Here is a 54,892-nt window from a genome sequence, read left to right on the forward strand (position 1 = left end):
CTGGCGTACGGTAGCCGTCGCGCATCATGCTCTCCACGGCCTCCTTGATGGATGCGTAACACCCGTGCCCAACGAAGCCACCTTCGTCGAAGTATTGGACCCGCCACTTTTCAGCGCTGGACATTTCGCTAACAACGAACGCCCACGACGCGCGGCTTCCCATGCGACATTCGATGCCGACTGGCAACCCATTATGCGCTGACATCAGCCGCTGGTAGGCGATCTGCATCGGCGCCGCAATCCGACGAAGATGCGCAGCAAAATCCGCCTTGCAACGACGATGTGCGGTACGTGCACGTTCCCAGCTCGAAGTGCGATAACGCTGTGCGTTCTGATTCATGAGTCTCTCCTTTTTGCCCGATCGGGGCGATGAAAAGGAGATGAGCGACAGGGCCGCTCTGGTGAGACGTAATCTCAGCAGAAAGGCTGATCGGGAAGACTTGAACCGCCTCGGCCTGGCTGGCTTCGCGGCTATTGAAGGGTGATGCCGTTCGAACGGCTGGTGCAGATTTTAATCCGCGGCCCCACTGATAGGCAAGGCCGGGCAAGCTGACCTGCCTGCGTTAAGTCGCAGCTCCGTCACGTCCCCGGAATGTTGAACCATCAGCCATAGCTTTCCAAGGTTGATTTGTCGCACACACGAGTACTCTCACATCGTGACCTGCAGAGCGCCATAGGTCACCGCCCCTCTAGCCAGTACTTCCGGGGGATCGCGACGCAGGGCGTGCGACGCCCTGGCTGTCGCCACCATGGCGCCCGACCTTCGGGAAGCATGCTGTGAACAACGCATTCATTACAGGCCCCGCCGCAAGCGGAAAGAGCGAACTGGCACGAACCTTCGCCAGCGAACGGCCCACTATCCTGACCTTCGATCACACGGCTGTTGAGATATCGATAGACGACGTCACCCGGTCGAACCCCGAGGCGCTTGTGATCATTCTTGACGAGTGCTCGCCCTGCGTGCTGCAGGACAGTCTGCCCGTCCTTGTTGAGCTTGTTGGTCAAGGTGCACGCGCCATCGTTATCGCGAAGACCTTCGCTGGGATTCCTGTCAGCCTCATCATGCCGTTCATGCGCGGCGGCGGATTACGCGATATCGCGATGACAACACTGACGACCGAAGAACATTTCGATCGTCACCGCCAGTTGCAAAGCGCCGCGCCTCCGCGCTCACTCGCGCGGAACGAACTCTACGCCGCATAGTGAACACCGGTCGACCGGAACGAACCGTCGCCGCACCTCAAGATCTGTGACGCCCTTTTCTCTTGATACGCGCAGCCTGGAGGTATCGCTCGCCTGTGCGTATCCCAAATAACTTCCGACGTCGACAGCGTTAAACCATAACGCTTCCGCTGCGACTCCATCACCCGACTTGCATCGCGAACATCCGGCCTGAAACTGTAAGAACAAGGCCGCGATGCATTCACCCTGCTTTCCCGCATCGCCGCCCTCCAACGCGCCATAGGCGCACAGAGCAACCGCTCCTGATTCAGAGCACAAACTCCGAGAGGCATGTTCATGCAACGCGATCAATTCATTCTCGACTTCAATCCATTGGTTGTAGATCTGTTTGCAGGAGGTGGCGGCATGTCCGAAGCCATCGAACTCGCGCTGAACCGGCACGCCGATCTGGCCTTAAACCACAGTGCCGACGCGATCAGCATGCACGAAGCCAATCATCCGCAGAGCCGCCATCTGATCGCTGACGTGCGCGAAGTGTGCCCTTATCACGCGACAAACGGCCGTGATGTCGCCTACCTCCACATGAGTCCCGATTGCCGCGACCACTCGCAGGCCAAGGGCGGCCAACCCAGGGACAGAAAGATCCGCGCCCTGTCGTGGGTCGGTGTTCACTGGGCAGGCACTGTGCGTCCGCAGGTCATCTCGATCGAGTGTGTGAAGCAGCTGCTGGCGTGGTCGCCCATGATCGCCAAGCGCGACAAGGCTACCGGCCGCGTCGTGAAGCTCGATGGTAGCGTCGCGGCCAAGGGGGAACACGTGCCCCTCGAGAAGCAGTTCCTGGTCCCCGACCCGAAGCGCAAGGGCAAGACCTGGGACCGCTTTGTGGCAATCCTGCGGGGCATGGGATACGTCGTCGACTGGAAGGTAAGCCGGGCATGCGACTTTGGCGCACCGACGACTCGCGAGCGTCTGATGGTCATCGCACGATGCGACGGCAAGCCGATCGTCTGGCCGGCGCCGACGCATTCGAAAGATGGAGCCGATGGTACCCAACGCTATCGGACGGCCGCGGACTGCATCGACTTCACTCTCCCCTCGAAGAGCATTTTCAACCGCAAGAAGGATCTCGCCGGGCCGACGCTGCGTCGCATCGCCGTCGGCATCGACCGCGAAGTACTTCGACACGCTAATCCCTTCGTCGTGCCGGTGAGCGGCAAAATGGACCGCGAGAGTGCGCCCCTGACGCCGCACGCGGTCGACGCTGACCAGTCTCGTGACACCGCAATCGGCTCCCCTGTCCTCGTTCAGGTCGGCTATGGGGAGCGCGATGGTCAGGCGCCTCGCGCGTTGAACATCCGCCAGCCACTGGGTACCGTCGTCGCCGGCGGCGCGAAGCACGCTGTAGCGACGGCATACCTAGCTCAAATGAACGGTGGCTTTAACGATCTCCGGGGGGTACCGGGTCACGATCTGCGCCGACCGATTTCGTCAATCACTCGGAAAGGGTCTCAGCAGCAGCTGATTACTGCCAGCCTCGCCCATCTGCGCGGCAACTGCGATGCCCGCAGCGTACGCGATCCACTCCAGACGATAAGCGCAGCCGGCCAGCACCACGCAGTTGTGCAATGCGTGCTTTCGCCAGAACTCGAGGCCGGCGCGCGGCGTGTTGCCACTTTTTTGAAGGAGCATGGCATTGACCTGCCTGCCACCCACGATACGCTCGCGGGCATGAACGACGGGGAAGTCGCGACGGTCGTGATCGACGGTATCACATACGTGATCGTTGATATTCTCCTTAGGATGCTAAGTAGTGCCGAGCTATTTTCCTGCCAGGGATTTCCGCAGAACTATATTCTCGAACGCGGTCACGACGGTCGAGAGTTCAGCCAGTCCAAGCAGATCCACATGTGCGGCAACAGCGTCTCTCCGCCGTGGGCGGCAGCATTTCTGCGCGCCAATCTGCCTCACCTCACTCTGCCTGGCAAGGGGCCGAAGGGTACGCGCCGCCCCAACCAGCCAACGGGTCGCGCGACGTCGGTCCAGCAAGGGCTACTTGATCGCGTTGCAGCCTGACCTGCCCGAGCACTTGCCCCGACTCCCGGCGCGCTGCCGGGAGTGGGCCAGCGTCCTGTTCAATACCCCGCTCGTTCAGCGGCTCCCGCCCACGCTCAAGCTTTCCTTGCGTTTACACCGAAGGTTGCCCAGCGTGGCAGCCGCCCCCGCCAAAGCAGGAATGCGTACAGCACGCATATCGCGTCTACAACCAGCACAGTGGTCGGCGCATGAATGACCCACGCGTCGAGAGTGGCGGAGATCAATGTTGTCCCCAACACTATCCCGCCGGTGAGACCCCGGCGGGTCAGGAGCACGATGCACACGACGAAGAGCAGCGCTTCAACGCCGTAAGCGCCTGCCACGAGTGGGCTGTTAAAAAGTCCAGCAGTTGCCAATTTTTAGCCCCCTTGCGCACACGGCCGCGAATGTCTCCAGTCTCACAGTGGGACAAATTAAAAAACTATCCCATTGATTTAAACGGACTTTTTTGCGGGCAGTTCGCACCAAATCTCGTATTCGTGGCGTGAACTGCAGCGAACACCCGACCCAGATGTGCGGATGAAGAGTCCGTTTCCGAACGGCGCGCGATCGTACGAATGGTTGCGCTGTCCAGCATGCGGCGAGACTTTCTTAGCTTCGTCGGCCGTTCCGCAGTCTCGGCACCTCCCGCGCTCGCCCGCGACAGGCTCGGCAGGCCCGATCCTGTGACATCAAGCAGTGTGCAGCCAGGCACGATGCGACGAGCGCGCCGGGATCGTGACACCGTGTCAGCGAGTGCTGTGTCAGCGAGTATGAAAACGGTCACCACGAGCATTTAGTCGACTTCTCGACCGGGGAAATCCGCAAAGCTCATGCGGCTCTTGCCCGCCCGGCGGGACGCCTGTTAGCGGCCCATTCGCGGGGATAGGCCCGCTCGGGGTGGGGATTCGCAAGCGCGAGGATTTCGCGCAACTGGACGAAGAAAGCGTCGTTTGAGCGGATCCAGCCTTCCACCCACCACAGCCTGTCGATGACTTCCGGGCACTCTTTCTCAAGCAGCTCGAACAGTTCCCGATTCTCGTCGATCCGCTTGAGCAGTCCGCCCGTGTCGCCGCGGCTGAGAGCGAGCGTATTCACAGCATCGAACAGGCGCGCCTTCCGGCGCCGCTCCTGACTTCTGCGGAACGCACCAAAGATTGAGCAGGCGCCCGCCTCCGGTGTTGCGGGTGTTGCGGCAGAGCCATGGGTAGCATCGTTCATCAGAAATCCCCTTCAGGTAAAGTTGCGGTGTGGGCGCCGTGTTCACGACGGCCAGGTAATCGCAACGATTGTCCTCGCCAGGCAAGTCAGGCTGGCATCGAATGTAGCGGCGCACGCGCTCGCTCTTTAACGAAGGCGCCCGCCGTGCCGCGGCACGGCGCTATCCGCGTGCCGAGCGCTGCCGGCCGGGGGATAGGGAGCCTTCGAGGCAGATACATGGAAGCGGACGAGTTCCAGAGCCCCGTCAGCGCCATACGAACCCTCAAAGTGGCCTCCGTTGACCTCTATCACGTCGGAGAGGCCTGCCCTTTCGGGGGCGCCGCGGAGCCGCGCCGCCGCAACCGCTGCCGATACGGGCAATCCCGAGCTGAGCGTCGACGATCGAACGTCAGCGTGCCACCCCTCAAGCGCGCTCTTCGCGACATGACAACACCGTTGGGACTGAATTTCATAGTCGTCACTTACGGCCATGAAGCGCCAGTCTTCCAGTGACCCGTCTATCAGCACAAGTGTCGCGTGCGCCACCACACAGTAGCCGATACGGTTCGCGTACGAACGCGCTACAAGGCGCGCGGAGCGCAACGCCGGTAACAGGCGGCCAGTAATGCGGCGATTTAGCTGGTCTCGCGTCTGAAGCGACCAGCACTCACGCCGGTGCGCCTCTATCGCTGCCTCAACGGCTACCCTGATCCCTGACGCGCCGCCAGCACATCGGGTTGGTCGGACAAGAGTTATCGGATAGCGGTGGTAAGGTTGTTCCTGCAATGACGCACTCCCCTGATATGACGTTGGTCGCGGTTGCCGTGATGGCACGTCCAAGCATCGCATGGGTTTTCGTCAACGCAAGTCGGCAGTGCCGGGCGCTGCGTTTCGCCATTTGCCCGTGCCGCTGTACGCGGTACTCGTGAACGACGTGCTTGCGGTAGCGCGCGAGGTGCCGATACAATCACGCCACGCCGTTCGATCGGCATTCAGCACATCCGTGAGCCAGTAGGCTCGGCCTTCGGGGTTCCCGAGTACTCTCGGCTGAGACTCTCATTTCATCCGAGCGCACCCCGCTCTCTCCTTTTTTAATCGCTCTGACCGAGCATGAAAGGAGAACCCCATGAAATTCGCAATGCACTCGACCCGCACGCCGAAGCTCGCCGAGGTGATCGACTGCGGGTGTTGTAATCACTTTCACCCCCCCGGCTTCGACGGTGACTGTCGCGACGGCAATAACCGTCTGAGCGCCGACCAGCTCGACGCCCAATACGGCCCGGGCGGCTGGATCGCGAGCAACGAAGGCGGCTGACGAAAGAATCAACCGGTTTGCCTCTGCCTGCCTGGCGGACGCAAACCGGGATCATCCCTCCCCTTACACCAGATACGCGTGTTGTGATGAGCCTCGCGACTCACCAGAGCACGTCTGCTCTCCGGTTTTCAACTGCTCGCATTCGAGCAAAAGCCAGGAGAAAGCATGAATACCACCAACGAAGTGTTGCCCGTCATCACGCAACTGATGGCGATCGGCCAGGCGACGCACTCCGACTCAATCTTCCCGCGCGAGCCTGTAGGCTACGCGGCTAGCGTCGCGGTGTCAGAGATCCTCTCGAGCTGGCATGATGCGCTCAAGGACGGGAGCTCGGACAACCTGCTTGGCGATGTGGATCGGACGATCAATCTGCTCGTGTCATTCCGCAATCGCGCCGCCGACATCCTGCCGGCAGTCAACACTGTTACGGCTGGCGACCCGAAGCCAGTCCGGGCGATCGTCGCTGTCACCGGTAACACTGATCCATACGCGGCCCTTTCGGAGATTCGCGACAGCCTCGCCGGGTTGGGCTTGCCTGTCTCCCGCGACAACATCGACAGCGATTACGTCACGCGCGCCAACTACTTCGTAGAGGTAGCGCTCGGCTACCGGCAGCTATTCGACGAAATCGACTACGCGAATCCAGCGATCCTCGGCAAGCGTATCCGCTACACCGCGCATAACAACGGCGACCCGCTCTCCGTTGGCATTGTCGAAGGCGTGCTCGCGGTCGTGGAGTCGACGAGTGGCGGCAACTTCCGGTTGAGCATCCGAACGGACAGGCCCGCGGCGCAAGGTGGCGGAAACCTTACACCCCGCGTCTATAGCCACGAAGGGCTGGTCGAGTTGATCGACGATGTGCCCGCTTCGACGTTGAGCAGACCCGCGTGACCCTTTGAAATCCGTGCCGCGCCCCATGCTTTATCGGGGCGCGCGCGTCACCTGCGCGTCCGCCCTTAGTGTGCTGAGTTGAAGCCAGGCGCTTCAGCCGAGCAGACTCCCGCCTTTCCATACGCCCTATCGGGCAAGACGAGGCTAAACATGAACCAGCAAGGCAATAAGCAGAACAAGCTCGCGATCGCGGAACTTGTCGCGCGGTTTGTAGATGTGACCTTTATCGAAGAACCCATGTGGTATGTCGTCGGCGCCGGCGACAAGCGAGCCGGTCAGCGCGGCAAGGCTATCGCCAACATTGGTCTGAAGCACGGCGGTGGCTACCTGATTATCTTGCAGCTTGAAAACGGCAAGACGGATAGCTTCGCCCCGATGCAACTCTTCCCGGACATCAGCCATACGGAAAACCAGACCACAGTGGCTGCACGCCGCTCGCGTCGTCCTTGCGCTGCGCTTTGAAGCGGGCGCGCATCACCCTACAAGGAGATGCGCGCACGGCTTCGGGGATCGCCGGCTCGCGCTGGCCGCACGTCGACGCCAAAACCGATATCAATCCAATCCACCGAAGCGTTCCGATGAGACGGCTGGTCTCATCAGAGCGTTGCCCTGGCGCTCTCCTTTTTAACCACTGCCCACAAACGGCAAACACAAAGGAGAAGCATCATGACCCAAGCAATCATCGTTCTCGGTGCTGGCAACATCAGCCTGACGCGTAGCATTCTGGACTCGCTCGCGAACATGGCCACCGTCACGATCGAAGATATCGAGTCCGGCATCAAGGACGGGACGTACGAGATCGCAGAGAACCGTGACATCGGTGCGCGCCGTGAGGCGCTCAATCAGGTCCTCGCCCTCATCAAGGCGGAGAATCTGGAGATCATCGAGGTGCCGATCGGTCTCGGAAAAGTGTTGATCGATATCGGGACAGCACACGTCGAGGACGTCCTCACCGGGCTCGTGAGCCGCACCTACGATATCGCCGGGAATGCAGACATCCTGGAAAAGCTCGAAACACTCGATGTCGCCCGCACGGTGTATCTCAGCACCATCATCGAACACCAGACGCGTGCGAAGGTTGAGGAGGAAGCGCTCAGCGAGTTACGCGAGGCGCGACGCGCATTCGGCGTAATCGGCAATAGCACCGATTCGGCAACCTCCAGCAGCATGGCACTCCACTGGTTCGCGCGTCTGGGCAAACTCTTTTTGCCGCAAGCTCAACCGGTCTCGCCTGAGGGACGTGCAATGCGGTTCAACGGCCTGTTCGCCGATGCATTCGCGCCCATCGCTCAGACCGATCCGACGCTGCAGGTACGCCGTGAGGCGCTGAAGGCGGCTGTGCGCTCTGACTACAAGGATACGGGCGACAGTGAGGCGGATCTGATCCACCTGACTACGCTGATCCAGCGGGCTGCGGTGCAGATGGAAGATGGTGCAGTCCTTGGACTCGACGGCAATCGCTTCGTAATCCAGTGGGATGCGCACGCAAAGACCCACTACACCGCCGGCGAGACACTCGATGTGTTCGGTATTCACAATCTGCGTGAGCACGAACTCGAGCTGGTGCACGTCTTGCATGACACGTGGCGCGCCTCGATCGCCGCAGCAAACGAACCCGCGGCCGCATGACTGGCTGCCTTGGACCGGCGATCCTAGACCTGCCATAAACGACGTAACCCCCGACTCCGTGGGCTCATCCTGAGCCACGGAGTCGTTTTCCTACATCTGGTGAGTAGCTGCCTTTCGCCGAATACGCTCGCGCCCACCTACGCGTACCCGAAGCCCGTTGTGACAGATGTCTTCTGCTGGATATCTTTCACAACGACGCTCCTCCACTGATTTGCAACGCCGCACTCGCGGCACTAATGGAGGTACTCATGAACGGACATACGCCACCCACGCCTCATGTTTATCAGGCTCGGGAACTTTGGGAACCGGCACGCGAACCGCAGGCGAAGGTCATCCTCACGACCCTGCTCGCATTCATCGGCAAACGTGCGCTCGCTGGCGAGCCGCCCTTCGATTCGAACTTCAGGGACGGGGTAAGCCGCCTGATGGGATGGCTGGATGATCGTTATTACGTGCGCGTCGCGCTCAAGCCACACGAACATTGCGTCGACATCGAAGTCGAATCACGCGGTCTTGCCTCCCAGTCGCGCATCGCGATACCTGGCGAGATCGTGGGGATAGGCCCGGGGAGCGGGTACACGAGCGTCTACTTCAGTCTTACTCGCGGTGAGCGTCACGGGAACCTTTACTCGCTGCTTGACGCTGTATCAGCGGGGATTCGCAAAACGATGGAGCGTACTGACCAGAAACTCGCACAGCATGATTGCGTAGTGGTCTGAGCCCTGCGATTCAGAGTAGTTGCCTTAGGAGATACAAGCCCGCGCCCGTCCTTGACGGCTGCGGGCTTTTTTTTTGTAACCGGATATCGACCGCGTTGCTCAAGCGGCGCGCCTCGCTGACTGCTCGGCCGTCGCCATGCGTGGGGCGGCTCCAACGTGCGACGCTGCGATACTTGTGATCACGTGCAGATAGATGTCTCGTGCCGTGCCAGGCGAACAGCGCCGAAACAGTTGCAACGCGCCCGTGGGCGATATCGCCCAGATTCGCGATTCACCCGACTCCTGGCAGCATGGATCGGTGAGCGCGTCTGGCATCGTCAGGGCAATCTCCCACCCGCGCCACACGACAGTCATCCCCTGCACGAGGCCCCGGTAGATCGAATCAGGCGCCAGTTCGCGGATCGTCTTTCGAGCCCGGCGCTCGAACGCGTGCTCGTATGCCCACTTATGCGCGAGCAGTCGCCAGAAAGGACTACCCCGCATATCTTCACCGGACAGGCGCGCCTGTACACCGAGCCGATGCATATCGGCTCTCACGCCGGCGCTCAACTGGTTCCAGTTCTCCGCATAGCCCGTGATGGCATGCGGTTCATAGCGCAAAGACCGTGGCGCGAGCATACCGATCCGCAGCATGGCCGATCTGCATGCGAGGGCTAATAGCTCATCTCGGGCCGAATGCCCCGCGTGGGGTGCCAAAGCGTCATAGAGCAGCATCTCGCTCTCGCTCGAAACCGGCTGCGCCACCCAAACTGGTCACATCTGCGGTCTGACCGTTGATCTCCTCTGCCGCCAGCACGTTGTCGTCATTGTCTTCAATCCCGGCGTCATCGCGCAACCATGCATCGTCGACAAACTCGTGCTCCTCGAAAGGGGCTTCGAACACCTTCCAGCTCGACGCGTGCTTCATGGCGCCGGCCAGAACACGATGGCCACCTGAGCCTGGAACGAAGATCCACAGATCCTCACCTTCCTCGCCAAGCCAGGGCATCAGCCGGTCCTCGCGATACAGTTGCGCTTCCTCGACCGATCTGATCAGCGCGTCCCCTGCTTCCAGCGGAAAGCCACTGTGGAAAAGGAACCACTGCTCGGCGTCACGCGTCGCGCCTTCCATCCACAGATAGTCGTCGAGTCGCAGCCCCTCTCCAGGCGCGAATCCGCCAGCGAAAAGCCCGTGTGATGTGGGAATGCCGACTTTGGGCCAGCCCTGAGCCAGTGCGAGGTTGCCGACGGGCGCCACACTCGCGATCAGGATGCAGAGTTCGTGGCGGACGTGCTCCAGCGTTTTAGCCTTGTTTCGCTTCAAACACGTTGCGAGCGCGCCTGCTGTCACGTGCAGCCACCGCTGGACCCGAAAGCGCGGTTCACCGATGCGATAGGAGTAGCTGTACGCCTGCAGCCCTCCAGCAACTGTACCGAAAGCGCCGTGCATCGTCAGATGCACCAGTGGCCCGCTGTCGTCAAGGTAGACCCGCATCCCCAGGCGCTTGAGGTCCACCACGAGCCCGCGCTTCGCGCGAGCCAACTGCGTACTGCGGTCGCCTGCCCGGATACCACGCATCGCCCGGTGGATCGCACGACGAACACTGACATCACCGAGGTACGAGTCTACGTCGGTCGACAACCCGACATCCGCGCGCCGCCCACCGATTCGAGGGTCGATATACAGGCCGGCCGTCGCCGTCGTCGTTGGATCTGCTTTTACTCCGATCATCGTTCCTCCGCTGGGTGCTGTACCTCAAGCATGGCCCTCTATCAGAGAAAACCGCATCGGAAAGCGAAGCGGTTCACGGAATCATTCGGTTGCGTGCTCCTCACGAAACCCGTCCAGCGTCTCTACGCGCTCTCTACCGAGCATTTCCATCTCGCAATGCGCTCTCTAATTCGCGCCAGCCGTGAAATTAGTCGCGCGCCGTCCCGCTCGCGAGCCGAAATTTGAATACCGCCCAAACCGTCCTGTTTTTCAGAGAGGTTTCGAATACTTCGAGAAATATGCTTTTCGGGACGAATCGCGAGGATACGAAGCCCGCGACAAGTGCCCACGTATCGCCCCAGTGTCGCGAAGAGACTGGCGATAGTACCGAGTGACGATGACCGGGCGTGGGCGCTCTTCACATGACAGCGAAAGGACGAGCCCAGATGAACCATCCCACCCCGAATCAAGCCGTAGTTGAAGCCTCCGAAGCGGCGGATAGCGCGATCGCTCAAGCTCAGACGACAGGAAAGGCCGGAGATGGGACGCCTCAAGCGCCAGTCGTCTTCGTGAAGCCACCCTTCCTCAGCGCACCCAAAACGCCGACCCAAACGGGCAAGTGGGGCGTGCGGTTTGATTTCAACGATGGGGTGCGGGTGGTATTGCCGAAAAAGGGCAAATGGAGTGTTCGCCTGCGCGATTATGAGGCGGACATAACGCTCTTCCAGTCGTCGGTCATGGAAAGCGGGGCCGCTTCGAGCACGAAGCGGTATTTCGTTCCCTTCGAATTCGAAGTGACGAACGAGGTAACCAATGAAGTGTTCCATCACCGGATGGACCTCAAGGATCGCCCCGTCCTCGTCCAGTTCCCGGTCGGCACACTGGGCGATCTGATGGGTTGGTTCCCCTACGCTGCCAAGTTCGAGAAAGTCCACGGGTGCAGGTTGACCGTGACGATGGCGCAGAATCTGATCGAACTGTTCGGGCCCATGTACCCGTCGATCGAGTTCCGGACGCCCGAAGAAGTCAACGTCGAAGCGTTCTATGCGACGTACCGCATCGGTCTTTTCTTTGATGACTGGCAGAACCACCACCAGCCGTCCGATTTCCGTCTCGTTGGCCTGCACCGAACCGCAGGCTACATCCTCGGCGTCGATCCGACGGAGGAACCTCCCCTGCTGCACCTGCCGGACGACAGCCGTCCTATTGCGGAGCCGTACGTGGTTATCGCCACGCAAAGTACCACGCAGGCCAAGTACTGGAACCACGCGAGCGGTTGGCGGGAAATCATCAAATTCCTGAAAGCACATGGCTACCGGGTCATCTGCATCGACCGAAACGCAGAACACGGCCAGGGCGTCATGGTGAATCGCATTCCGCACGGGTGCGAGGACGAAACTGGTGACCGCCCACTGGCCGAGCGCGCGCGGTGGATGAAGCATGCGGAATTCTTTATTGGCCTTTCGAGCGGCCTGTCGTGGCTCGCGTGGGCGACCGGGGTGCCCGTCGTCATGATCAGCGGTTTCACCCACCCCACCAACGAATTCCACACGCCATATCGAATCGCGTCCTATCACACATGCAACAGTTGCTGGAATGACCCCAAGGTCATGTTCAGCAACAGCGATTTCATGTGGTGCCCGCGCAAGGCGAACACGCCCCAGCAATTCGAATGCACGCGCAGCATCACGCCCCAGCAAGTGATGAACGCCATCAAGCGCATCCCGTCATTCGCTCGCCGCGCGGCAGACAAACCCATGGCCTAGCTTCGCCTTTTATCGACGTATCCAAACGCCTCACGAGTCCCTGTGCCGGTGCCTCTCGCCGTACAGGGATTTTTCACAACACCCCCTCTCCTTTCCCCTGCCTTTTTGCCTTTTCGAGGAACATTGATGAAAGGTTTGACGTACAGACGCAAATACTGCGTCCATCGCTTTGGACTGCGCCGAACCGGCCTGTCCCGACTCGTCAGGATCCTGATGTCGAGCATCCTGCTCAAGGCGGCCCTTGGCGCCCTGCCAGCGGGCGCAGCGCTCGTTACGGTGAACTCCGGCACCACCAACGGCACGACGCTGAACGCGGGTAACAGTATGAGCGTCGCGTTGTCCGGCACAGTGACCAACACGACGATCAATAGCGGTGGCAACCTCCAGGTCGGAGACGGCGGCCATGCCGATGGGATCGTGCTGAATAGCGGCGGCACTCTCTTCACGTCCAGCCCGACTACGGTCGGTTCATCGGGAGGTAGCGCGACCAACATTGTCCAGAACGAGGGAGCGATCCTGACGGTTAATGGTCTCGAAGGGCTGAACCACCTTTCAGGCATCGTGCTTTCTGGCGAGTACTATGGAAGCGACGGCACGTCACATTCGTTCTCTGTCGGCAACCATGTCGCGAGCGGTCTCGTCATCACCGGTGGCGGCACCTTCACCATGGCCAGCAACGACAGCTCTACCGCGTATGCGACGTCGCTTGGCGGCGGTACAGGCCTCGGCGGCAACGAGTTCATTTACGGTACCAACGTTGATAGCGGTGCGACTCTCAACCGAAACGGCAAGCAGTTTATTTCCCTCGGGGGGGTGGCCGTCGGCGCGGTCGTCAATAGCCTTGGCGGGCAGTTTATAGCGGCAGGAGGGTCCGCCCTCAATACGGTCATCAACGCCGGCGGCAGTCAAACCGTCTCATCTGGCGGGTCAGCGATCAGCGCTCTCATCAATTCCGGCGGTAAGCAACAGGTCCAAAGCGGCGGAAAGGCTTACGAGTCTCAGGTGACCAGCGGTGGCTCCCAGACGTTGCTTGCTGGCGGTAGTTCGATCAACGCCACGATCTACGCGGGCGGTATTCAATTGGTGTCAGCCGGTGGCGTGGTGATCGGCAATATGTCGTCGACTGACACTGGTCCGGGTGCTGGAACGCACATCAGCAGCGGTGGCATCCAAATTGTGTCCTCGGGTGGCGCAACGACCGGCACGATCGTGGACAGCGGCGGCACGGAAATCGTGTCAGGCGGCAACGCCACCAGCTCGGTTGTCAACGGGGGCGGCGTCGAGACGGTATCGGACGGCGGCGCAACGACGGGGACGGTCGTGAACAGCGGCGGTCTGCAGACAGTGTCATCGGGCGGCACGGCGAGCGGCACGATCGTCAAATCCGGAGGAACCGAAATCGTCGGCGATGGCGGCACGACCAGCGGTACTGTCGTGAGCAGTGGCGGTGAACAGACGGTGACGTCTGGTGGTGAATCGATCGGCACCGTCGTGAGCAGCGGAGGCGACCAGACCGTCTCGAACGGCGGCACTGCGGATCAGACCACCGTAGGGGCAGGCGGTACGCAAAACGTCGGATCCGGCGGCACAGCGAACTCGACTGTCGTAAGCAGCGGCGCCACGCAAAACGTGGCCTCGGGCGGCACGGCTAACTCGACAGTCGTCAGCAGCGGAGGCACACAGAACGTGTCATCCGGTGCGATCGTAAGTGGTACCGATGTTTTGTCAGGTGGCACGCAGAACGTCGTGTCTGGCGGTGCTACGAGTGGCACGGTGGTGGGAAGCGGTGGCTCGCAGACGGTTACGTCGGGCACCACCGTCGGGACGTCCGTCGGGGCCGGCGGCTCACAGGTGGTGGGCAACAGCGGGACGGCTGATGGCACCGTCGTAGGTTCGGGCGGCAACCAGACGGTCGGCAGCGGCGGCCTCGCATCCGGCACCAACGTTCAGTCCGGTGGCGGGATCGTCGTGTCGGGCGGCGTGGCTTCGGGCACTGTGGTAAGCAGCGGCGGGCAGATGACGGTTGTGTCGTCAGGCTCCTCTGTCGACACGACGGTGTTGGGCGGCGGAAACGAAACTGTGTCGTCGGGAGGATCGGCCATCAGCTCGACGGTGTCCGCGGGTGGAACCCAGACCGTCGGGAATGGCGGGGCGGCCACGGGCACACAGTTGAGTGGTGGCACTGAAACCGTCGGCACAGGCGGAATGACCAGCGGGACGGTGATCAACGGCGGTGGCAACCAGAATGTTTCTGGTGGCACAGCGCTTGGTTCGACAGTCAGCGCAGGCGGCGTCCAGACTGTTGGAAGCGGTGGCTCTACGGTCGGCACCACGGTCAGCGCAGGCGGCGTGCAAAACGTCTCTAGCGGAGGCATTGCAGCGGGCACCATTGTCGACAACCAGGGCACGCAAGACGTGAAGTCAGGCGGCAACACCAACAATACAACGGTCAACAGTGGCGGCAGCCAGGTGGTCGAAAATGGCGGCAACGCCACGGGTGGAAGTGTGCTGAGCGGTGGCCAGCAATCCATCTCGGCTGGCGGCTCTGCTACCGGCACCACGCTTGCGGGCGGCACACAAACGGTAAGCTCGGGGGGCACAGCGACCAGCGTCACCGTCGGCAGCGGCGGCCTGCAGAATGTGACGTCCGCTGGTACGGCGTCGGGTACCGTTGTGAACAGTGGCGGCGTGCTCGGCGTTGCAGACGGCGGCACGGCGACGAGCGTGACGCAAAGTGCGGGCGCTGGCATTAGCGCGTCGACCGATTCGAATGTTTCCGGCGTCTACGTCTCGGGCGGCACGTCCACGACCTTCTCGATCGGCGGGGGCAGCGCGACGAACGTCGTGCTCGACAACGGAGGCAGCCTCACCGTCCACTCGGGCGGTACCGCGAGCAACACGACGGTCAACAACAGCGGCTCGCTGACGGTCAATGACGGGGGTACCGCAACGGGCGTGACGCAGCACGCCGGCGGTGCGGTGCATCTGACGACGAACATCGAGATCGACGGCGCGTATGTCTCCGGCGCTGTGTCCTCGCCTTTCACGATCCACAACCATCTCGCCACGAACGTCGTTCTCGAAAACGGTGGCACGCTCGCCGTGCTTGCTGCGGGCACGGCTGTCGGAACGACCGTGAACAGCGGTGGCACCGAAGACGTCTATGTGTCCGGCGTGACAAGCCACACGACCGTGAACAACGATGGGTTGCAAGTCGTTCATTCGGGCGGAGTCTCGAATGACACTGTCGTCAACAGCGGAGGCACCCAGATAGTTCAGTCTGGCGGCGTGGCGAGTAATTCGGTCGTCAACTCCGGAGGAGCGATGATCCTCCAGGATGGTGTCGTTGCGAATCAGACGACCATCAATGGACATGGCATCCAGAGCGTCAACTCGGGCGGCGTCGCTTCGAGCACTACCATCGGTTCCGCTGGGGTGCAGAACGTCTACTCGGGCGGATCGGCGCTCGATACAACACTGACCGCGGGCGGCACGCAGAACGTCGGATCAGGCGGAGTCGTCAGCAATACCGTAGTCAGCAGCGGGGGCATGCAGGCCGTATACGGCGGCGGTTCCTCGTTCAACGCGACGATCAACGCCGGCGGTATCCAGTACGTCGACGGTGCGGTCGAGGGCTATGCCTTCAATGCGGTGGTGAACTCAGGCGGCTTACAGGAAGTGGCTTTCGGCGGCGAGTCGGATTACGCAGTTGTGCATTCCGGCGGTCTTCAGACTGTCGACTCAGACGGTCGCGCGGTGTCGACGACCGTCGAGGGTTACCAGATCGTCCATTCTGGCGGCGTGGCTGCCGGTACCACGTTGCTCCCGGGTGCCGTGCAAGACATTGAAGCGGGCGGCTCCGGAACGACAACCTCGGCGACCTCGGCCACTGTCATCGTCGACGGCACGCTGGACCATCTGAGTGCGATCGCGTCACACGTTGGCGGCGTCGGTACGATCGGCTCGGACCTCGAGATTACGACGGGCAGCACGCTTCACGCAGACACCCCGGGCGCAAGCCTGCACGTGAACGGCAACCTTTCGCTCGACACGGGCTCAACGTATCAGGTCACCGTGAACCCGACTGCGGGCGGCTCGACGACCGTGAACGGCAATGTGTCCGTGGCATCCGGTTCGACGCTGCGTATTCTTGCGCAACCGGGCGCCTACTCGCCCGCGACGCACTACACGCTCGTGAAGTACTCAGGTGCGGAAAGCGGCCAGTTCTCGGCAATCGAGACCAATCTCGCCTACCTCACGCCGACGGTTTCGTACAACGTCGGCGAAATCGCGCTCTCACTGCAACTGAACACCGGCTTCCTTGGTCAGGGATTTGGCCTGCCGGGTGCTGGCAGCAACGCGAATGGTGTGGCGAGCGCGCTGAACGGCATCTTTACGAGTGGCGGCAACGCCCTCACCTCCGCGCTCATCTCCGCATCCTCGGATCAGGCCGCGAGCATTCTCAATTCGCTCAGCGGTGATGAAGCGGCCGTTGCGACACAGGTCGCGATGAACCGCACGACCCAGATGCAGGATCTCGTTGCTCAGCATACGACCCAGTCGGGGATCGAGCCCGGCAATGACCTGTGGGCGAGTGCCGCTGGCCAGCACGATTCCGTCTCGTCGGATGCAGCGACAGGCGCGAGCGGTTGGCAGGATAGCTCGGCACAGATCGCGATCGGTTTTGAGCATGCGATCGATGCGACGAAGAAGGCGGGTGTCGCCGTGGCATTTAACAACGACGACATCAGCTTCAACTCGCGCGATGCAAATAGCCATGTCAACGGCGTGCAGACGCTGCTGTATGGCGCGTGGATGCCCAAGACGACGGCCGCGTACGTCATGGGCGCGGCAGGCTTTGGCTACTGGAACACGAACCAGCATCGCAAGGTGACGGTCGGCGCGGACCAGCTCAAGGCCGACGGCTCGTTCGACACGCTGGCGGAAACGCTCTACGTTGAAACGGGACTGGATCTTCACGCAGCAGTGGGTTCGGTAAAGCCGTATGCCGGACTTCGCTATGGCCACTACAGCCAGAACAGCTTCAGCGAGAACGGTGACGCCATCGCGCTGAACGTCGGAAACGCATCCTATAACGCGTTGTCGAGCGTTCTGGGCACGCGTTTCGAGAGCACGCAAGGCAGCCTCTTTGGCAAGCCCGCGCAGTTCTCGGCGGACCTGTCGTGGGAGCACCGCCTTAATGGTGGCGACCACGCAGTAACGGCCGCGTTCAGCAGCAATCCGACGCAGACATGGCAGGCGTCTTCCACGCCAGCTGAGCGTGACGCTTTGCGCCTGTCGCTGGGCGGCTCGTGGCAGGCGTCGAAGAGCACGTCGGTATTCGGGAAGGTCGTCGGCGAAGTCGGCGACCACTCCGCAGACTACGGCGTCCAGGCTGGCGTGCAGTTCAAGTGGTAATCCAGGTGCGGCCGGTCTCCTCCGGCCTGCCTTCGCACCCCGTCGCCCGCGTCAGAGTGGGCGACGGTTTTTTTCGGTTGAAACGACGAGGCAAGGCGCCCGCGCTCGTTTGACACGATGCCGCCTATCTGATGTCCCAACGCCCGTCGTTGTAGAGATAGCGCTGCTCTACGATAGCTCGCAGCCATTCCTCAACGGTATTGCGCACGAGTCCGAGGCTGTGAATTTCCGCTTGCTCACCGAGCGCCAATATTGCGACCGGGAAATCCGGCAGCAACGGCGAGAATGAAGATTGCCCGGGTGGGAACTTGCCGCCCCACTCCCGTTTCATTCGCTCCCGCGACGTCGCCTTGACCAGTGTCCGGATATTTTCCGGCCTCGTGAGCCAGTAACACTCGACCCCGCTGCGCCTGTATCGCTCCTGACGTCGAATGTAGTCGCGCAGGTGTTGGTATGAGCGCTGCAGCTCCACCACCACCGTTCGGCTGCCCACCCGAAAGAGGGTATCGGCTTCCCATGTGTCCCGGGCGAGCCCGCCTGTTACCTCCTCGGCGCAATCAATCCCCATTGATGCGAGTTTCGCGACAACGAGCGACTTCCCTTCCCGATGCCACACTGTTTCTGGCGCGGTGGCGCACTCGTCGGCGAGATGCGCGAAGAACTGCACGCCGTTCAGGCTGGTCTTTAATATCGCGGGCGCGCGGCAACAGGGCATCAGAAAATCTCCCATGACTGAGGCCGCCTTCAATGCTTCCCAGCTCGATTGGGGCACCTGGTCCGCGTCCAGGTAAGTTCCTTCGCGGGTCAAAGCGATTGAGGGCATTGCACCTCCGGTTGCGATCGGGGGATTATGAAGACGCTCAGGAGCCGCGGCAATCCGCGCCGCCGCACTGCTTGCCTGACGGTGATTCACTGCCACAATCAGACATCAGTCGGGCACCACATGTACGGTGCGCCGCAGAACCAGACGGGATCACAACGATGAGCGAAAAGACAGTGCGAGGATTTCATCATTTTGCGTCGGCTTTCTACGCAAGCAACAGCCGCCCCGACCGCGATTGTGACGACCGCGTCGACTTTGGCCTCTATCAGCCTGGCACTGGAGTCGGCAGCGGCGAGATGGGCATGGAGTGGCGCACTGTGAGCGGTGAACCGATGTGCCCGCGCATGAGCGTGCATGGCGACGCTTTCGCCCTGCTGGAGGAGTTTCGTGACGTCATGGCGGCGCTCGCCGCAGTGGATGGCGAGCGACTGTCGCCGAAGGCGTTTTGCGACCTGCTGCTGCGCCTCGGGTTTCAGGATTTCACTGCGCGCAGCCCCGAAGACGCTGCCGAGATCGGTTGCGGTAGCTGGCGCGTGGGGCATCACGTCAAGCTGTATGCGCCCGGGCATGCGTTGCACGATGTCGCGGGCGAGATCGTCGGCCGGGGCCGGGAAGCGGGTCACGCGCTCATCCGGTTCCCGTCAGGTGAACAGCGGGAAGTGAACGGCAAGGATCTACGCCCCGCAGATGGCTTCAAGTGGCCGGACCATGAAACGTTCGTGCAGCAGAAGCGGGCAGAATGAGCGCTGTAAGGCTGGCGGAGCAACGGCGAGGCCTAGATACCACCGAGACGTCGGTAGGCGCTCAGATGCCGCAAAACGCCCTGCTCGTCGCCTCGTAGCTGCTTCAGTCGCGCGAGGTTGAAGTGCGCGTCGATGTATTCCGGATCGATTGCCAGACACCGCTCGTAGCTGAGCGCCGCCGCTTCGTTCTCGTGCAGCTGCTCGAGCGCGACGCCGCGGTTAAACAGCAGACGGGTATCGTCTGGAAAAAGGCGCAGCGCTGCATCAAAAACGGCGAGCGCGTCCGCGCAACGCCCTTCGTCTTCGCACAGGTGAACGCCAAGATTGGTGTACGCGCTGTAGTGCGGCGCCGGCGATAACTCGATCGCCTTCCGGTAGGCCTGTTCGGCCGCCGTGAAATCTTCCTCCCGCAACCGCTCTGCGCGTTCGTACCATTCATCGGCGAGACTGGCGCGATCCATCTCGACCCGCGCGCGCCTGCCAAGAAACGAGACGTCAGCGGCAACCGGCGCGGAGCCAAAGTCCAGCAGCATCTGCCTTGAGTCCGCTACCCATCGCGCCGGTCCACTTCCTACCGCGACCTCGTTGCCAACGGCACTAATCCTGAGCCCAGCCAGTGAGACCTCTCCCGCTGGCATTTCATCCGATATCGCGGCGAGCGAGCGCAGAATCTTGCGGGTCGGGATCTTGGCGTTCTGCAGCTTGTAGGCGGTGCGCAGGAGCACGACGTCGCGGAAACTGAATCGCATTTCATTGCGACGGCCTCGCTCCGGGTCGACAAAACCCGCCTCGACCAGCGCGATGACCACACGGCGCGACACCCCAAGCAGCGACTGAAGCCTGCGAATCGAATAGGTGTGTGTGTTGCCGCGTCGACTCACTTGCGCGCCCGCACTCTGGCAGGGGTGGGCTCTTCAACCTTTTCGGTGCGTTTTGCAGGCCGCCTCGCCTTGGTCGCGATCTCTTTAGCATCCGCCGGCTCCGAAGGCCGCGCGGCGGGCGTCTTCGTCTTTCCGCGCGAAAGACTCGCGCGCAGAGCTTCCATCAGATCGATGACCTGGCCGCTGCCTTCCACCTCTTCCGGGGCCGCCGATACGATGGCCTTGCCCTCGATCTTGTCGTCGATCGCCTTGAGGATGCGCTCCTTCTCTTCATCCTTGTACTGCGACGGGTCATAGTTGTCGATAGCGCCCTGCTCGATGATCTGAAGCGCGAGTTTGAGCTCCGCATCCGAGACGGGAACCTGTTCGATATGCAGGTCCAACTGATCGCGAACCTCGTCGGCGAAGAGAAGCTGGGTAATGGCGAGCCCCGCGTTCGTCGCGCGAATCTGCACGATGTGTGTTTTGCTCTTGAGCGACCATTTCGCGAGCGCGCAGCGGTGGCTTTCCTGCAGCGCCCGCTGAAGGAGGCTATACGGTTTTCCCCCGCGTCGGTCTGGAGCGATGAAGTACGCCTTGTCGAAATACGTCTGGTCGATTGCGCCTTCTGGTATGAACCCCAGAATTTCGACGATATGGGACGCGCCGTTTTCGAGGGCTTCCAGTTCTTCTGCCGAAAACACCACGAACCTGTCCTTGTCGATCTCGTAGCCCTTTTTCATCTCGGAGCGTTCGACCGGCTTGCTCGTGCCTTCAACCACGTACTGCTGCTTGAGGCGTTTGCCCTCAGGCGAAAGCAGATTGAACCTGATGTTGGCAGAGCTTTCCCCTGCCGAATACAACTTCACAGGTATGGTCACAAGGCCGAAGCTCAGTGACAGGCTCGCAATCGAACGCATGGCCATGATTTCTCCCTTGTGACCAGCAAGGCGCCGGCCAGACTGATGCAGGAGGAGCAAAGAGCAAGCCCGAAGCTCGCGTCGGCTTTCGTCATCCATACTGCATCCTAGTACTGGATTGGAAGTACAACATCCCCAATATTCCCCCGGCGTATTCCTCTGCTGAATCGCCCCGCCGGAACGATAATGGTCACCGGTTAAATAGGGCGCCATCGGAGTCGTGCGAGGATAACCGGAATAACCAGGATCACCAGAATAACCTTGATAACCAGGATAACCGTCGTTACACTATTCCCTCCATTTCACAGCTTTGAGGGGTTACCGCCATGTCGTTCAGCTTTCTCGAGATCGTCCAGCACGGTGGCGCCCAGTTCGTCCGCGTGGACACGGTCGCGGCCGATGCCATCGCCAAGGGCAAAGTCCGGCGCAAAGGTGACGCGCGCCTGCTTATGTACACTCGCGCTCCAGCCACCAGCCTGCCCCTTCAACTCTACAGCCTGTTTCGCTCGATGCTGCCGCTCGTGACGGCACCTCAATCCTTTGTCCGTGCCCATCTGAACGACTACACGGAGTCGCAACGACATGTCTTCAGCGCACCGATGACCGACGCGGCTCACGTGGCGAATTTCACGGTCGAGAAAGCCAAGGGGCGCGCATGGGTTCCTGCCGAAAGCAAGGTTGTAGTCGAGACAGACGGCAGCTACGAGGATGTTCTCACGCTGCTCGATGCGATTTACAAGGAAGAGGAGTCGCGCGCCGCCACCGCACCCGGCGCAACGGCCACGGTCCAGGAGAACGCACCGCCAGCGCGAGCGCGACGGGAGCGACGTGACGGACGGATACCTCGGTCGTTAGCGAACCAGTCCGACGCGGAGAAGGCCGCAGTCGCGTATCGGGAGGAATTTCTCAAGTATGGCTGGCGGGACGCAAAAGGCGTCGCCGAGCTGCTAGGCATGAACATCGACGCGGCGAATCCCAACCAGTATGCCTACAAGCTGCGGAAAAACGGCGAGCTGCTTGGTGTCTGGAACGCGAGGGACCGCTCCTATCTGTACCCGGACTTCCAGTTCGAGATGGGCACGGTGAGGCCACGGGTAGGCGAGCTTCTCGAGGCTCTGCCCTTCGAGGATGACGACCGGCTCGGGTGGCGGCGCGCTTTCTGGCTCTATTCTCCGCATGCGCTGCTGGAAGGTCAAAAGCCGGCCGACGTATTCGCGACCGATCCGCAGCGCGTGATCGATGTGGCGACGGAAGAGTTCAAGGGGAATGAGGATGGCGGCTGGTAACGATGATGTCCTGCACAAAGTCGAAATCGTCGAGGCAGAGCCTGGCACCTTTTGGCACGTGTACGACACGCGTTACTCGCCCGTCGCCGGAAATCCCGCGTCTAAAGCACGGCTCGCGTGGCGAGACGGAAACCACGCCATGTTCTATGCCGCGGATACCCGGGCAGCGGCTTTGTGGGAGACCGTCCTCCGCTATGCATCGGTGAACCGCGGCAATGTCTATACCGACCGATCTCATCTGAAAGACAAGGCTCTCGTGAAACTTCAGCTCGTTGCAAAAGCTGAGGTCCTGGACTTGCGCACCCCGCACAGGCGCGCGATCGTCACGACGGACTCAGATCTTGATGGCCAGTGGGATCTTGTACTGAAGGATCCCGTCCACAAAAACACGCACCACTTCACAACGCGCGTCATGGCTCAGCTGGCGGCTGCCGGGTACAAAGATGGTGTTGCGCTCAGGTGGCATTCCCGCATGTCCGGCGCGGAGACCGCCACTCTATTCTATGAGCCACCAATGAAGGCCGACTGGTGGACATACAAGCCTGAGGATATCTACCTTCTGGACACACCCGCCGGCGAAGAGCAGATCCGGCAGGCACTCGCAGAACAGAAGTTACGCTGGGTTGGCCCCCCTATCTTCAAAGACGATCCAGAGGATGGAGCGGTCGACAGCGAAACCTGAGCTTCATCCGTCGAGGGGATCACCCTGTGCCGTGAGTCGCCGCCACGGCCGACCGGGGTTTCCGATGTGCGACGCAAAAACCCGGGCCAGGCGTCACGGAGAGCCGGTAGCGCGCCCGCTAAAAGGAGCGCGCCAACGCTCTTGTGCGTCGACCTTTTGTTCCCGGCTGTGGGCACGCTACGATTTATGGGCACTTTATCTGCCACGTCTGCCCCCAGCTATCCGGAGCTACGCATGAAAGTATGGTTCACCCGACCCAGCACATGGGACCTCACCGTCCGTGGCATTGAGCGGTGCGAAATGTGGATCCATAAGCCCGTCTATGATCCCTCTCCCCGAGGCAAGGAGCGCGACCCTCTCTTCCCGGATTTCCCGATCGGCTGGAGAGTGCTGGACGTTGCACACGGAGACGTCACGAGCCAAACCCGCATCACGGTTCGCGAAGCGCTCGGCGCGCGTATGAACGAAGACATAGCGATGGCACTTTGGGACGCGCTTTGCCGATCGGTAGACGGCAAGGGCGCTACGGAGGGCGACCCGGCCCCGCATCGCTGGGCAGATCGGGCGATTCACGACGACGATGAGCATCGCCAGATGTCGACATTCCTCTTCGAATACGACGTCCCACCCGACCTTTGGTTTCGCGCCGCTTGGCTCAACGGATGGGAACAGCAGACGGCAGCAGCGCGGTGGGCGCAGACCTTTTTTCCGCTGGACACGGAAATGGGTGCTGACGAAGGGCCCGATGAGCCTGTGGAAAACGCGCTCATTACTTATTCCGGCACGACCGTGGCCCTTGCTCCACGTTGACGGCATCAGGCCCGTGCTAGGACTGCGCGGCCTCAATCGCGCGGTCTACCCTGCCCCAGACATCGAACAGTTGCAGTAGCGCAATATCCACCAGGCCTGCGCACGCGATCGGCCACAAGGCATGCGACGCGTAGCCAACCGCTATTGCCAGGCCAACGAGCACCGCGCAAACGGTGAAAATTGCCAATACGACTTTCATTTTTTTCTCCTTGATGACCTGGCTGGCCAACCCAGCCTGGAAACCTGATCCCGAGGTGCGAGGGCGGCTATCGCCCACCTCGCGGCGAGCCCACATGCCCCCCGGCGCCGCGGAGGGGGCGTTATGCCTTCCAGAGCGCCAGCTTCGATCCCGCGAAGACTCCGATGCCGATGCCTTCGAAGAGCGCCCCAACAATTCGCCAATGCACGTTCGAGCTGAAGGCAAGCGCACCCCCGCCAACCAGCATCATCGCCAGCACGATGAGCAGCACCTGACGCGCAAGACGGGTCGAGTCCCCGAGGTCTTTCCGTTGTTCCATTAGCATGGTTTTTCCTATCAAATCAGTGCGCGGTGTGGTCGAGGGTTCGCTCAGGAAAGACAGAAACGTATCATGCCGCACGCTGCCGGGATGGCTCTCGGTCACGCCATCATCAACGCGCGGCGCCTTCGCCACGTAGAACAGGTGGGCTTCGCCAGCAAGTTGTGGCCCCCAGGACACAAGCTCCGGATATAGCGCCTTCACTTGCTCTCCCAGATACTTCAGCCGGGAGTCGGCCCAGTTGTTGCCGCTCTCGGGGATAGCGCGATGCGCGCGGAGAACATCGCTGAATACGGTAGTCATCGCGAGCCCCGGTCAGCGCGCGGATTTTGCGCGGGCGAACTCCGCCTTGGCTTGCGCAGCAGTCATGCACTGGCCGTTGTACTGGGTAGCAAGCTTGTCGCATTCCCGTCGGGTCGAAATCCTGACTCCGCCCAAGCCGCCGTCGTTACGAACCAGCAGATATGTAAACCGGTTGTCGAACGCGGCGGGCTCCAGCAGCACGCCGTGCCCATTGGACGTCACCACCACCTTGTCGCCGCTCTCCCGCCAGGCTTTCGCATCAATCCTCAATGCCCCGGGCGTGCACTTGCCGTCGCGAAGCGGTGCAGTCTGGACACCATCGCTCAGGCATACGACATCCGGCGCGCTATCGGCGAACGCCAGAGGAGCACCTAGCAGACCCGAAACCACCAGGCCAAGAAACACGGTTGAGCACTTCATGAAGACCTTCCGATATCTGTTTAGTCAATCGCCGCGGAAATGCATGATGGTCGCGAGCACGGCGCCCGCCGCGAGTACAGCCAACCAGCCGAGCTTCGCGGCATCCGGCAGCCCTTGCGTGTCCATAAACAGGCTTGGACTTCCTATCGCGAAATCCAGAAGCAATATCGCGGTGCTCGATTTCAACTCCATATTTTTCTCATCCTTCGAGGGTGTGGCCGAATGTGGCGCAGAGACGGCCCGCGTTTCAAGGTTGCATAGTGGTTCTCTCATAGGAAACTGGTTAGACTTCGACGTCTTCCGAGTTTCCTAATGTCTACCGTCCAACATCGCACCCGCGCCGCCAGCCGCGTTAAACGCCACCGTTACGCAGATCGCGTCAAAGCCGTACCCAATGGCGACAGCAGCTTTGACGTTCTCATCGACGGTGACCTGCGGTTTCGCCTTGAAGGCGACAGCCAGTGGCCCGCGCAGTGGCGGCTATTTCCCGTCACAAACGGTGTCCGAGCGGCCGAAAGCATCGCCATCGAAAACGAGTCATGGGATCTCCTGGGCGCGCTGGAGCGTGGCGCATACTGGATGCCGCTTGAGAGCGTCGAGCGCGCTGAATGCGAAGCGCCCCGCGAACCCACCTACACCCGATTTCCCGAATACCTGCGCGAACATTGATGTCCCTGTCTCCGCGCGCGCTGCAAAGGCCCGCGCGGAATTGCTCCCAACTTCTAGATGGCGCGGACGACAGCGATCTTGAAGAGTAGCGCGAGATACGCGATCGGCCAGAAAATCAACGCGCGAATTTTGGTCGAATAGACATTATCGAGCGTGTTGTAAACGGGATGATATGTGATCAGATTTCGCAGTACCGTACGGTTCAGAAAGACCCCGCAACCAAAGTACACGAAGAAATAGACCAGCGGCATTTTTGTCATGCTGGCCGCGATCGCTCCGACAATCAACGCTGCGATTGCTCCCGCGTAATAACCAAATGCCTTCCCCAGCGACATCAGCCCGCTGGCCCCTTTAATCGCGTCATCGCTTGCGATACTCATCTGCATTTCCTTTGTTGTTAAAGAATCGTTGCTGACCCGCGCGTGTCGCGCGCATGGCCTTCTTAGGCTATCGGCATTCCATTTCGCGTTCTTTAAGGAGCACCCTCGCCCGGGTGGACTGGCGAGCTGACTGCGGCCCCGACGGCCCCGTCATCCCATCCTGCTCGCCGTGACGGCCGATCAGACCGGCTGCGCGCAATTCTCGCTTCAGATAAGCGTAGAGAATGGGCGCGACGATGATGCCCGCCAAACCGAAGATCGACTCCATCCCGGCCATAACGATGATGATCTCCCACGCACGCGCGTCGATCCGATTGCCAACGATGCGGGCGTTCACGAAGTACTCCAGCTTGTGGACCACGACAAGGAATACCAGCGACGCCACTGCGGCGTCGAACGACACGCCGAGGCTCGCTAGCACAACAGCCGAATTGGAGATCAGGTTGCCAACCACAGGCAGCAACCCGGCAAAGAACGTGAAGACCACGAGCGTCTTGCTGAACGGAACGTGCACTCCCGCCGCCGGAAGAGCGACCAGAAGGTAAAGAGCCGATAGCACGGTGTTGAGCAGCGAGATCTTGACCTGAGCGAACACCACCCGCTCGAACGCGTCGCCCAGCCCCCCGAACCGTTCAAGTAAGGCCGCGCTCAGGGGGCGGTACTCCTTCACCGGCGCAAACTCGTTCCAGGCAAGCATCGCGCCGGCAATAAGGCCCACAAGAACGTGCGCGGCGCCTTTGAGCGTACCCATGCCAACGGCGGAGAGTTGCTCGCCATATTTGCGCAACATGTTGAGTGCCACGCCTCGGGCGTCGTCGATCGACGCGGGCAGATAATGGTCAAGCCACGTAGGTACCGTGCCGTGCATCCGCCCTAGCACGTCGACGAGCATCGCTGATAGCCCCGATATTCCGTGCTGCCCTTTCGCAAGTTGCCACAAGCCGACAATCCCCGCGAACACAACCAGGGCGACAGCGGCGATGACGAGCGCGAGCGCGACGCCGCGAGCGTGCAGGGTCGGAAACCGACGCTCGAGCGCACACTTGACCCGCCGACTCATGCTGTAGACGAGGAATCCCGCGATCGCGCCAGCGGCGAGCTTAAGCAGCATCACGCCTACAATAAGCGCCGCTATCACTATATGACTGGCCTGTACGGCTTTGTTCCGTTGCATGTTGCCTCGATGATGTACGTTATGCGCGGCTGCTGGTGCCCTTATCGGTCATCGGGGGATTTTGTTCAGAGCCCGTGCAGAAAATATCGACATCACCCGGCGGGACGTTGTCGACCCGACTCAAATCAGCGATATTCGTGACCGTCGGGCGGGGAAAATGTCTACATGCCGCAAGCTCTAAACATAGTCATCAATAAAGGCCTACGAGTGGAAACGCCATCGGGGATAGTCGTTCAGGTAAAGGGAAACGGGTCGCTCGGGCGCGAGGAGTCCGGCATGGCTGCGCTCGCCGCGCAGCGCGGGGTGCCTGTCTATCGCGCGACCGAAAAGCAGCTCGAACGATCGAAGTTCAAGCTTCAGAGCGATATGCTCGCGGTCGGCTCTGTCCGATTCGTCAAACATGCGTTGAGGCAACTCGGACGCGATTTACCAGAACACACCCCCTACCCTCCGATCATTGCCGATCTTCTGTACCGGGAAGTCTGGAAAGAGCGCTCGCTGCGCGACGCCCGCGCGCTGCTGGAGCAGGGGCGGCGCCTTTTTATCAAGCCTGCAGAGGGCTGGAAGCGGTTCACCGGCTTTGTCGCGGAGTTCACGGATGATTACCGCTTCAACGGCGCATCCTCGTCGAGCGCCGTCTGGGTGTCCACGCCCGTCCGATTTGTGAGTGAGTGGCGCGCCTACGTCGCGCGAGGCGATGTGCTCGACCTGAGATTCGCCGATCACGGCGGCGACCGGAACGTAACGCCGAACACGGCAGTCATTCACAACGCGGTCGCGCGGCTTATGACGGGCCCGGAGGCGCCCGCGGGACTCGTTGCCGACTTTGGCGTGCTCGACAGCGGCGAGACAGCGCTGATTGAGGTGAACGACGGCTTTTCGTTCGGCGCGTATGACGGCGTGCCCGCCGAGGTCTACTGGGAAGTCATGCTCAGTCGCTGGCTGCAGATCGTCCGTTGACGGCAGGCAGCGCGGCCGGATTGCGTTGAACCCCCTCAGCAGTATCCTGGGGGTTCTTCGACCCGGTAATCGAACCAACCATGTCACACAGTCTTTCCCTCGGCACGATGGTGCGCGTCGTCGACGCAGTCAAATCCCGCTACTTCGAACACTCGGAGCAGTCCCGCCGCGGCGGGTGGATCGGACACGTCAGTGAACTCACAAGCAAAGTGTTTCCCGATTACGTTCGCGTCGACTTCGAATTGCGCCCCCGCCAGCGCCGTCAGCGACTCAAGGAATTCATCCCTCTACGCGATCTGGAGATCGTCCAGAGACTCGATGACGGTGTCATCGTCTGTCTGGGACCTGCGGACCGCCCGCTCGCAACGAGCGTACACGACCTGCTGCTGGCCTGCCCGGACGCCCAGATCATCCGCCTGCAGCAGGCGTGGAAGGCGACGGCCGCCGGGGATTGGGAAGATGCCGCGCACTGGCTGCGCAACGCTTCGAAGGATGGCACCACGCAGTGGCACACCCAATGCGCCGGACTCGCGAAGCTATTTTCGACCGCTGCAAAGGAAGCCTCTACCGTCAGCGTATTGCCACATTCCGCAGGAGCGGTCATTTGACGACCAGCGACAAAGGGGGGCGGGCACCCGGCCGGCGGCGCACCGGCGGATTGTCGGACTCGCCATTGCCTGACATTGACGAAAGCGGCGCGACTGATACGCCGCGTGTAGAGGCCGTGATCAGCGCGACCATGCGGCGTTACCGGGGCGTGACGCCCGCGGCGCTGGCACGCTATTTCGAGGCAGTCCACCAGGAGTTGGGCCCGCTCGCGCGCGAACTCGAGCGGGAGGTATCCGTCCTGACCGCGCGAGTGCGCCAACTGGAGGAAGAAAACGCCAGGCTGCGCGCGTCAAGCGCCGGCGTAGCGGAGCCACGACCGGCGAACGGAGGCGATGATGCCAGTCTACGTCGATGATATGCGCATCCCTTATCGCCGCATGCTGATGTGCCACATGATCGCGTCGGACGACGCCTTGCTTCACGACATGGCAGCACGCCTGGGACTCGACCGTGGCTGGCACGAGGGACCACCCTTGCACGAAAGCCATTACAACCTCGCCCAATCGACGCGGGACCGGGCAATCTCCTTTGGCGCCATTGCGATAACCCGGCGTCAGGCGGCCGCTATGGTGGCCCGCCGGCGCGAGACAGGTGCGCTGGGCGAACCGGAGGACGCGATTGGTTGGCTGCGCCAGCGCAACGCGCAGAGGCGTCAGGTGAGCGAGTCCGCAACCGGCAACAATCCCCGGCCCGAAAAAAACTTTGCGCCGGACCTGAACATCTCCGATCCCGATCCGATAAAGGCGGAAGGTATTCAACATGACGCGTGACCAGCGAGACGAGCAGATGGCAACCGGAAGTCGGAACGGCGACGCAGAACGTTTGCTGATGGCACAAAGCCGCCGGACAGCCTCCGGGACCGGCGGCGTGTCCGAAGCGATGCTGACGGCAGCGATGAAGAAAGGCGTCGAAGTCGGTCTCTTCCCGAAGACGATCGACTGCGAGTCGTATCTGAAAAACTGGGCGAGCGTCAGGGCTGTCCTCGAAGCGGCGCTCGACGCGCAGTAAGGGCTGGACGAAAGACTCATGCATTTCAGGAAATTCGAACTTGCTCTTCTGGCCGTCGCCCTTGTGGCCATTGGCTGTTTTGGCCACTGGCTCAAAGGCGAACTCGGTCGCGCCGCCCAGCGTCAGGTGAATGCGTCTGGTACCTCGGAGTCGCGAAGTGCGTGCGTGATCGCGGGCGCGCGAGGGACGGAAGTCGCACCCGGCGGTGATACCGCGATGTGGTGCGGCGCCGTGTCGCCGGCGAGGGAGCCGTCAGTGCAGAAGGCTATCGCCGAAGAAAAGGCGGGTTTGGCAGTTCGAATGTAAAGGAAAGTTGAGCATGATGTTTACGGGGTTGATCCTGGCTGTGGTAATTGCGGGTGTCGTTGCCATCGCTGGTTATAGCGCGGCGGGCTTTTTTATCGCTGCGCTGGCGACGATCGCCAGCATAGGGCTTCAATATGCGGGCGCCGGCGAGCCGCTACGGATCGTTGTGATCGACGGATCCGCTGCTCTCCTCCTGATACCCGCTTGCCTCTGGGCGGTCGGCCGCCTGTTGCGGGTGACCGCCGACCTACCGCGCGTCTGACAGGTCGCGCGACACGACAGGAGATTTGCATGGGGCAGGCAAAGCAACGAGGATCTCGCGAAGAACGCGTCGCACTCGCGCCGCCAAAAGCGGCCAGACCGGACGCCGATGCGCGCCGGCGTGCATACGCCGATGCGAGCGCACGCGCGCTCGGGATCGTGCTGCGCACTGTGCTTGGAAAGCGGCGGCGCTCGCGTTAGGTGTCGCCTAGAGCCCTGGAATGCAAGATGACCGAAATTGTGACTGAACTCACGCCCCGCCACTTCAAAAGACTGCATCACTACTGGCAAGGTGGTGACCGTGGTGGCGCAAGCATGACCGACTCCGTCGATCTGGATCTTGCGGCGGCAGGGCTGATCAGACGGCTTGAACGCACGTCGGGTACCGTGCACTTCGTCATCACCAGTGACGGGGAGAAAGAACTCGCCGCAAAGAAGGCGCGCACGGTGGCGAGCCGCCAGCCTCATCACGACTTTGGGTCGCGCGTTGCCGCGTGGCGGCGCGATCAGAAACGCGTCACCTGGGAAAACATCGAACTGCTCGTGGAAGACAGCCCTGGCATGCGCCAGGCGATCAGGCCAGACGTTTTCTCCCTCGCGACGACGTATGACGAGAAGCGAATCAATCCATGCGTCGACGAGATCAAGGTTAGCCGGGCCGACTTCCTTGCAGACATCGCCCGTCCGGAGAAGCGCGAAGGGTATCAAAGGATCGCTGAAGTGCTGTACTACGCTGCGCCCGTCGGCATCATCCAGCCTGACGACGTTCCGGACGGCTGTGGACTGCTGGTCGAGATCGTGCCCGGGCGCTTCGAGATAGCGAGGCGCGCGAAGAAGAGAAAGGTAGTACTGAGCGCTCACACGTTCATGAATCTCGTGCTGAAACCTGGGACGTTCAACCCCTTGTTCTAACCATACCCCCATGCGCCCTTCCCCACTACGTTACGTTGCCGCTGCCAGCGCGGCCGCGCTCCTCGGCGGTGGCTGCATTGTCGTGGGCGTGATCAAAAACAACCCCGCTTACGGCGTTCTGGGCTTTGCGACGCTTTTGCCCTTCCTCGGCTGCCTCCGAGAACTGGCGGCTTATATCAGGCGAGGCTAAACCTTGACAGAGAACGTTACGAATATCCAGACCGCTGAAGCCATGAGCGGCCCCTGTGAAGAGAAGTCGCTTGAGCAGCTCGTCGCCGAGCGCGATGCTCTGAGCGCACGTATTCGCCAGCAGATGGCGGCCGTTCGGACCAGCGAACTCGCGAACGCTCGTCTTGATGAGAAAGCTGCCATCGAAAACTACCTCCCAGTGCTACTGGAAGAGCTCGTCAAGCATTTGCGGATGCGCTGCATCGCTTTCGTTTTCCATGATGGACAAATCGAATGGGGTTCAACTCAACTGAGCGCAAGCGAGAATATTGAGCAGGTGATTGAGGGATTTACGAAGCGTGGCTTTTCGGAAGAATTTGGCAAGCGGCTCGCAGATGCCCTTCTTGCCAACATGTTTGATGCCTCGACCGGGTTGAACAGCATCACACGCGTCAGCCTTTGACCAGCAAACTTCTGGAGCGCAGCACCATGCTCACAGCGATCTATACGCCTGCCGATCCAACTGAAGCGAGAACCCGCAATGCTGAGCGCGTCATCATCGGCTCCGTTGTCGAGTCGGGGTGGAAGCATCTCAGCAACATCTACAGCGTGCGCTGTGATGACGGATCGTATGTCGCTTTCGATGTGCGCGAGATAGCGCAGTTTTCGGGCGTGTTCGACGGCGTGAGCTTTGCGCGCCAGCAACGGCTCAACGCCCTGACGAGGCAGATCGGGCGAGTCTTCGACTCCCGGGCCGAATTCATGGCAACGATGCTCGCGGCCGGTGAGCGCATGGCTGTTGTTGCGCCTGACGATGTCGCCACGTAGCGCCCGGACGTGCCTTGCACAGACCTCCCGCAGCGATACGATCGGCAAACACCGATCTACTTTGGACCCACAAAAAAATGAATGCCGTCGATACGTACCTGTCGCAAATCAGCGAAGAGGATATCCGGATAGCAGTTGGACAGATGAAGGAGCTTGAACTGACCGCCGTTCTCTGCGATGGCGTTGTGCGCCGGCATTCAGCTGCCCTCAAGGTGGCGGCTGGGATTCCTGATCACGACGCACGCAAGATTATCGAAAAGGCGGTCTACCGCATGGCCGCATTCAAGTGGGCCGGCGTTTAGCCGATAACCAGCAACAGTTATATCCGCAGTCCTCTGGAGGAGTAAGCGATGAAGGTATCGAAGGTCACCGTCCACGACGAGACACTGTTCGTCCGTCCCGGCGACGAGCACGAAGCCGTTCGCGCGCTTGGCGGCGCCACGGTCGGCGCGAGTAGCGCGCAGATCGAGCAGGTCGAGATGTCCGAGGCAGAGTTCGCGGCCATCCCCGAATACCAGTGAGGGCTCCAGATCCAATCGAGGCCGGGATCCGTCCGCTATGCGACGCGCTTAACGCGCTCGCTGGCGTGCGGACCTTATGGTCGTGCGAGGGGCACGCTCTTCGGCCCTCCCGCCCTTACGTCGTCTTCGAGGCACCTGAACCCGTAGCGTTTGCCATCCACAGGCTGCTTGGACCGGGTCAGGCGGACGGCCGCCTCAGATACTGCTGGTGGCTCAACGCAAATTTCCGGGAAGACGGCACGCTGCAATGGTGTATCGAGCCCAACTGCGCGATCCCGCGCTGGCGATATCTGCCTCTCGCCAGAGAGGCGCTCGATGCCGAAATCCACAGGCTTGCAGCGCTTGTGCACCGGCTTTGAGCCTGACAGGCACACGCCTTGACGCTCGCAGTGCGGAAGATCAATTTTTGACAGGAACTGAACATGCTGGATCAGACACCGGACGACCTGCTGCCCGACTTTGAGGCGGAAACGGAGAACCTGGGTGCACCGCGCCGCGCTCGCGGCGCAAACCGGGAACTGGAGGCACCGCGAATCGACGACGCCGAATTTGTTGAGCGTGCCCAGGCGTCGCGCTGGAACCGGAAGGCTGTCGAAGGTACCTCCGTCGCAATGCCGCTTACCCGTCAGGTGGATGGACAACTCGACGGGGCGGTGATGAACGCGCATCGCGATCTTGCAATGATCGCGCGCCGCTCGTAGCGTCGCAGGATCCGGCCTCCGTGGCTAATCAACGACGCGTCCGCCGCCGAGCATATTCGCGAGCATCGCGCGTTGGCCGTCGGTCATCTTTCCCCTTACCAAATCGATTACCACCTTGAGCGATACGCAACCTGAATTTCTCCGTCAGATGCGTTTCTGGCAACGCCAAGGGTCTCGTAGTGAGTTTCTGGCATGTTTCGCGAAGGGGCTGCCGCAGCCGGAAGCATGGCATAGCGGAACATTGTAATCACATGGCCTGCCACTGCCAGAAACACCCCGCCAGACGCAGTCCCCCCCGAAACGCACGCTACCTTCCCCCCGTTTTCGACTCGCGGGATCGAATGTCCCGTCTGCCGTCCGCTTTCGAGAAAGGGCAGCACCTTTGCCGCCGTTACTCTCGTCTGTGCGGTCCACGCCCGGACCCTCAGCCCTGCTCTCGAACAGACTGAACATTTCGGCGGGACAGCCGATAAAGACACAGGACCAATCTTCTCAATCAGCCCTCACACATTCAACGCGCTCAGCGACACGACGATATGACACTCAGAAAGCTCGCTTTTCTCGCCCCTCTCACCGTGCTCACCGCCTGCTCGGTTGTGGCGACACCATATTCACCCTCCGTCGAAAACATCCAGACACTCAAGAACGCCGCGCCGATACACGCGCGCATCGGCGACTTCCGCAGCGAGAACGGGGTGCACAACGAGTATCCCGTCCGCGTTCGCGCGAACGTCATTCGCTCGCCCGTCGGAGACTCATTCGCGGTGTATCTCTCGAACGCGGTCGCGCAGGAACTCGCGATCGCAGGTTCGCTCTCGCCGGCCGCGCAAATTGAAATCGACGGGGTGCTGCTTGAAAACAATGTCGACGTGGGCATTGGCACAGGCGTCGGCACTATCTCCGCCCGCTTTGTCGTCAAGCGCGACAACGCCGTGAGTTATCACCGGGTGAAAACCGTCCGCGGCGAATGGGACTCATCGTTCGCTGCCGCTATCGCGGTGCCGAAGGCGACCCAGCAATACCCGCTTGTCGTGCAGAAACTGCTCGGTGAACTCTACGCCGACCCCGCATTCATCAGCGCGATCCATTAATCCAAAACCTTAACCTTCAACCTAACGCATAAGGATGATCAACATGAAACTCGGCAACATGGTGCGCACGGCGTGCGCGGCTGGCGTGATCGCGCTCCTGTCGGGCTGCGCCCATGACATCACAATCTCGGGCGACAACGCGGCTCTCGTTTCGAAGTCCGCGTCGCCCATCAATAAAACGGTGGGGCTCGTCATCACCGACGACGAACGCAACAAGGAAGTAGTGACACCGGGTGGCGGCGGCGACAAGGTCGCCTACAAGCCCTATCACGATCTCGAGCTGCCTATCTACCTCGAGCTGAGCAATGTATTCAAGGACGTCGTCAAGCTGAACGCCGCCCCCGACGCTGCCACCGCACTGTCGAAGAACCTGAGCTACATCGTGACGCCTTCGATTACCACGACGTCGTCGTCACCCAGCCTGCTGACGTGGCCGCCTACCGACTTTCAAGTGACACTCATCTGCACAGTGACGGATCCAACCGGGAAGCTCGTAACAAAACAGTCCGTGACGGGCTCAGGACACGCCGATTTCAGCGAGTTCAAACGTAACTTCGGACTGGCCGCGCAACGTGCCACCCTCGATGCAGTGCAGAAGATGCAGGCAGCCATGCAAGAGTCGCCTGAGCTTCATCAGTAATCGACCGGACGTCAACCCGGGGCGCCGCTGATACGCGGCGTCCTACCTGCGGAAAAATCCATGAACATGAATCGACCATTCGCCCGTGCGTGCATGCTGACTTCGAGCATGGCGAACGCGGTGGCCCGTGCTGCGACGCGTCCGTACCGACTCTACGCGGGCGCTGCTGCACTGACGGTCGCAGCGGCGATCGTCAGCGTGCCCGCGCAGGCCGCGCTCGGCGGCGCGCCGATGTACACGCCCGGCTCGGGCGCCACGCTCGTTCGCAGCGCCCTCGCATCGACGGGGTCGGCTGCCACAAACACACCACAAGCCTCCCGCCTCTCCCAGCAATCCGCATCCACACCAACGGCCTACACCATCAACGAAACCACGCTTGCGGGCGGAACCGTCGTGCGCGAATTCGTGGCGTCGAACGGGACGGTTTTCGGCATCGCGTGGCAAGGCCCTGTGATGGCACCACTAAACCAGCTTCTCGGCACGTACTTTCCGACATACATGAGCGGTCTCGCGGCCGTTCATGCGGCACATCCGGGGTACGGCAGCGCCACGGTTCAGCAAGGCGACCTCGTCGTCGAAGCTGGCGGCCACATGCGCTCGTATGTGGGGCGCGCGTATCTCAACTCCGCGTTGCCGCAAGGCGTTAGTGAAGCGAACATCAAATGAACAAGGGAATAACATCGATGCGCAAACTACTTCTGATCGCGGCCGCGCTAGTGAGCGTTGGACTCGCAGCGTGTGGTGGTGGCGGCGGCGGCGGGAACAGCACCAGCAAAGCCGGCGGAGCGTCGAGCGGGCCGACGACACCTGTCACGGCACCATCGGGCGGCGGGCTCGCCGCAGACGCTACGGCCACGCCAACCTCGTATAACGCGGTCAACGCTGTGCCTGTGACCGTGTCAAACACCGACCTCATCAACCAGCCGATGGTCAGCGTGACGGTCTGTCAGCCTGGGACTGGCGCGGGCACGAACTGCACGACGGTGCCCAATATCATTGTCGACACGGAGTCGTTCGGCCTTCGTCTCTTCGCATCCGCGATCCCCTCGACGCTTGGGTCGCTGACAGGCGTGACCGATACGGTCTCCGGGAAGCAGATCACGGAGTGCCTGATCCTGGGTACGGCCAACGCGTTCGGGTCCGTGCGCACGGCGGATATCAAGCTGTCCGGTGAAGTCGCGCAAAACGTCCCCGTCCACATTCTGGCGGACCCGGCGGTTACCACCCCAGAGCCGTCCGAATGTATCGTCAATCAGGTTGCATCTTCACCCGCAACGCTTCATGCGAACGGCATTCTCGGGATCGGCACCTCGCGGGAAGACTGCGGCATTGACTGCCAGAACAACGTGTACTCCGCAGGCTACTACGCGTCCGACAGCTCGACGAACACGTCAATCGCGGTTCCCGTTGGGAAGCAGGTCACGAACCCGGTCGCGCTCTTCCCTGTCGATAACAACGGTGTGGTGCTCGAGCTCCCGCAGGTGTCCGATAGTGGCACAGCGTCGACCACTGGTACGCTGGTATTCGGGATCGACACCCAGGCGAACAATGCGCTGTCCGGCACCAGCGCCACGCTTCTCCAGACCACGCAGTACGGAGACTTCCGCGCGACGTACAACGGCGGTGCCCAGACGATCGCATTCTTCGACTCTGGCTCGAATGCGTACTACTTTGGCGATACCACTATTCCGCGCGCGAGCAACTCGTTCTATACGCCTACCACTCCTGCCGGGCATAGCGTGACGATCAGCGCGACGAACCTTGCCGCAGCGAACATCGGATTCAATATCGCCAACGCAAACACGCTTGCTGCGGCAGGCGGATACGCTTTGAATAACGTAGGCGCGTACCACGCTGGCGAGTTCAATCTCGGCCTGCCGTTCTTCTTTGGTCGCCATGTGTACCACGGCATTGGCGGTACGACGTCGCCTGGCGGCGGTGCTGGCCCGTATGTGGCCTACACGTCGAGCTAACCTCTCGCTCAACACTCCGGGGCAACACCCCGGAGTGCCGCCCCCTTCCCGCCTCGCCCCTCCCGTGCATTCAAGGAGGGGCGATTTTCGTTATGGCTCGAGGAATACTCAACGCCGACCAGCGGTTGCCGTGCGCGCTGTCGGCGCTGATCGTCGCAGCCATCGCGAGGGCGGCGGTGGCTGACGGGAGCGAGGCGCAACTGTGAGCCCGCACCGGCCTGGTGCTGCGCCAGTCAATTCGTCAACGTGCTGCGAAACTTTCGGCAGCGCGCTCTAGCCCCGGTCTGGGGCACACGATGGGCACTTGTTCCGTGTGCTTGCGCACAGATTGCAATTTCCGACACCACGAAAATATGCCGATCCGCTACGGCTACGCCCGTAGCGGCATCGCTTATTCCGACTGGCCGTTCGAATCACAAGCGAGATAAAAATGAACCTCAAGCTGATTGCGAGTGGCGCGATCGCTATTGCCCTGCTTGGCGGCTGCACGGATCTGATCGTTTCGAAATCCCCGCCAGCGACTGGTGCTAAAGGCTTTGTGTACTCGCTACCCATGGGGCGGGTCTATGTTCAGGCCGCGCGCAAGACCGTTACCGCGACTGATGTTGAGAACGCGAAAGCTGACCTGAAAGCGGCCAATGACCTAATAACGAAAGACAGCAAGGCCGTGACCGACGCCATAGACAGTGACACAAAGGCAGCGGCGCAGGCCAAACTCAAACAGGACACCTCCGCAGCCGCTGATGCAAAGCAGACATCCGATTCGCTTCATGAAGGAGACGTGAACGAAACACTTTCCTTCACAGCGCTCGACGTCGTGGCGGATGGAGATGCCCGTTACATTGGAGACCTCGAGCATAACTGGACACGCGACGACAGTATGAAGCTGTCGATCGTGAACGGTCTGTTAAACACATCGACCGTGACGTCCACTGATCAGACGCCGAACATCATCGTGACACTCGCTGACACTGTCATCACTCTCGGAACAGGAGCACGTCTGTATACGCTTAACCTCAATCGAAACGTGCGAACTCAGAAAAAGCTCGCACAGCCATGCGATAGTTACAGTTACGCACGAATATTCGACCCGATCGATTCCGATAAGGTGAGCGACATCAACAAAGAGCTCGCTGGATTGGGCGCGGGCTTTGTCCTCTCGGTTTCACCTCCGGGGCTTCACAGGGAGAAGCCGGCGCCCCAACCGACACCATCAGGCGGAATCGTGTATCGCGCGGCCATTCCGGTTACGGTCACACTCGAGAAACAAGATCCAACGACCGCCGAAAAGGACGCGAACGGAACCAAAACGGGCAAGCTGGTGGCGTGCGAGGTGACATCGTCGCCGCCCGCTCAGGCGTGGCAGATAGTAGTGCCGGACAGCAGTAGCCACTACGTCGCGCCGTCGATTGCCGGACCTTTCACAACCACCGCGCTTACCTATGGCTTCACCAACGGGATGCTGACGGACTACACAATGCAGCGCCCTAGCGAGCTCGCGGCAATCGCTGGGATACCCGTGCGCATCGCAAATGACATCATGACAATACCGACGCAGCTGCTACAGATGCGTGTCAACTACGATACCGCGAAAGTCGCGAGTATCAACGGCGATGCATCCGTAAAGGCGGCGCAGATCCAGCAGGCCGCGACGCTCGCGACAGCCGAGACCGCCGTCGTCAACGCCCAGACCGCTCTTGAGACTGCGCGCATCGGCTCTCCGACGTCGATTGCGAATGCGCAGACAGCCCTGGAAAGCGCCCTGCAACAATTGCGTGCGGCGCGCTCCAGCGCTGCTACCACCGGTACCGCAGGGACATCACCTTGACACCATTTGGCTCGGGTGTCCCGACCGGACGATGATGAGGAGGATAGTCGGCCGACACCGAAAACACGCTCAACGGGCGCACCCTAGAAACTCGCGAATCTCAGCTTCCGCGAAACCGGCCTGCCGCATTGTCTCGTCGACGCGCCTGACCATCGTTGGGCTCCCGTCAAACACAAAACGCACGCCCTTTTCGCGCCCCTTCACGGCGTAACGGATCAAACGATAGCGCCAGTCACAGGGCGCGAGCAGTGCCATTCTCAGTCGATCGAGGCCTTCGATGTTCACGCCGATATCCACTAGAGCCAGCAGTAGACGTTGCTGCTCCCGAACGCGCGCTTCCGCTCCGCCCCCGTGGAAATGGTCGATGAGAACCTTCCGAATCCGCGGCCGCTCAAGACCCAACCATTCGGCGATCAAACGCTCTTTCCAGTCAGGCCCGGCGCCGAGCACGCGTTCAGGCACGAACGCCTCCAATCTTTGAAGAAGCGAGTCATGGGTAACATGAATACCCTCTTCATTCAGACGGGCAATCATCTCGCTAAGATCGGTCCGGTCTCGCTGGCTCCAGTAGTCTGTCCCAACGAACAACATCTCCGCGATGTCGGAGTGATATGTCGGGATCAACCTGACGGATGTATTATCGACGCTCATTTGGTCAGCTCAGAGGTTACGCTGTGGTCGGGCGCGGCATAGTGCGTCAGGGGCGTGCGGCTCACCGTCGAGATCGAGAACGGTCGGCTTCACGACTTCGCGCTGCCGCCAGGCGGCTACTACGAACCAGATGCTTTTCGATGAATTCTCTCACGAGACGTTCTGCCACAACTGGCCCGGGCGATCGCCACAAATGCCGCGACGCCGGTGAGACCGGCGATGGCGAGTGCACAAAACGCGAAAGTAGCCACAGTCAGAAAAATAGAAAAATTGCTCATTCCTTGGGGCGCTCCTGATGTATCGGCCTCGGTCAGCCTGATAACTGATCAATCGGTTGAATTCGCACTAAATTCAGTCCCGACGTCAAAAATCTTTCACATGGCGACCGCCACCGGCCCCGCACCCGTCCGATTGCCGAGGTCACGCGCCCTTGCTATCATCGTCTCTGGATGCCATCCAAACCTGCCGGCGGGTTAAACAGGCGGCTTACCCTCTTTTTGCGTCATTCGACCTTTTGCTACAGGTCACATGTAATCGCCGGCATGTTGACCACTATCAAAAGGTTTCGAGATGACCGCGATTCATCTGCACGGCGGCCCCGTGCGCCGTCTGAAGAAGTACTCCCTCAAGCAACTTCCTGACGTTAAGCACGGACACGTGCTGGAAGCACTCTCGAGCGCGCTCGGTTTCAATACGTGGGCATCGTTCAGTGCGAAACTGGCGTTGGCGGCGCCGTTCGCGGACCGAAAGCATGCCCAGTATCGCCACGTCTCGGTTTCCCGATTCCGTCAGCGGCTGAATGAACTAGGCTACGTGCAAGCGCCCGCCAGTCAGATATCGTTCACACCGGTCGAGAATGGTGAGGACATCATCGACGACATCCAGGTCATTCCCTTCGACGCGACGCGAGACGCCCACGTCTTGCGCAAGGCCCTGGCACCGTACGGTCTCGCAGAACCACGCAGAGAGTTACTCATCCGATTGATTCAGGCCCGTCGCCCGCTATCCGAGGACGTTTCTGAAGCGTTGGGCTCTCTCCTCGTGTCCGCGGATTCCGCCGAGCTCGATAAGCTATTTCCTGAATTGCCGCCGGACGTCCCCGAAGTCCGGCGGCACGCGATTGCGGCAGCGGAGATCGCTGGTCTTTTCGACACGATAATCAGCTTCAACGTTGGGGCTCGCACTTTCGGATTCGGGCCACTCGAAAACTATCGTGTCGAAGACAGGCTCGTTTACTACACGCTCCACCGCGACCTTGGCCGTATGTTGAAGAACCTGGCCAGGCAGCTCAACGGCAGTCAGGTTCAACAGGGGCTGATCGTGATCGCTGGTAAGTCTGGGCCACAAAAGGCACCTGCGTTTAGCCTCGAAGATCCCCCCGAGTACCGGAGCGCATGGGCAATCCAGACACAGATCGAGGTGGCGGAGCCTGCGGAATTCGATCCCGATCGTCGGGCCCGGTATCTGTCGCCGCCCCCCGTTTGCGGTAGCAAATCCTCCAAAGCGATCATGCGTGGCTTAGGCGCCGTGGTCGCATATGAGCGCGGAGACGGCTCGATGGCGCTAAGCACGTGGTCGGGCGAGACAATCAGCGTGTGGGCAAAGTTTGATGTCGCTGAATTGCCGCCGCTCGCCTACATGCGCCATCATCTGGCCGAGGTCTTTGATATCGATGACCCGCGGCCCATAGGGGCGATCAGGATCATCTGTTTTGTCGCATCGCACTCTGCTGACCAATCGCCGAGCGACTGAGCCTTGCCATTGCCCGGGAGTCGGGTGTTGCCTCCTGGATGCTTCGACTCCTGGAAATCCTCACCATTCGCCATCAGGATAATTTGGCGCAGCCCCACTGGCCGGTGCTGTCCTCCCAGTACGATGAGCTCTCCTGAAAAAGCTCACCACTCACCTCAACCCGCTTAAATTGATGCGTCACGCAGATCTAACTGGACGAAAGGGTTGCGCGCGCCGCCGGCGCAAATACGCTTGCGATACGTGCCGCATCACCAGCGGGTGAGCCGGGCGGCACTTCCGCGTGCGTGGAATTTCGTACAATGCCCGTCTTGGGCCAGAAGGCCACACCGGGGGCGTATTACGAACGAGATGGGGACAGACCATTGAGCCGCGTACGCCCTACTGACGAAGCTCCGACTGATGGCAACTTATCCTCAACTTCTAGCTGAACTGCGCGACCTCAATGCGCAAATTGAAAAAGCCCGCGCCGCTGAGGCCGCGGAAACCCTTGTGCAGATACGTTCAGCCGTCGCTGAGTTCCACTTCACTGCCGAGGACATTTTTGGCAAACCGAAGAAGCGTAAAGCGCGCAAACAGAAATCGCTTACCGGTGGCACGGACGCCGTCGACACCAGGACTGCAGATCTGTTCGATGCCACGCCCGGGGAGTGACGGCACATAAGGCGTCGGGACGAAACCCTTGATTTACGACCATTACAGCGAGATACCTCTGATGTCCACAGCAGATGGCGTTACCCACCGACTGTCCACCGTTAAGACGCGCTTCTCGGACTGGGTTGCGTTGTTTGCGCGCCTCGCCATCGCGATCGCCGCACTCACCGCGCTGCAGTATTCAACCGTTCGTGAGCGTGGTTGGGTGGACGTATCTGATAGCCGCCGCTGCGCAGCCGGTCTGATAGAACACGCTGACCAACTGTCATCCGGCGGGTGCGTATATGCCGATGCGATAGTCAAGGGCGACGCGTTACACCGAGCCTTTGTCATCACCGGCCCAAACGGATCCTCCGTGCGGACGATGCACGCGGAACGTGTCTGGTCCGACGGCAAAGTTGCTGCGGAGCACTGGACGGCACAAAGCTGGGTACTGATTTCCATCGCCGCGGTTGCCGTACTTTTTCCTGGCTGGTTGCTGCTCGGCCGGGTCATTCCATCCGATGATGGTGCCAATCTGGATGGACGCTGGCGCCGCACGGTCGCCTCGGTGATCCTGATCGCCGCGTGCGCCATCTACGTGTTTCCGTCGGTACGAGAGTATGTCGCTATGTATCGCATCCAGAGCAACGAGGCGCGGATCAGGTCGAACGATATGGACGTGACACCCACTTTCGTTAGCAAGGAAAGCGTAGGCCCCTTCTATCGCCTTGGTACCGGCTACTATGCGCGCGCCGTTCGTCTCGCATATTCCGGGTGCCGGTTCTATTCGAGCGATGGAACTCCCTTGGCCGCAGACGCCTACAAGGTCGGCGAGCCCGTCGCTCCTTCCAGTCTTCCGGCAGACGTCCGTTTTGGGGGCGCCTGTCTCTTTCCCGAATACGATCCAAACCTCGATCGATAACCCGAGCCACAGCGCAGTACCGGCGCCGGTACTGCGCGCGGGCTACATCGGTTGATCCGCGATACGAAGAAGAATCATCTCTGCCGCGCGCCAGCCACTCTGACGTTCTTCCAGTAGCGATTCGTCGGGTACGCGCAACGACTGCACTCGTCTATCGCGCGCGCCCGCGCCGATTTCACCGACAAACACCGTCGCCAGCAATTCGCCCCTCGCCGCGGTGATATCGACCGTCGTGACGTTGCCGCCTGCCTGAACCGCGGACAGTGTCCATTCACGGCGGTTCCAGAAGAAAGTCGGGGCCCGCGTTAAAACGAACTTGCGGCCGGTGAAGGATTGCACAAATCCCAGTTCGAGGATGTGTGCCGTCGAATAATCCCACCGCCCCAACGCGAGGCGGCGCACCAAACTGCGCGGTGTGAGGGCTCGCGCCAGATGCAGCATGTTCAGTCTCCCCTATTAGAACGGTACTTCGAGGTTCGGACACGTGATGTCGATCTTCAGCGCCTCGCCGAGGTACGCGACTAGCCACAAGGCATCGACCAGATCCGGCACCCGCGCCTCTGTCACGTCCGAGAGGTCAACAGTACCGTCGCAAGCTAGCGTTATCCTGACGTGTGTGCGTTTGTCACGGTTCGTCGCATCGATTCCGGTTACCAGGCATTGCACGCGCTGCACCCCGGAGAGACGATGTGTCTTCGCGACTGCGGCGATCTTGTTCTGACCGAAGACAGAAGCGAGCGTCTGGTGTGCACGCGTTACCCAGTCGAGCGCCCGTGCGTCAGCCTGCGTCGGAAGATAGTCGCCCGGCCCGATGTCGAATAGCGAAGTCTCTTCGCTCATCTACCCCATCCCCACTTAACTCGCAGCAGCGCGCCAGGGAGCCCAGTTCACCCTGCTGCCTCATCCCGCTTCTTATCCAGACCTGACCAACAGGTGCCGTGAAACTCTGCGCGGTACGCGCGCGGGCCGGATACTATCGACTTCCCCCGAACGTTCGGCGCAAGCCCTTCGCAAGGAGCAATCCGCTAATCGCGAGGACGGCCCCGACGACCAGCGGGTGGTCGACAGATTCTTTCGAGAACCACGCTGCGTACCCTGTGCGCCACATGATGTACAGAGTGAGCGGAAAGCCGCCGACGAGGGCGAGAAATCCGAGGATCGCGAACAGGGCCTCGAGGAATAAGCCCAAGCTACCCTTCACGCCCTCTCCTTCTTCACGGGAGCTCCAGTAGACGCGCGACACGAATTGTCGACGAGGGTCGTTCGGCAAGAGGCGTCGCTGCCCATGACCTTCAGACATTCCGCATGAGTGAGCGCCAGCGACGCGTACTGCGCGGTCTCGGCGGCGGTGCGCGACATTGGCAAAAACGTGACGCTTCTACTCATCTTGTGTGTATTCCTTCGGCTGCCGGCCGTTCGGGACGCGAATGCGCCAGATTCAAATAGTTGCCTTTTCTTGGCCACGCGCCACGGCGCGCTACTGCCATTATCGGAAGCGGCTGGCGATTGTTCAGAGCAGCAACACGGTTCGTGCTACTCGACGGTCACCAGGAGTCGCACCCTGCCACCACCGGCAGTAGGCACCTGAATATCAACCAAACGCGCCGCCCGGACGTCGACGAGGAGTCGCGACAGTTCTGCGAGCCGAGCATCGATATTGTCGCGAGAAACGGTGAACGAGCGTTGCTCCTGGTCCTTGATCAGCGCCTGTCGTTCGGCGACGATTCTTCTGACCGCACTGCGTCTTGATACGAAATACTGTTCCATTGCCTGAATCTGATGCCGCTAGACAAGCGACGTGTATTGCCAAAACTCAACTTCCATTGCGAAGCGTGACTTCAATTCCCGCCGATTGGACTGAAAGCCGGTTACGTACTGCAACGAATGCACGGGCTTGCGAAACCGGCGTCTGCGACCACCTCCCGCCTCTGGCATGGCACTCGGGTCGTGTACCTCCATGCACGCAGCGGTGTCCCGGACTTATCGCTCTAGCAGTCCCCAGCATCTTCGTCCGTCTACGGTCGGCCAGACCATGAGCCGCAGGTTTTTCATCGCCTGCCAGACTACTTTTCCTTGATATGGCCCATCGCGATCAACCCAGCAAGAAACGCCGACTTGCTCGACATCGTCGTCCCAAACAGGATCGAGTGACCCACCCTGGACTCCGTCAATTCGACGTTCGCCATTCGGGCCTGGGCAACTTCCGGCGCATTCCACCGGGGCACGCCAGCGGCGACGCAGACATCTACCGGCGCGTACTCCAGATCCGTTTCAACTGGGACAAAGGTCAGATCGGCGGGGAACCGTTCAGCTGCGTCGATGTCCGTATAGCCGTGCCTCCGATCGATGAAGGTACGCGCGTCCGCCTCATCCCTGAAGGTCAGGGCGGTCTGCTTCGCCCTCTCGCGAGCGGTTGCATCGCCGGGATCTTTCGAAAAGAACACCCAGCCCGCCAGCCCTGAAAACCCGAGGAGCGTGCCCCTCGACTGAGAATGAACAATGATTCGCATAGCGTAGGCTCCAGGTGGCTGTCATTGAAACGATACACTTCGCAGGCGCCTCGCACGCTCCTGGGAGGCACGTTGGGCGAGAAGGCCATGCAAGTGGCACGCCGCTTTACGAAAAAGCCGGATTGACCGGGGGGCGCGAAACGTGGCGCAATCGAACCGCGGCGCGGGCGGCGTGACTTGCGGTGAGACCGCGCTGAGCAGATTTAATGCCGCATCCTGGACGGCACTCGACGGGAACACCACCAGGTGTTCTTTGCATGCGCTTTCGAAATCTGTAAGTGACTTCATCAACTGTTTTCCTGAGTGTGATCGCTGTGGGGGCAGCACACCGAACCGCCGATCATTTCAATGTCAGCGAATAAACATCTTTCGGGCTTCGACCGCACGCCGCTCGCGATCCGTCACCTCTTTGACGATAATCGGAACCACCTCTGTGCGGACACGCTCGAAGAAACCATCCATTTCTCGCTGGCTGTCCGGACTAAGGGGCTGCAGCGATGGGACGCTGATCATGCGCTCGAAAATCGAACCTCTCATTGCTTACCCTTTCTGGCTTTTGAACATCACCGAATGAAGTGCGTCGACTGAAGCGCGAGCACCGCGCCCACATACATCAGGATCTCCCGTCCTCCCCATATAAGCCGATCGGTAACGACAGATCCATGGGCAGCGTAGATGCGCAGGACGTGCTTGATGATCACGATAGCGAGCACAAACGTCATCAGACCCGGCAGATAGAGCTCAGGCAGCAGCGCGCAGAGCAGCCCGAGCAGCAATCCGTCGCGGATTCCGTGTGTGACATAGTCGATCGGCGCGGGAAAGAGCCCGAACGCGACGACCAGCGGCTCTCCGTCATCACCCGGCAAGTAAGATGGCCTCGACTTGTCCTCGCTTTGACCAGCCGTCGGCCATCTCTTAACGATCGCAGGCCCGATCAGGTTTTGCCAGAGCGAACCGGAAACGAATGGATAGAAAACGGTCAGAATCACACGCCACAGCGCGTAGAGGCCGCCACAGTAAATCCCGGTGTAAAGAATCTGCTCCCGATCCATCGTTTGCCCTGACGTGTCCAGATGGAATCGTTATCGGTTGCGCGGCACCGAAATTCAGACCTACCCAGCAAAATATTTTGCCGACCTACAAGGACGCGATCCTGATCCGGTAGCCCCCAACGTCGACAAGCCACAATTGCAAACGAAAAAGAGGCATCCCCGAACATCTGGGCGCTCCCGTCAGCCGCGGTGCTGCGGCCTGAAACAGTATTGCCGTTTCCGGGCGTCAGCGTCCCACACGAGCCTGCTGGCGCGAAACACAACGTCCCACATGTTTAGCTGAAGCTGCGCATTGTGACTGTTCCCAGCCTTTAGATCGAAGTGTTCGACTAGATCGGATGGGGTGGGCGATCGCACATAGTGGTTGCCGACAGACAGCAATGACGTCATGCGGTCTCCTGCCGCGTCGACGAGAACATCACCCGCGATCCGGACGGCGGCGCGAAATGCCTTTTCCGAAACGCCCAGATTGACGCCCAGCTCCTCCGGCCATGGGATAGTGACCGAAATGGCTGCGGGTCGAGGATCACGGCTTAGTCGCCCCGCCTCCAACGCCAGCATGTGCCCAACACGGCGCCAGTGATCGTAACGCTTCCAGTCGCCTACGGACATCGCCAGTGACTGGCCACCCTGATCCAGGAGAAGGCTGATCGGCAGAAAGTCCGTTGATCTCGCGACTTCGTGTTCGGTGAGGGCCGCGACGAGCTGCGCCAGCAGACACCATTGCAGTACGACTTTCCCGCTCTCAACTACGTCCGCGCCGCCGATATGCACCTTCATTGCGTGGAGGTTGTAGTGCTCCCAGGCGGACACCCTGGACGGAACAGCATCACCTTTTCCGTCCGGCGCGGTGACAGGCTCAGAAAAGAGCATCGCGAGAGTTGTGCAGACGGCGGCCGATGAATTGAAAACAACCGTTTTGAATTCTTCGATGTGGCGAAGCTCGCGCACCTCCCCGTCCACCATCAGACCGTGGCTGGACACCGCCGCGTTGGGACCGATCCGGAAAACGCCCGATTCAGCCTCGGCGACCAGCTTCTGTGTGAAAAATTGACTATCCATCAAGCCTTCGTCTCGTGATATGCGCTTTTGCGCGGGTTTCGTCGGCGCTGCCCGGCTCTTCAGTGTGACTTGGGGAAGCCGGCCACAAGGCGTACCGCTCGCGCAAGCAGCCGCTGCCACCAGCGCGAGCGGCCATCGTGAGCGCCCGCTTTGCGACGGATTCGCGTACGGCCTTTGTCTTCAACGATGCCCATCATGCGAACTCCTTGCTCACTGTCGTCGCTGCCTACCGTCGCTGCCTACCGTCACTGCGTCTGCAGACAGCAGCGCCTCACACCTAGTATCGGCTGCATCCACACTTTGTTCAGATCCCGAGCCAGGTTGTTTGCAGGCCTGTGGCATCAGCGTAAAGTACGCTGCGCCAGGACAATTTGCCAATCCCATGTCGACCAGTAACAGCACTCTTTTCGAACAGTACGCCGCGACCATTGAGGCGCTCGACCTCACCCGAATCAAGGTACCTGCGCATATACCAGCATCGATCCGCCTTGACGAAGAGGGGCCACTGCGTTGCAACTATATTCCTTTTGACCACGTCAATCCGGACGCGCGCCTCGTGGTGGTCGGCATCACGCCGGGATTTACCCAGTGGGTCAACGCAATCCGGGAGGCTCAGATCCATATCCGCGCTGGCGCGCCCGCCAGTACCGCGCTTCGCGCCGCCAAACAGACGGGCGCATTTAGCGGCACAATGCGGCCAAACCTCGTCGCATTACTCGACCATATAGGCGTGGCGGAGTGGCTTGGACTCTCGAGCTGCGACGCCCTCTTTAACCGCGCAGCCCACCTGATACAGACGACCTCGATCTTGCGCCATCCCGTGTTTGTCGACGAAGCCAACTATTCAGGCACGCCGTCGATGATCCGTACGCCTTTTCTCCAGCGACAGATTGAAGCGCACTTCACCGAAGAAGCGCGCTTGCTGCGGCACGCGGTTTTTGTACCATTGGGTCCAAAGGTCAGCGAGGGCCTCGGCTGGCTCGTCCAGCGCGGCGTCCTGCCCGGTGGTCGTGTCCTGGACGGATTACCGCATCCATCAGGCGCGAACGCCGAACGGATCGCATATTTTCTCGGCCGCAAGCCGCGCGAGGCCCTGTCGACGAAGACCGATGCGACGAAGCTTGACGCGAGCCTCGCCCACCTGAGAGCGCAAGTGCGGGCGTTGCGCTAGCGTTGCCCGGACGCGCGGACCTGCGCCGCACGAAAGCCCGATTCTTCCGCCCTCTTACGCACGCCCCAGATGACAGAGAACCTTACATCGCCCGTTACAGAAGACGAATTAAACCGCCTTCCAGCGAGCATCCGCCGGCGGGAATCGTGGAGCGCGTGGCGACGCGTGCTCAACCGCCCAAGTCCGACGGTACGGGCTCGCATGACTGCGTGGATTCAGCTCGAGCGCATGCTGGCGTCAATTCCGCATGAGGCCAAGTCTCGCCTGCCTGGAACGAGGATGCCCGGGATCTTCTACGACTCAATGGTCTTCGTCGATTTTATGGATGCGTATGGCGACGGCCCTTTCACGCTCGACGGTATTGTCGCGCACGGCATCGCGTGTCGGGGCGCACGGCTCGCCTGTCCAGCGGGCAAACTCGCGCTCCACCGTAGCGTGCATCACTTTTCATTCGATATCCGCGACGTTGACGCGATCGGTCACAGTCAACGGGATCGCGTCGTTTTCCCTTCGATTCGTGCCTTCGGCCATGACTACGTGACGCACATGCACGAGTCAATCGACACTGATGGGCTGATCCGCATGCTCGACCACCGTGAGGTACGAATCATCGGTCGCGAGCCTACCGACTCTGTTGGCGTGCGTCTATGGGATGGTCGGCTCTTTCTGCAAAACGCGGGCGGCTCGCACCACTTCGCTGGCGCCGCCTACATTGCGGCTACGAACGGAGTCGCTGTCACCCTGACCGCACACCTGAACTTTATCGAACTGAACGAGCCTGCGATCGAGTGGCTGCTCGAAAGCTTCACGATATTCCTCATCCCAAGGCATATCTCGGCAAAGCTCGTCAAAGTCGTGGCCCTCCTGACTGGACGATGCTATGCCCGCGACGTGCCCGAAGCGATCGCCCCTGACGAGACACTGATTTTCCTGCCTAAGTCTCACGACGGTGTGAATCTGGTCATCGATGCTTTAAGCCGCGCAGAACTCGCCGACGCCGGGCCATGGCTGGCGGCGTGTCTGTCTGATCAGCGCGCGAATCGTGCCGCGCTCGCGGGCAGATTTCCCCGAATGTTCGATTGACGTGCGCGCCGCCAACGCGCGCGGCCGGCGCTAACGGAGTGGGCGTGGCTACACAGATCGGGAGAGGCCGCGTATATGCGTGAGGCATGCGCGAGCAGAGCGTCCCACAGTTCCCCGCAAGCGTCGCGCAACAAGCCCGTCGCGCGCTCGATATGCTCCCGTTCATCCGATGGGCTGAACGCGGTCTACATCAGGCTAACGGTCGCCTGGGCGCCGTAGATACCTTCGGAACGGTCGCGGTCGTGGCCAGACGTGCAGTCCAATGGTCCTAATAGGATTTTCCTTCCCTAGTCGGGTGACGGCCCATATGCAATTCCGCGTGCCATATCCGTGAGAAACGACCGCACGCCGTCGACAGTCGGCGGTCCATTGAAAAGTACGCCGTCGATGCCGTATGGGTTCGTGTACCACGTCATGCCATCTTCGCTGTCGTAGTCAACGAAGTGGCCGTTGACCGTCGCGCTCTCCCCTGCCGAAAGGGTAGCCGTCAATTCTTCTGGTGTCGGCAAATATAGTGCGGCCCAATCGTTGGCAGCGACAAGGACATTAACCCGCTCCCGCTTGCGCAAGCGTTCGGCCTTGCGTTCATGCCGTTGGCGTTCTTCCTCGACTTCTGCCTGTATTTCCGCCAACATGTCCAACATCTCCGCAGCGGCCTGCTCGAAAATTCCGCGCAAAAAAGGAACGTCAGCAAACAGATGTGGAACCGACGCATGCGGGTAGACCGAGCCTGCCGTGTAGGCGAGTTCCTCGGCCCGCTCCATCTTCGTACCGTACTCTGTGTAGTCGCCCGTCGCTTCGGGATCACAGGCATAGGTTGCAAGCGCCCATTGCACGCGAGCCTCCAGCACAACCGCCAAATCCATCGCAATTTTCCTATGCCGTCACGCGCTATCGCGGACGATGTACCGAGGTTTCCGCGCTGGTCTTCCAGCATGCAGAGAAAGCAGTCCGCCGCGCGCGAGATGCACATCGCAGCTAAGAGTTAGACGAACCACCTTCGCAACCGCCTTTTGCCATCCACTCCGACGCGGACTCCATGCCCTTACTGAAAATCGCATATTGCCCGATCGCGCCGGGGAACTGCAGCGTCACTAGCGAAGACCACAAAGAACACCAGATGAGACAAGCTGGCGAGTTACAATTAGCGCGGTGTGAACTCATGCGGCGCATAGCCGTGGTCTTCGAGCCATTCATTGAGCTCCGTGAGTTCTTCCACCCACTCCGACGGAATCGTCTTGCCTGCATCGTCGTAGCGCTTACAGGCCGCTACGATTTCGATCGCGCGTTCTTCGGATGCGATGTAACGCGGCCGCAAGCCCAGCGGCGGGGCTTTGAGGAGGGTGCTCGACATCAGGCGTCTCCAAACACATTGATACCAACGACGCAGTCGCCCTCCGTTGTGTGCCAACGCTCACACTGACGCACCGAACAGTATTTGCTGCCCGCTCTCTTGAACAAACTGTACATTTTCTTCTCCTAGCATGGGGTCGGTAGTGCGTTAAGCACTCGAAACCTACGCGGCCACGATTCAGACAACGCGATTACGTTTGCAACCGCTCTCGCATCCGAACGCTTCGGGTTATGCATACATTTTTTCTTGGCTACGCGACTTTGAAAACGCGATTCCAGACGGTGCGCTGGCCGATGAATACCCCCGCCGCCACGCCCGCGCCGATCCCCGATATCGCCCACTGAGGCAACCCGAGATTCAGTGCGGCACCACCGATAAAGCCGCCCGTCACCAAAACGACGCGGCACGCGTCCGCTTTGAACCGGTTGGAAATCATCCTCGCATTTTCCATGGTGTCAGCCGCGCCCACGTTGACGCAACGCCGTCAGCACCAGCAACAATGCCGTCAATCCGCCCCAACGGATTCCGAACCACAGTGCAGCATCCGTACCCTTCGACAGCAACACGACCAGCAACACAGTGAGTCCAAGGACTGCAAAGCTCAGACTGTCTTTCCAGCGCGGTAGGCGCTCGGCGTTCAGAGATACTTGTATCGCCTTACTCATTGGTTTCCCCTAGTTTCCCGTTGTGTTGGCCATCAATCCGTCGTGACCGCGCGGCGGCGCGTGCAGCAATTGGCGAGAACGATGAGCGCGGCGGCAGTGATCACAGCAAGCACGCCGAATTTCTCGAACACATCAAGCGGCATCGCCCAAGCGTTGAAGTGGTAAGACGCGTCCGATCGGGTGAAGATACTCGCGCTTAGCTCAAGATAGCCGACCAGCGCCAACAGCCAGCCAGCGACGCCCGCGATTCGATGACCACCGCTATTCGGAACGGCACGCCCGTAGAGTGCGAGCCAACCCCAAAGGAACGCGAGGTCACAGGCGAAGCTCAAGAGAGTGTGGTGTTCCGACATGTTTTGCTTTCCGCGATTTTCAGTTCCCGCTCCGCGCAATCAGCGCAGACCCCGAAACCGCTAAGCCCCGGAGCCAGCACTTTCAGATATTTTTCGCCCGGATGGATAACGCGACCACAACCGGCGTGCCACACAGTGCTTTGGCACACTCTCGGCACGCGGGCCGTTTCAGGCTTCTCTGGTTGGTCGCTTTCAAGGCGTGCCTTTGCGCGTCTATTCCTGCAGCTGGTGTGGGATCCGATCAACGCGATCCAGGTGAAAACATTGTGTGGGTGACTCACACTATCCGCATCAGGAAGTGTCGGGAACATGCCTAGATCCCGACACTCCTCAACCGGGAGAACTGCCCCGGTCGGGTCTGTGGGCTTAGTCGTGGACCAGCGGGCTGACCACGTCGATCAGCGCGCGCGCGTCTCCAACAGTACGGATAGCGTGTGCTGCCGCCAGATGCTCGTCTTTGAGCTTACCCTGCTCCTTGAACACGGCAACAGCTGTCACCATCCCAGCTTTCGCGGTCTCGTCGAAGGGTGAGTCAGCCAGGCCGTTGAAACATGCCTGGTTGGCGATCCAGCGGCCGTTCTCGTTCGTTGCGACTTCCAGTGCTTTACGGACGAATGCCTCGTCCTTGATACCACGATCCATCTTGTACTTCCTTGATTTTGCAGGGCTTCCGGCCTGCTTTCCGGAGCGCTTGCGCGCCACTTTCAACAAAACGAGCCACGCCCATAGCGATGGACGTGCTGTCCTCTATCAATATGGCACGGGTCCATACTCTTCGCCACGGGCCATATCGCCGAGAAAATCCACCAGGTCGCCGGGCTTCAGGTCAGAACCGAGCGCGCCATCCTGGCCATAAGGGTTCTCGTACCAGACAACGCCGTCTTCGAGCCAGACGCCATGGCCGGCTACACTAACGCGCTCCCCGCAACGAAGGGATTCAAACAGCGCCTCCGGCGTAGGCAAGCCGAGCGCGCACCAGTCACGCAGCGCGATGAGGCGCTCGCTCTCCAGACCTTTGCGCACGCGCTCAAGCTCTTCGACGGTTGCGCGCCGCTCGGACTGGCGTACGCCGACTCCAAACGCCCACGCCTCCTCGAGCTCCGTGTCATCCCTCAGGAGGTTGGGCAGTGACGCCTCAGGGTGCAGATAGCCCGCGCGCGCGGCGAACGCCCAGGCTTTCGCCCTGTGCCTGTCGAATGCCTCGCTGCCGACCTCTCCTCCCGTGACCCGCAGCCACATGAGCGCCGACTCGACTCGCGCGTTCAGCGAGAGACTGAACAGATCCTCCGCGTCGAACCCCACGACGGCTGGTACGCCGATCGTACGTTCCTGCGGGCACAGTCTGCCCAGAAGGTCCGACGCCGCGTCGAGGCATGCTTCGAACCTCGACTCCCGGGAATCAGGGGAATCATCGTCGGGCTCCTGGCAGTATGGCGGGATCGGGCCCAGGTCCTCTCCGCGGCGGACCGAGTCCAGCAGCCACTCGAAATCCCCCTTCACCGATAGGAATGCACAGTTGTCGACCCCGTAAGCGTTTGTGAGCGACCAGCCCCCGTTCTCAGGCCAAAGCGTGTAGCCCTCGAACTCGAACCGGTCGCCTGCCGCGCTCACCTGCGCCATCAGATCTGCAGCGGATGGAAGCTCTGCCAACCACCTTGCATGCGCGTCGGCGCGATCCAGTTCCGCCTGACGTTCCCGCGCGTATGTCTTGGCTGCTTCGCGAAGGCGGTGCAACTCAGGAACCGAGGCAAGCCGCGTCAGGTTCGTTTCCGGATGTAGCAGAAACAGGTCGAAGATTGCGTCAAAGGCTTCACAGAGCAATCCGAACTCAGGTTCCTTGAGTGCGGCCAGCAAGCTCGTTGCGATCGCCACGACTTGCGCGTCGTGGCTGAGGTCCTGAGTGGCGTTCGTCATTGCTAGCGTCCCGGCGAAGTAGAAGACAGGCGGCGCGCTGTGCGCCCCTGATCGGGGAAGGCGTACAGGCTGACACAGGCGTGATGCGAGCTACAGCGAGCCCCGGCCCGCTTGCGGCCACGTTGTGCCAATTACCTTCTCCGTCCGGTCCGCGCGACTTGCCCACCTACCCTGAAGAGCCGATCGAACAGATCCTCGAACGCTGGGTCGAGGTTGCCGGAAAACATGAACTGGACGGCGAAGAGGCACAGGGCGAGCAGTTCCACAAGGCCCCAGAACTGCTTGAGGTGCAGAATCTGCAAAACGTCCTTGAACGTGGCTGTGTTCGGGTCCATTGAATAAAGCGCCCAGATCATGATCGCGCCGAACGCGTAGAAGAAGCTGCGAAAAATGGTGTTCATACCATCCCTTGACGAAGACTCCGGACCGCCCGGGTGAGCGATCGGATGGGCACATGCGAGTCAAATCGCCATCCCCATGGCAGCCATATCGG

65 protein-coding genes (1 of these 65 only partly in view) are annotated in these 54,892 nt (G+C 60.8%); 36 read left to right on the forward strand and 29 right to left on the reverse strand.

Going from position 1 to position 54,892, the window contains the following annotated elements; translation table 11 throughout:
* Window positions 1-340, reverse strand: the 5' portion of a protein-coding gene (locus SB822_RS01625) for a hypothetical protein (RefSeq protein ID WP_410853871.1). 146 nt of this gene lie to the left of the window's left edge; the window shows 340 of its 486 coding nt (coding positions 1-340); the start codon lies at window positions 338-340; its stop codon lies off the left edge, out of view.
* Between the two features lie 437 nt (window positions 341-777).
* Between SB822_RS01625 and SB822_RS01630 the strand changes: the two genes are divergently transcribed.
* Window positions 778-1,203 (forward strand): hypothetical protein, encoded by a 426-nt coding sequence (locus tag SB822_RS01630; protein ID WP_410853872.1) that lies wholly within the window; start codon window positions 778-780, stop codon window positions 1,201-1,203.
* 315 nt (window positions 1,204-1,518) lie between these two features.
* On the forward strand, window positions 1,519-3,255 hold the full coding sequence (locus SB822_RS01635) for a DNA cytosine methyltransferase (RefSeq protein ID WP_410853873.1): 1,737 nt from the start codon (window positions 1,519-1,521) through the stop codon (window positions 3,253-3,255).
* Window positions 3,256-4,086: 831 nt separating this feature from the next.
* On the opposite strand, the gene SB822_RS01640 is transcribed toward SB822_RS01635, so the two are convergent.
* Window positions 4,087-4,476 carry a hypothetical protein gene (locus SB822_RS01640; protein ID WP_410853874.1) on the reverse strand — a complete coding sequence of 130 codons (390 nt, stop codon included), beginning with the start codon at window positions 4,474-4,476 and terminating at the stop codon, window positions 4,087-4,089.
* Between the two features lie 1,105 nt (window positions 4,477-5,581).
* On the opposite strand from SB822_RS01640, the gene SB822_RS01645 reads away from it, so the two are divergent.
* The 5 genes from SB822_RS01645 to SB822_RS01665 all read left to right on the forward strand — a co-directional run bounded on the left by SB822_RS01645 (window position 5,582) and on the right by SB822_RS01665 (window position 9,009).
* Window positions 5,582-5,770, forward strand: coding sequence for a hypothetical protein (locus SB822_RS01645; protein ID WP_410853875.1), 189 nt, complete (start codon window positions 5,582-5,584; stop codon window positions 5,768-5,770).
* 165 nt (window positions 5,771-5,935) lie between these two features.
* The gene (locus SB822_RS01650; RefSeq protein ID WP_410853876.1) at window positions 5,936-6,661 is read left to right on the forward strand and encodes a hypothetical protein; all 726 of its coding nucleotides are present in this window, start codon (window positions 5,936-5,938) and stop codon (window positions 6,659-6,661) included.
* A gap of 150 nt (window positions 6,662-6,811) precedes the next feature.
* The gene (locus SB822_RS01655) at window positions 6,812-7,123 is read left to right on the forward strand and encodes a hypothetical protein (protein WP_410853877.1); all 312 of its coding nucleotides are present in this window, start codon (window positions 6,812-6,814) and stop codon (window positions 7,121-7,123) included.
* A gap of 204 nt (window positions 7,124-7,327) precedes the next feature.
* A complete protein-coding gene (locus SB822_RS01660) occupies window positions 7,328-8,290 on the forward strand; it encodes a hypothetical protein (RefSeq protein WP_410853878.1) in 963 nt (320 codons plus the stop codon).
* Window positions 8,291-8,538: 248 nt separating this feature from the next.
* A complete protein-coding gene (locus SB822_RS01665) occupies window positions 8,539-9,009 on the forward strand; it encodes a hypothetical protein (RefSeq protein WP_410853879.1) in 471 nt (156 codons plus the stop codon).
* Window positions 9,010-9,108: 99 nt separating this feature from the next.
* Here SB822_RS01665 and SB822_RS01670 read toward each other — a convergent pair whose 3' ends face one another.
* The gene (locus SB822_RS01670) at window positions 9,109-9,642 is read right to left on the reverse strand and encodes a hypothetical protein (protein WP_410853880.1); all 534 of its coding nucleotides are present in this window, start codon (window positions 9,640-9,642) and stop codon (window positions 9,109-9,111) included.
* Between the two features lie 67 nt (window positions 9,643-9,709).
* Window positions 9,710-10,720: a hypothetical protein gene (locus tag SB822_RS01675; protein ID WP_410853881.1), complete on the reverse strand. Its 1,011-nt coding sequence runs from the start codon at window positions 10,718-10,720 to the stop codon at window positions 9,710-9,712.
* A gap of 425 nt (window positions 10,721-11,145) precedes the next feature.
* Between SB822_RS01675 and SB822_RS01680 the strand changes: the two genes are divergently transcribed.
* A complete protein-coding gene (locus SB822_RS01680; protein ID WP_410853882.1) occupies window positions 11,146-12,465 on the forward strand; it encodes an autotransporter strand-loop-strand O-heptosyltransferase in 1,320 nt (439 codons plus the stop codon).
* A gap of 213 nt (window positions 12,466-12,678) precedes the next feature.
* Complete coding sequence (locus SB822_RS01685) at window positions 12,679-17,883, forward strand: AIDA repeat-containing protein (RefSeq protein ID WP_410853883.1); 5,205 nt, start codon at window positions 12,679-12,681, stop codon at window positions 17,881-17,883.
* A gap of 124 nt (window positions 17,884-18,007) precedes the next feature.
* Here SB822_RS01685 and SB822_RS01690 read toward each other — a convergent pair whose 3' ends face one another.
* The gene (locus SB822_RS01690) at window positions 18,008-18,706 is read right to left on the reverse strand and encodes a competence protein CoiA (protein ID WP_410853884.1); all 699 of its coding nucleotides are present in this window, start codon (window positions 18,704-18,706) and stop codon (window positions 18,008-18,010) included.
* Between the two features lie 158 nt (window positions 18,707-18,864).
* Here SB822_RS01690 and SB822_RS01695 point away from each other — a divergent pair, with 158 nt between their 5' ends.
* A complete protein-coding gene (locus tag SB822_RS01695; RefSeq protein ID WP_410853885.1) occupies window positions 18,865-19,449 on the forward strand; it encodes a hypothetical protein in 585 nt (194 codons plus the stop codon).
* A 32-nt stretch (window positions 19,450-19,481) separates the two neighbouring features.
* Here SB822_RS01695 and SB822_RS01700 read toward each other — a convergent pair whose 3' ends face one another.
* Window positions 19,482-20,330, reverse strand: coding sequence for a tetratricopeptide repeat protein (locus SB822_RS01700; protein WP_410853886.1), 849 nt, complete (start codon window positions 20,328-20,330; stop codon window positions 19,482-19,484).
* Window positions 20,327-21,235, reverse strand: coding sequence for a Ku protein (locus tag SB822_RS01705; protein ID WP_410854083.1), 909 nt, complete (start codon window positions 21,233-21,235; stop codon window positions 20,327-20,329). Before SB822_RS01705 ends, SB822_RS01700 begins: the two co-directional genes overlap by 4 nt.
* A 320-nt stretch (window positions 21,236-21,555) precedes the next feature.
* Between SB822_RS01705 and SB822_RS01710 the strand changes: the two genes are divergently transcribed.
* The 3 genes from SB822_RS01710 to SB822_RS01720 all read left to right on the forward strand — a co-directional run bounded on the left by SB822_RS01710 (window position 21,556) and on the right by SB822_RS01720 (window position 24,007).
* Window positions 21,556-22,515 (forward strand): hypothetical protein, encoded by a 960-nt coding sequence (locus SB822_RS01710; RefSeq protein ID WP_410853887.1) that lies wholly within the window; start codon window positions 21,556-21,558, stop codon window positions 22,513-22,515.
* The gene (locus tag SB822_RS01715) at window positions 22,502-23,197 is read left to right on the forward strand and encodes an RES domain-containing protein (protein WP_410853888.1); all 696 of its coding nucleotides are present in this window, start codon (window positions 22,502-22,504) and stop codon (window positions 23,195-23,197) included. The genes SB822_RS01710 and SB822_RS01715 overlap by 14 nt, the downstream gene beginning before the upstream one ends.
* Before the next feature lie 234 nt (window positions 23,198-23,431).
* Window positions 23,432-24,007, forward strand: a complete 576-nt coding sequence (locus SB822_RS01720; protein WP_410853889.1) for a hypothetical protein — start codon at window positions 23,432-23,434, stop codon at window positions 24,005-24,007.
* 16 nt (window positions 24,008-24,023) lie between these two features.
* Here the strand turns inward: SB822_RS01720 and SB822_RS01725 are convergent, their stop codons facing one another.
* The 4 genes from SB822_RS01725 to SB822_RS01740 all read right to left on the reverse strand — a co-directional run bounded on the left by SB822_RS01725 (window position 24,024) and on the right by SB822_RS01740 (window position 25,440).
* The gene (locus SB822_RS01725; protein WP_410853890.1) at window positions 24,024-24,206 is read right to left on the reverse strand and encodes a hypothetical protein; all 183 of its coding nucleotides are present in this window, start codon (window positions 24,204-24,206) and stop codon (window positions 24,024-24,026) included.
* Window positions 24,207-24,327: 121 nt separating this feature from the next.
* A complete protein-coding gene (locus SB822_RS01730) occupies window positions 24,328-24,828 on the reverse strand; it encodes a hypothetical protein (protein ID WP_410853891.1) in 501 nt (166 codons plus the stop codon).
* Between the two features lie 12 nt (window positions 24,829-24,840).
* The gene (locus SB822_RS01735) at window positions 24,841-25,248 is read right to left on the reverse strand and encodes a hypothetical protein (protein ID WP_410853892.1); all 408 of its coding nucleotides are present in this window, start codon (window positions 25,246-25,248) and stop codon (window positions 24,841-24,843) included.
* Window positions 25,249-25,272: 24 nt separating this feature from the next.
* Window positions 25,273-25,440 (reverse strand): hypothetical protein, encoded by a 168-nt coding sequence (locus tag SB822_RS01740; protein WP_410853893.1) that lies wholly within the window; start codon window positions 25,438-25,440, stop codon window positions 25,273-25,275.
* A 120-nt stretch (window positions 25,441-25,560) separates the two neighbouring features.
* On the opposite strand from SB822_RS01740, the gene SB822_RS01745 reads away from it, so the two are divergent.
* Window positions 25,561-25,917: a hypothetical protein gene (locus SB822_RS01745; RefSeq protein WP_410853894.1), complete on the forward strand. Its 357-nt coding sequence runs from the start codon at window positions 25,561-25,563 to the stop codon at window positions 25,915-25,917.
* Between the two features lie 53 nt (window positions 25,918-25,970).
* Here SB822_RS01745 and SB822_RS01750 read toward each other — a convergent pair whose 3' ends face one another.
* Together SB822_RS01750 and SB822_RS01755 are read right to left on the reverse strand one after the other, a co-directional pair.
* Complete coding sequence (locus SB822_RS01750) at window positions 25,971-26,297, reverse strand: hypothetical protein (protein WP_410853895.1); 327 nt, start codon at window positions 26,295-26,297, stop codon at window positions 25,971-25,973.
* Between the two features lie 67 nt (window positions 26,298-26,364).
* Window positions 26,365-27,471 carry an AI-2E family transporter gene (locus tag SB822_RS01755; RefSeq protein WP_410853896.1) on the reverse strand — a complete coding sequence of 369 codons (1,107 nt, stop codon included), beginning with the start codon at window positions 27,469-27,471 and terminating at the stop codon, window positions 26,365-26,367.
* Between the two features lie 276 nt (window positions 27,472-27,747).
* Between SB822_RS01755 and SB822_RS01760 the strand changes: the two genes are divergently transcribed.
* The 17 genes from SB822_RS01760 (at window position 27,748) to SB822_RS01840 (ending at window position 39,277) form a co-directional block, all read left to right on the forward strand.
* The gene (locus tag SB822_RS01760) at window positions 27,748-28,431 is read left to right on the forward strand and encodes an ATP-grasp domain-containing protein (RefSeq protein WP_410853897.1); all 684 of its coding nucleotides are present in this window, start codon (window positions 27,748-27,750) and stop codon (window positions 28,429-28,431) included.
* Between the two features lie 80 nt (window positions 28,432-28,511).
* Complete coding sequence (locus SB822_RS01765) at window positions 28,512-29,039, forward strand: hypothetical protein (RefSeq protein WP_410853898.1); 528 nt, start codon at window positions 28,512-28,514, stop codon at window positions 29,037-29,039.
* Entirely contained in the window at window positions 29,036-29,395 is a 360-nt protein-coding gene (locus SB822_RS01770) for a hypothetical protein (RefSeq protein ID WP_410853899.1), read from the forward strand. The genes SB822_RS01765 and SB822_RS01770 overlap by 4 nt, the downstream gene beginning before the upstream one ends.
* Window positions 29,373-29,810, forward strand: a complete 438-nt coding sequence (locus tag SB822_RS01775; RefSeq protein WP_410853900.1) for a DUF4031 domain-containing protein — start codon at window positions 29,373-29,375, stop codon at window positions 29,808-29,810. Before SB822_RS01770 ends, SB822_RS01775 begins: the two co-directional genes overlap by 23 nt.
* Window positions 29,800-30,048 (forward strand): hypothetical protein, encoded by a 249-nt coding sequence (locus SB822_RS01780; protein WP_410853901.1) that lies wholly within the window; start codon window positions 29,800-29,802, stop codon window positions 30,046-30,048. Before SB822_RS01775 ends, SB822_RS01780 begins: the two co-directional genes overlap by 11 nt.
* Before the next feature lie 319 nt (window positions 30,049-30,367).
* Window positions 30,368-30,616 carry a hypothetical protein gene (locus tag SB822_RS01785; protein ID WP_410853902.1) on the forward strand — a complete coding sequence of 83 codons (249 nt, stop codon included), beginning with the start codon at window positions 30,368-30,370 and terminating at the stop codon, window positions 30,614-30,616.
* A 227-nt stretch (window positions 30,617-30,843) separates the two neighbouring features.
* Window positions 30,844-31,527 carry a hypothetical protein gene (locus SB822_RS01790; protein WP_410853903.1) on the forward strand — a complete coding sequence of 228 codons (684 nt, stop codon included), beginning with the start codon at window positions 30,844-30,846 and terminating at the stop codon, window positions 31,525-31,527.
* A 193-nt stretch (window positions 31,528-31,720) separates the two neighbouring features.
* The gene (locus SB822_RS01795; RefSeq protein WP_410853904.1) at window positions 31,721-32,158 is read left to right on the forward strand and encodes a hypothetical protein; all 438 of its coding nucleotides are present in this window, start codon (window positions 31,721-31,723) and stop codon (window positions 32,156-32,158) included.
* Window positions 32,155-32,523: a hypothetical protein gene (locus SB822_RS01800; protein WP_410853905.1), complete on the forward strand. Its 369-nt coding sequence runs from the start codon at window positions 32,155-32,157 to the stop codon at window positions 32,521-32,523. Before SB822_RS01795 ends, SB822_RS01800 begins: the two co-directional genes overlap by 4 nt.
* 77 nt (window positions 32,524-32,600) lie before the next feature.
* The gene (locus tag SB822_RS01805) at window positions 32,601-32,825 is read left to right on the forward strand and encodes a hypothetical protein (protein WP_410853906.1); all 225 of its coding nucleotides are present in this window, start codon (window positions 32,601-32,603) and stop codon (window positions 32,823-32,825) included.
* Window positions 32,826-32,873: 48 nt separating this feature from the next.
* Window positions 32,874-33,044, forward strand: a complete 171-nt coding sequence (locus SB822_RS01810; protein ID WP_410853907.1) for a hypothetical protein — start codon at window positions 32,874-32,876, stop codon at window positions 33,042-33,044.
* A gap of 422 nt (window positions 33,045-33,466) precedes the next feature.
* Entirely contained in the window at window positions 33,467-33,745 is a 279-nt protein-coding gene (locus tag SB822_RS01815) for a hypothetical protein (RefSeq protein WP_410853908.1), read from the forward strand.
* A gap of 536 nt (window positions 33,746-34,281) precedes the next feature.
* Complete coding sequence (locus SB822_RS01820; protein ID WP_410853909.1) at window positions 34,282-34,836, forward strand: hypothetical protein; 555 nt, start codon at window positions 34,282-34,284, stop codon at window positions 34,834-34,836.
* A gap of 43 nt (window positions 34,837-34,879) precedes the next feature.
* Window positions 34,880-35,476 carry a hypothetical protein gene (locus tag SB822_RS01825; RefSeq protein WP_410853910.1) on the forward strand — a complete coding sequence of 199 codons (597 nt, stop codon included), beginning with the start codon at window positions 34,880-34,882 and terminating at the stop codon, window positions 35,474-35,476.
* A gap of 60 nt (window positions 35,477-35,536) precedes the next feature.
* On the forward strand, window positions 35,537-36,142 hold the full coding sequence (locus SB822_RS01830) for a DUF2844 domain-containing protein (RefSeq protein WP_410853911.1): 606 nt from the start codon (window positions 35,537-35,539) through the stop codon (window positions 36,140-36,142).
* A gap of 17 nt (window positions 36,143-36,159) precedes the next feature.
* Entirely contained in the window at window positions 36,160-37,449 is a 1,290-nt protein-coding gene (locus tag SB822_RS01835) for a DUF3443 family protein (RefSeq protein ID WP_410853912.1), read from the forward strand.
* Window positions 37,450-37,879: 430 nt separating this feature from the next.
* Window positions 37,880-39,277 (forward strand): hypothetical protein, encoded by a 1,398-nt coding sequence (locus SB822_RS01840; RefSeq protein ID WP_410853913.1) that lies wholly within the window; start codon window positions 37,880-37,882, stop codon window positions 39,275-39,277.
* Window positions 39,278-39,346: 69 nt separating this feature from the next.
* Here SB822_RS01840 and SB822_RS01845 read toward each other — a convergent pair whose 3' ends face one another.
* On the reverse strand, window positions 39,347-39,928 hold the full coding sequence (locus SB822_RS01845; RefSeq protein WP_410853914.1) for a hypothetical protein: 582 nt from the start codon (window positions 39,926-39,928) through the stop codon (window positions 39,347-39,349).
* A 570-nt stretch (window positions 39,929-40,498) separates the two neighbouring features.
* Between SB822_RS01845 and SB822_RS01850 the strand changes: the two genes are divergently transcribed.
* From SB822_RS01850 to SB822_RS01860, 3 genes are all read left to right on the forward strand, one after another.
* Window positions 40,499-41,680: a hypothetical protein gene (locus SB822_RS01850; RefSeq protein WP_410853915.1), complete on the forward strand. Its 1,182-nt coding sequence runs from the start codon at window positions 40,499-40,501 to the stop codon at window positions 41,678-41,680.
* Window positions 41,681-42,079: 399 nt separating this feature from the next.
* Window positions 42,080-42,331, forward strand: a complete 252-nt coding sequence (locus SB822_RS01855; protein ID WP_410853916.1) for a hypothetical protein — start codon at window positions 42,080-42,082, stop codon at window positions 42,329-42,331.
* Window positions 42,332-42,392: 61 nt separating this feature from the next.
* On the forward strand, window positions 42,393-43,235 hold the full coding sequence (locus SB822_RS01860; RefSeq protein WP_410853917.1) for a hypothetical protein: 843 nt from the start codon (window positions 42,393-42,395) through the stop codon (window positions 43,233-43,235).
* Between the two features lie 42 nt (window positions 43,236-43,277).
* On the opposite strand, the gene SB822_RS01865 is transcribed toward SB822_RS01860, so the two are convergent.
* The 7 genes from SB822_RS01865 to SB822_RS01895 form a co-directional block, all read right to left on the reverse strand.
* Window positions 43,278-43,676, reverse strand: coding sequence for a hypothetical protein (locus SB822_RS01865; RefSeq protein WP_410853918.1), 399 nt, complete (start codon window positions 43,674-43,676; stop codon window positions 43,278-43,280).
* Window positions 43,677-43,691: 15 nt separating this feature from the next.
* The gene (locus SB822_RS01870) at window positions 43,692-44,075 is read right to left on the reverse strand and encodes a hypothetical protein (protein ID WP_410853919.1); all 384 of its coding nucleotides are present in this window, start codon (window positions 44,073-44,075) and stop codon (window positions 43,692-43,694) included.
* A gap of 693 nt (window positions 44,076-44,768) precedes the next feature.
* The gene (locus SB822_RS01875) at window positions 44,769-45,002 is read right to left on the reverse strand and encodes a hypothetical protein (RefSeq protein WP_410853920.1); all 234 of its coding nucleotides are present in this window, start codon (window positions 45,000-45,002) and stop codon (window positions 44,769-44,771) included.
* A 296-nt stretch (window positions 45,003-45,298) separates the two neighbouring features.
* A complete protein-coding gene (locus tag SB822_RS01880) occupies window positions 45,299-45,745 on the reverse strand; it encodes a hypothetical protein (protein WP_410853921.1) in 447 nt (148 codons plus the stop codon).
* Between the two features lie 351 nt (window positions 45,746-46,096).
* The gene (locus SB822_RS01885; protein ID WP_410853922.1) at window positions 46,097-46,282 is read right to left on the reverse strand and encodes a hypothetical protein; all 186 of its coding nucleotides are present in this window, start codon (window positions 46,280-46,282) and stop codon (window positions 46,097-46,099) included.
* Window positions 46,283-46,308: 26 nt separating this feature from the next.
* A complete protein-coding gene (locus SB822_RS01890) occupies window positions 46,309-46,797 on the reverse strand; it encodes a hypothetical protein (RefSeq protein ID WP_410853923.1) in 489 nt (162 codons plus the stop codon).
* Window positions 46,798-46,977: 180 nt separating this feature from the next.
* A complete protein-coding gene (locus tag SB822_RS01895) occupies window positions 46,978-47,859 on the reverse strand; it encodes a hypothetical protein (RefSeq protein ID WP_410853924.1) in 882 nt (293 codons plus the stop codon).
* Window positions 47,860-48,241: 382 nt separating this feature from the next.
* Between SB822_RS01895 and SB822_RS01900 the strand changes: the two genes are divergently transcribed.
* Complete coding sequence (locus SB822_RS01900; protein WP_410853925.1) at window positions 48,242-49,030, forward strand: hypothetical protein; 789 nt, start codon at window positions 48,242-48,244, stop codon at window positions 49,028-49,030.
* 228 nt (window positions 49,031-49,258) lie between these two features.
* The gene (locus SB822_RS01905) at window positions 49,259-50,113 is read left to right on the forward strand and encodes a DUF6685 family protein (protein ID WP_410853926.1); all 855 of its coding nucleotides are present in this window, start codon (window positions 49,259-49,261) and stop codon (window positions 50,111-50,113) included.
* Between the two features lie 287 nt (window positions 50,114-50,400).
* On the opposite strand, the gene SB822_RS01910 is transcribed toward SB822_RS01905, so the two are convergent.
* From SB822_RS01910 to SB822_RS01945, 8 genes are all read right to left on the reverse strand, one after another.
* Window positions 50,401-50,979 (reverse strand): hypothetical protein, encoded by a 579-nt coding sequence (locus tag SB822_RS01910; protein ID WP_410853927.1) that lies wholly within the window; start codon window positions 50,977-50,979, stop codon window positions 50,401-50,403.
* A gap of 278 nt (window positions 50,980-51,257) precedes the next feature.
* Window positions 51,258-51,467, reverse strand: coding sequence for a hypothetical protein (locus SB822_RS01915; protein ID WP_410853928.1), 210 nt, complete (start codon window positions 51,465-51,467; stop codon window positions 51,258-51,260).
* A 250-nt stretch (window positions 51,468-51,717) separates the two neighbouring features.
* A complete protein-coding gene (locus tag SB822_RS01920; RefSeq protein WP_410853929.1) occupies window positions 51,718-51,936 on the reverse strand; it encodes a hypothetical protein in 219 nt (72 codons plus the stop codon).
* On the reverse strand, window positions 51,923-52,132 hold the full coding sequence (locus SB822_RS01925; RefSeq protein WP_410853930.1) for a hypothetical protein: 210 nt from the start codon (window positions 52,130-52,132) through the stop codon (window positions 51,923-51,925). The genes SB822_RS01920 and SB822_RS01925 overlap by 14 nt, the downstream gene beginning before the upstream one ends.
* A 32-nt stretch (window positions 52,133-52,164) precedes the next feature.
* Window positions 52,165-52,485 carry a hypothetical protein gene (locus tag SB822_RS01930; protein WP_410853931.1) on the reverse strand — a complete coding sequence of 107 codons (321 nt, stop codon included), beginning with the start codon at window positions 52,483-52,485 and terminating at the stop codon, window positions 52,165-52,167.
* A 366-nt stretch (window positions 52,486-52,851) separates the two neighbouring features.
* Window positions 52,852-53,127, reverse strand: a complete 276-nt coding sequence (locus tag SB822_RS01935; RefSeq protein ID WP_410853932.1) for a hypothetical protein — start codon at window positions 53,125-53,127, stop codon at window positions 52,852-52,854.
* A gap of 108 nt (window positions 53,128-53,235) precedes the next feature.
* Complete coding sequence (locus SB822_RS01940; protein WP_410853933.1) at window positions 53,236-54,399, reverse strand: hypothetical protein; 1,164 nt, start codon at window positions 54,397-54,399, stop codon at window positions 53,236-53,238.
* Window positions 54,400-54,530: 131 nt separating this feature from the next.
* Window positions 54,531-54,800: a hypothetical protein gene (locus SB822_RS01945; protein WP_410853934.1), complete on the reverse strand. Its 270-nt coding sequence runs from the start codon at window positions 54,798-54,800 to the stop codon at window positions 54,531-54,533.
* Between the last annotated feature and the right edge of the window lie 92 nt (window positions 54,801-54,892).

The sequence above is a fragment of the Paraburkholderia sp. SIMBA_054 genome, from assembly GCF_046534875.1.
In the GTDB taxonomy this organism is placed as follows: Bacteria; Pseudomonadota; Gammaproteobacteria; order Burkholderiales; family Burkholderiaceae; genus Paraburkholderia; species Paraburkholderia hospita.

Coding starts and splice junctions, on each gene's coding strand:
- SB822_RS01745 (WP_410853894.1), top strand. CDS start 25,561: ATGTCTACCGTCCAACATCGCACCCGCGCCGCCAGCCGCGTTAAACGC.
- SB822_RS01805 (WP_410853906.1), top strand. CDS start 32,601: ATGAATGCCGTCGATACGTACCTGTCGCAAATCAGCGAAGAGGATATC.
- SB822_RS01735 (WP_410853892.1), bottom strand. CDS start 25,248: ATGAAGTGCTCAACCGTGTTTCTTGGCCTGGTGGTTTCGGGTCTGCTA.
- SB822_RS01945 (WP_410853934.1), bottom strand. CDS start 54,800: ATGAACACCATTTTTCGCAGCTTCTTCTACGCGTTCGGCGCGATCATG.
- SB822_RS01815 (WP_410853908.1), top strand. CDS start 33,467: ATGCTGGATCAGACACCGGACGACCTGCTGCCCGACTTTGAGGCGGAA.
- SB822_RS01880 (WP_410853921.1), bottom strand. CDS start 45,745: ATGCGAATCATTGTTCATTCTCAGTCGAGGGGCACGCTCCTCGGGTTT.
- SB822_RS01640 (WP_410853874.1), bottom strand. CDS start 4,476: ATGAACGATGCTACCCATGGCTCTGCCGCAACACCCGCAACACCGGAG.
- SB822_RS01905 (WP_410853926.1), top strand. CDS start 49,259: ATGCTGGCGTCAATTCCGCATGAGGCCAAGTCTCGCCTGCCTGGAACG.
- SB822_RS01635 (WP_410853873.1), top strand. CDS start 1,519: ATGCAACGCGATCAATTCATTCTCGACTTCAATCCATTGGTTGTAGAT.
- SB822_RS01935 (WP_410853932.1), bottom strand. CDS start 53,127: ATGGATCGTGGTATCAAGGACGAGGCATTCGTCCGTAAAGCACTGGAA.
- SB822_RS01820 (WP_410853909.1), top strand. CDS start 34,282: ATGACACTCAGAAAGCTCGCTTTTCTCGCCCCTCTCACCGTGCTCACC.
- SB822_RS01790 (WP_410853903.1), top strand. CDS start 30,844: ATGACCGAAATTGTGACTGAACTCACGCCCCGCCACTTCAAAAGACTG.
- SB822_RS01915 (WP_410853928.1), bottom strand. CDS start 51,467: ATGTCGAGCACCCTCCTCAAAGCCCCGCCGCTGGGCTTGCGGCCGCGT.
- SB822_RS01650 (WP_410853876.1), top strand. CDS start 5,936: ATGAATACCACCAACGAAGTGTTGCCCGTCATCACGCAACTGATGGCG.
- SB822_RS01725 (WP_410853890.1), bottom strand. CDS start 24,206: ATGAAAGTCGTATTGGCAATTTTCACCGTTTGCGCGGTGCTCGTTGGC.
- SB822_RS01705 (WP_410854083.1), bottom strand. CDS start 21,235: ATGGCCATGCGTTCGATTGCGAGCCTGTCACTGAGCTTCGGCCTTGTG.
- SB822_RS01760 (WP_410853897.1), top strand. CDS start 27,748: ATGGCTGCGCTCGCCGCGCAGCGCGGGGTGCCTGTCTATCGCGCGACC.
- SB822_RS01840 (WP_410853913.1), top strand. CDS start 37,880: ATGAACCTCAAGCTGATTGCGAGTGGCGCGATCGCTATTGCCCTGCTT.
- SB822_RS01830 (WP_410853911.1), top strand. CDS start 35,537: ATGAACATGAATCGACCATTCGCCCGTGCGTGCATGCTGACTTCGAGC.
- SB822_RS01860 (WP_410853917.1), top strand. CDS start 42,393: ATGTCCACAGCAGATGGCGTTACCCACCGACTGTCCACCGTTAAGACG.
- SB822_RS01865 (WP_410853918.1), bottom strand. CDS start 43,676: ATGCTGCATCTGGCGCGAGCCCTCACACCGCGCAGTTTGGTGCGCCGC.
- SB822_RS01660 (WP_410853878.1), top strand. CDS start 7,328: ATGACCCAAGCAATCATCGTTCTCGGTGCTGGCAACATCAGCCTGACG.
- SB822_RS01870 (WP_410853919.1), bottom strand. CDS start 44,075: ATGAGCGAAGAGACTTCGCTATTCGACATCGGGCCGGGCGACTATCTT.
- SB822_RS01720 (WP_410853889.1), top strand. CDS start 23,432: ATGAAAGTATGGTTCACCCGACCCAGCACATGGGACCTCACCGTCCGT.
- SB822_RS01710 (WP_410853887.1), top strand. CDS start 21,556: ATGTCGTTCAGCTTTCTCGAGATCGTCCAGCACGGTGGCGCCCAGTTC.
- SB822_RS01940 (WP_410853933.1), bottom strand. CDS start 54,399: ATGACGAACGCCACTCAGGACCTCAGCCACGACGCGCAAGTCGTGGCG.
- SB822_RS01670 (WP_410853880.1), bottom strand. CDS start 9,642: ATGCTGCGGATCGGTATGCTCGCGCCACGGTCTTTGCGCTATGAACCG.
- SB822_RS01665 (WP_410853879.1), top strand. CDS start 8,539: ATGAACGGACATACGCCACCCACGCCTCATGTTTATCAGGCTCGGGAA.
- SB822_RS01845 (WP_410853914.1), bottom strand. CDS start 39,928: ATGAGCGTCGATAATACATCCGTCAGGTTGATCCCGACATATCACTCC.
- SB822_RS01750 (WP_410853895.1), bottom strand. CDS start 26,297: ATGAGTATCGCAAGCGATGACGCGATTAAAGGGGCCAGCGGGCTGATG.
- SB822_RS01785 (WP_410853902.1), top strand. CDS start 30,368: ATGATGTTTACGGGGTTGATCCTGGCTGTGGTAATTGCGGGTGTCGTT.
- SB822_RS01695 (WP_410853885.1), top strand. CDS start 18,865: ATGAGCGAAAAGACAGTGCGAGGATTTCATCATTTTGCGTCGGCTTTC.
- SB822_RS01765 (WP_410853898.1), top strand. CDS start 28,512: ATGTCACACAGTCTTTCCCTCGGCACGATGGTGCGCGTCGTCGACGCA.
- SB822_RS01810 (WP_410853907.1), top strand. CDS start 32,874: ATGAAGGTATCGAAGGTCACCGTCCACGACGAGACACTGTTCGTCCGT.
- SB822_RS01740 (WP_410853893.1), bottom strand. CDS start 25,440: ATGGAGTTGAAATCGAGCACCGCGATATTGCTTCTGGATTTCGCGATA.
- SB822_RS01715 (WP_410853888.1), top strand. CDS start 22,502: ATGGCGGCTGGTAACGATGATGTCCTGCACAAAGTCGAAATCGTCGAG.
- SB822_RS01655 (WP_410853877.1), top strand. CDS start 6,812: ATGAACCAGCAAGGCAATAAGCAGAACAAGCTCGCGATCGCGGAACTT.
- SB822_RS01780 (WP_410853901.1), top strand. CDS start 29,800: ATGACGCGTGACCAGCGAGACGAGCAGATGGCAACCGGAAGTCGGAAC.
- SB822_RS01690 (WP_410853884.1), bottom strand. CDS start 18,706: ATGCCCTCAATCGCTTTGACCCGCGAAGGAACTTACCTGGACGCGGAC.
- SB822_RS01685 (WP_410853883.1), top strand. CDS start 12,679: ATGTCGAGCATCCTGCTCAAGGCGGCCCTTGGCGCCCTGCCAGCGGGC.
- SB822_RS01850 (WP_410853915.1), top strand. CDS start 40,499: ATGACCGCGATTCATCTGCACGGCGGCCCCGTGCGCCGTCTGAAGAAG.
- SB822_RS01910 (WP_410853927.1), bottom strand. CDS start 50,979: ATGGATTTGGCGGTTGTGCTGGAGGCTCGCGTGCAATGGGCGCTTGCA.
- SB822_RS01755 (WP_410853896.1), bottom strand. CDS start 27,471: ATGCAACGGAACAAAGCCGTACAGGCCAGTCATATAGTGATAGCGGCG.
- SB822_RS01875 (WP_410853920.1), bottom strand. CDS start 45,002: ATGGAACAGTATTTCGTATCAAGACGCAGTGCGGTCAGAAGAATCGTC.
- SB822_RS01675 (WP_410853881.1), bottom strand. CDS start 10,720: ATGATCGGAGTAAAAGCAGATCCAACGACGACGGCGACGGCCGGCCTG.
- SB822_RS01925 (WP_410853930.1), bottom strand. CDS start 52,132: ATGAGTAAGGCGATACAAGTATCTCTGAACGCCGAGCGCCTACCGCGC.
- SB822_RS01855 (WP_410853916.1), top strand. CDS start 42,080: ATGGCAACTTATCCTCAACTTCTAGCTGAACTGCGCGACCTCAATGCG.
- SB822_RS01895 (WP_410853924.1), bottom strand. CDS start 47,859: ATGGATAGTCAATTTTTCACACAGAAGCTGGTCGCCGAGGCTGAATCG.
- SB822_RS01775 (WP_410853900.1), top strand. CDS start 29,373: ATGATGCCAGTCTACGTCGATGATATGCGCATCCCTTATCGCCGCATG.
- SB822_RS01835 (WP_410853912.1), top strand. CDS start 36,160: ATGCGCAAACTACTTCTGATCGCGGCCGCGCTAGTGAGCGTTGGACTC.
- SB822_RS01885 (WP_410853922.1), bottom strand. CDS start 46,282: ATGAGAGGTTCGATTTTCGAGCGCATGATCAGCGTCCCATCGCTGCAG.
- SB822_RS01900 (WP_410853925.1), top strand. CDS start 48,242: ATGTCGACCAGTAACAGCACTCTTTTCGAACAGTACGCCGCGACCATT.
- SB822_RS01645 (WP_410853875.1), top strand. CDS start 5,582: ATGAAATTCGCAATGCACTCGACCCGCACGCCGAAGCTCGCCGAGGTG.
- SB822_RS01680 (WP_410853882.1), top strand. CDS start 11,146: ATGAACCATCCCACCCCGAATCAAGCCGTAGTTGAAGCCTCCGAAGCG.
- SB822_RS01730 (WP_410853891.1), bottom strand. CDS start 24,828: ATGACTACCGTATTCAGCGATGTTCTCCGCGCGCATCGCGCTATCCCC.
- SB822_RS01825 (WP_410853910.1), top strand. CDS start 34,880: ATGAAACTCGGCAACATGGTGCGCACGGCGTGCGCGGCTGGCGTGATC.
- SB822_RS01890 (WP_410853923.1), bottom strand. CDS start 46,797: ATGGATCGGGAGCAGATTCTTTACACCGGGATTTACTGTGGCGGCCTC.
- SB822_RS01930 (WP_410853931.1), bottom strand. CDS start 52,485: ATGTCGGAACACCACACTCTCTTGAGCTTCGCCTGTGACCTCGCGTTC.